Genomic DNA, 57,338 nt, shown 5'->3' on the forward strand with positions numbered 1-57,338 from the left:
TGCAAAAGGTTACCGACTGGCACCGACGGCGTCCTGCCGGTCTCTGATGACTCCTTGGTTTGCCCGTGCCATTTGGCACGGGTTTTTTTTGCCTGCGTTGTGCCAGCAGGATTTTGCGCTGTCGGGATAAGCCTGTAGCCCAAGGGAGCGCCGACACCCACCAAGGCTTTCTATGATCGGCCCATGTCAATAATCCGGCCGCTTACGGCCGTAGCCCGATGCCTGCCAGGGAGCCGAACTCTCATGAACGATAAACAGCACCAAGTCACTGTCAATTTCTCCGATGGCGTCAGCCGTAGCTTTAGCGTCGCCGAACAAACCAACATTCTTGATGCCGCGCTCGCAGCGGAAATTCCATTGCTCTATCAATGCCGTTCCGGTAGCTGTTCAAGCTGTATCGCCCAACTCGCAGGCGGCGATGCGCGCACCCGCCCGGGCGCCAGCTCGACGCTGCTGGCCAGCGAGTACAGCGCCGGACAGCGCCTGCTGTGTCTCTGCCAAGCGCAGTCCGACTGCACTTTCGATGTCGCTTACAGCAGCGAAGTCGGCTCCAGCACGGCGCAGCAAGTGCACGTCTTCGTCAACGCTGTCGAGCGTATTGCCAGCAATGTGATGCGCCTGACCCTGGAGTTGGCCGATGGCGACTGGCTGGAATTCCGACCCGGCCAGTTCATGCAGATTGAAGTGCCCGGTTATGGCGTGGTGCGCAGTTACTCACCCTCGAGCACTGCAGCGCAGCTGCCGACGCTGGAGTTCCTGGTCCGCCTGTTACCGGGCGGCGCCATGTCCAGCTATCTGGAAGAGAAGGCTACGAATGAGGACGTGCTGACGCTGAGCGGCCCTTATGGCGCGTTTTTTCTGCGCGAGGAGAAACGTCGCGCGCCACATATTTTCGTCGCCGGTGGCACCGGCCTGGCGCCGATTCTGTCGATGATCGATGCCTTGCGCCAAGGCAGCGGACGCAAGCCGCCGATGCTGCTCAGCTTCGGTTGCGCGGTCCCGGACGCGCTGTTCTGTCTCGAGGACATTGAACTGCGCCAGCAATGGCTGCCAAGCCTTGAGGCGCGGATCTGTGTCGATCGCGAGCCGCGTGACGGCCTGCACCAGGGCAGCCCGGTCAGCGCGCTGCGCGAGGGCGATGTGAGTGCCGACACGGTCGCCTATCTCTGTGGCCCGCAGCCGATGATCGATGCCGCTACAACGCGGCTGATCGAGCTGGGCGCCAATCCCGCGAACATCTTCGCCGAACAGTTTGTGGCCAGCCACTAAGGAACCCGCCATGCAATCCACCATGCAATCCACTGCGGCCGTCAACTTCTCCACCGAGCAAATGAAGTGGTATGAACAGGCCTGCGCCAGGATCGACCCCAAACGCCTGCAGAGCTTGTTGTACACCATCACCAACATCCATAGCCCTACTGGTGCGGCCCGTGCAGCCAGCGAGCACATGAAGGGCTACCTCGAAAGCATTGGCATGGCCGCACGTTATCAGCCAATGAGTTTCACCAGTGGCAATGTGTTGGCCGAACTGCGCGGCAGCGGCGGCGGCGCCAGCGTTCTCTTGTATTCACCGATCGATACCCACCTGGAGCTGGACGAAGCCGAGAAGATCCTCACCGGTCCCGCCGACGAAGCGGACATGCAGCCATCGGCGCAGCAGATCGATGACTGGGTTTTCGGCCTTGGCGCTTCCAATCCCAAAGGCATGATCGCTACCCTCACCGAGGTGGCCACTGCACTGATCGAGGCCGAAGTACCGCTGGTTGGCGACCTGCTGGTCGGCCTGGCCGATGGCGGCATGCCGGTGGACATTTCCGCCCGCCAACATGCCGGTATGTCCAATGGCGTGACACACCTGATCAACCGTGGCGGCGCGCCTGACTTCGCTATCGTGATGAAGCCTTGGAACTGGGTGTATCACGAGGAACCTGGCATGGGCTGGTTCAAGCTGCGCGTGCACGGAACCCTCGGCTATGCCGGCGTTCCCCGTGGCACGCCGGGCTTCCGTAGTTCGGTGGTGCCGGCGGCGACGGTGATCCAGGACCTCGAGCAGTGGATCATTGAGTATGCCGAGCGCAACACGTCCGGGCAGATCAAGCCGCACGGCTGGATCGCCGGGGTGCGCGGTGGCAATCCGGAACGCCCGGCCTTTCCATCGGCGGTTACCGAGATCTTCTTCGACGTGCGGATCAACCCGCGCACCAGCCCCGCCGAGGTCAAGACGCAGTTTGCCGAGTTCGTCCGCGATCTGCAGGCGCGACGCCCGGAACTGGTCCTCGACTGGGAGATGTACGGCTCGGTGGCCGGCGGTAGCACCGATGCACAGAACTGGATCGTGCAGTCCGCCCGGCGTGGCTGGGAGCATATCGAGCGGCGTCCCCATGGCGAGGCCGACCTGCTCGGCGGGCAAACCGACGGTGCCGCGCTGCGTCGTCTCGGCATCCCCACTGCGCGCATCGGCTGGCCATGGCCGGCCGAAGGTGCACCGCTGCCGGTCGCCGAGGGGCTTGGGGGCATGGGCGCGACCTACATCCCGGATCTGCTGCCGTGCGCCAAGAAAATCATGTACGCACTGATCGACACCCTGACCCGGCCTCGTAGCGAGTTGGGCCTGTAGTCAGCGACTCGAGTTCTTTGATGGTAATTTTGGCCATGAAATGGGTTCCCCCTACTTTTCCCCCCACAAAAACGTCGGCTCTTGATGGGTGTTCCTGGACACTCGTAGAGCAGAACACCGCTGGAGCTCAGTAAATACTGGATTCGAAGAATCCAGGGTGAAACTTTGGAGTCTTTCAATAAGTATGCAAAAGGAGATGGGGCGCTAGGGGGCGAGTGTTCGAATCACTCCGTCCCGACCATATAATTCAAGGGGTTGCGAGATTTATCTCGCGACCCCTTTTTATTTTTCTTCGTTTTTACCCCTACGAAACGACTGGCTCTTGGTGGAATCCTCACCGCTTTCGTGTGAGCAGACGTCCGTTGTTGTAACGCCTGGGTGATCTTCGGTTCACCTGTTTCTGATAAGCGTCAGACTGGCGTCCCATCCGTTGCCAACCCCGAAAACTCCTCCATTGCATCCAGCAACGCCTCGTTAAAGTAAGCCTTCGATGCCCGGTCACACAGGATGAACAAGCTCGGCTGTTGCAGGGTACTGGCGTTGATCACGATAACGTTGATGCGTGCCGCCGAAGTTTGTGCCACTGCTCCGGGGCCGAAGACTTGAGGGCTCAAGTCGACACCACAGAGTTTGGCCATGACGTCGCTGAGGTGTTCACCACCGAGCTGAAACCAGGCATGGCTGTCCTGGCGTGGCAGCAGGTAATTGGCCTTGTGATCCAGCTCCCAGCGGGCCTCTTCAGCGGCAATGCGTTCACCCTGATCCCGTGGGCTCCCCAGCAACAGGTACTCGGTCTGGGACAGGCGCGCCACGCAGCTGCTGTCCTCCTGGGTGATGGCGCGGTTGGGGGCGTCGGGCAGCACGAAGTGGCGGCTGAGCAAATACTGCGCGCTATGGGCGCCGCGAAAACCGAGCCGAGGCAGATCGGTGAGGTCTGTCAGCGTACAGGCAGACAATAGGGCCAGGGACGGCTGGCCGAGGTTATGTTGTTCTATCAGACTGGTCATGGCTCAAAGCTCCTGGCGTTGGTTGACGGGATCGAAGAAGGGCAACTGCACCACCTCGGCCTGGACCACGATGCCACCCTCGACGCGGATTGGAATGCGCTGCCCCGGCGTGCTTTGGTCGATGCCGGCGTAAGCCAGGCCGATGATCTGGCCGAGGGTGGCGGAGTATTCGCAGGAGGTGACGCTGCCGCTGATGTCCGGGCCGTTCAGCACCAGATGGCCTTCCAGCGGTTGCAGGCTGCCCTTGGGCAACGTGAAGCCCACGAGTTTGCGTTTTTGTGGCTGGGCTTCGAGGATATCCACCGAGCGCCGGCCGACGAAGAATGGCTTGTTGCGACTGACCGCCCAACCCATGTCGATTTCCGCCGGATGGGTCATGCCATCGGTATCCTGGCTGATGATCACATGGCCTTTTTCCAGGCGCAGCAGACGCTGGGTTTCGACGCCGAAGGGACGTATGTCGTGTGCTTTTCCAGCCTCGATCAGCGCGTCCCAAAGTTTCAGCCCGTGACGCGCGGGTACGTGAATTTCATAACCCAGTTCGCCGACGAAACCGACTCGCAATAACCTGGCCTTGATGCCGGCAACCGTACCTTGGCGGACGCCCAGATAAGGGAACGCTGCGGCGCTCAGATCCAGATCGGTGCAGACTTTCTCCAGCACCTGGCGTGAATCCGGACCGGCAACGTTGACTGCGCAGACAGCGGCGGTGACGTTGGCGACGTCCACGTCCAGGCGCCATTGTGCGTTCCACTTGAGCATTTGCTGATAGATGCGGTCGACGCCGCTTGTGGTGGCGGTGACATAGAAATGATTCTCGGCGAAACGAGCGCACACACCGTCATCGATCACCACTCCATGCTCGTTGGTCATCAGTGCATAGCGAGAACGGCCGATCGGCTGTTTCAGGAAAGCGAAGGTGTACATGCGGTTGAGCAATTCGGCGGCGTCCGGACCACGTACATCGAGACCGCCCAGGGTCGAGACATCGATGATCCCGACCTTGTTGCGTACGTGCAGCGCCTCGGCTTGCATGCAGGCTTCGCGATCCCTGGCATTGCCATAGTAGGCCGGCCGTTGCCAAATCCCGGCGGGCATCATCTTCGCCCCGGCTTGTACATGCCGGGCGTGCATCGGTGTCTGGCGGTAAGGGTCGAAAGCCCTGCCGGCAACATGCGCCAGTTTTTCCGCCACAAAGGGCGGGCGTGCCGTGGTGACGCCGGTTTCACTGATATTGCGCTGGGTGGCCCAGGCGACCAGCCGGGCGGTCGGCAACGCTGAGTGACGGCCCTGGGAAGGGCCCATGCCCACTGTGGAGTAGCGCTTGACCAGTTGCACGTCGCGATAGCCGATCCGGGTGGCATTGACGATGTCCGCCACTTGCAGGTCCTCGTCGAAGTCGACGAAGTCCTTGCCCTTGGGGTGGGGGAAGATCGGCCAGTTGAAGTTGACCCGATTTTCGCCGCCCAAGGGTGCGCGCTGTGCGCCGACCGCCAGGCCCAGGGCCCGCGCGGCATCCGCCCCGGCATTCACGCCGTCGGCGATGACATTGTCGAGGCGGTGACGCCCATTGACCGAACCGGCCACCGCGAGGTTCAGCGGCAGGCCGCTGAGCGTGAACTCGGCACGCTGATCGTCGTAGGCCAGCTTGCCGCCTGCCTGGCACAGCAGTTGATAGACCGGCATGTAACCGGCGGACATGCACAGCAAGTCGCAATCCAGGCGTTGTCCGCTTTCTGCGACCTGACCCTGGGCGGTGATCTTGCGCACATCGACGCCGTTGATATGACGCATGCCTTTCTCGTGCAGCGCCTCATACACGGTGCTGTTGCGCTGGCAAGTGATCTTGCACTGAGCCAGTGCTTGCAGCAGTGACTCATCGCCAGGACCGTGACGCAAGTCCACCACCGCGGCGACTTCCACGCCCTGATCATACAGATCGAGCGCGGCGAGGTAACCGTCGTCATTACCCGTCAGCACCACCGCGCGTTTGCCGGGTTTGACGGCATACAGTTTCATCAAGCGTTGCGCCGCGCTGGTGAGCATCACGCCGGGCAAGTCGTTGTTGCGAAACACCACCGGTTGGTCGAAGGCACCACTGCACACCAGGCATTGGCGGGCGCGCACTTTGTACATGCGCTTGCCCTGGATCACCGGCAGATAGTTGTCGGTGAACCAGGCGTTGCAGGTCGCCTCGGTCAGGATCCGGATATTGGCGTGTTGCTCCACCGCAGACAACAGTTCGCGGCGCAGGGCTTCGGCTCTTTTGCCTTCGATATCGAAACGGGCATAGGTCAACGAACCACCGAGAATCGGTTGCTGTTCGATGAGCAACACCTTCGCCCCGGCATTGGCCGCCGTCAGTGCCGCATTCAGCCCGGCCGGCCCGGCGCCGATCACGGCAACGTCGGTGAACAGGTAAGCCTTGTCGTAATACTCGGGCTGGAAGGTCAGGTCGAGTACACCGAGGCCGGCCTTCTTTCGAATGATCGGTTCCCAGATTTTCCACATGCCCTTGGGCTTGTAGAAGGATCGGTAGTAAAAGCCCACCGGCATGAATTTTGAGAACTTGCCCAGGTAGGCATCGCGATCGTTGTCCAGCGAGCCGTTGACGTTCTGTGCCGTCACCTGCAAACCGGCCGACAGCGCGAATGCATCGGCCAGCACATTCGGTTCCCGGGGCAGTTGCACCAGGCTGTTGGCGTCTTGCCCGGCCATGGTCAGCGGGCCGCGCGGGCGGTGGTATTTGAACGAGCGCGAGATCAGGAAGCGTCCATTGGCCAACAAGGCGCTGGCGATGCTGTCGCCTTGCAAGCCTTGATAGCGATGACCGTCGAAACTGAAATCCAGCGGCTGATCACGGTCGATCAGCAGGCCCATCGGGGCGGGTAGGCGATTCATCCTGCGATCTCCTTGGCGGCGCTGAAGTCGACGCGGGCGGTGAAGAGTTCTTTGGGGTCGAAGGTGCGAAGAATTTCATCGCTGACGGTGTGACGCTCCGCGAGAAACCAGTAGCTGGACGGCGTATGCATCCACCATTCGCGCACCACCCCGGCGAGGTTGTCGGTGTTGAACACGTAGTCGGCCCATTCGGCATCGCTGCAACGAACGGGATCGGGCATTGGCTTGAACTCGCCGCCGTAAGTGAATTCGCTGATATTCCGCGGCCCGTTGAGCGGGCAATTGATGATTTTCATAGTCCGCTCTCCGTCAGTGACTGGCCGCCGTAGCGCCCATTTCGTTGACTTGCTGGAAGGTCGAAAAGCGTTCGAGGCCGAAAGGTTTGATCAGATCCGGCACCTTGCCGCCGCTGGCCACCAGTTCGGCCATGGTCTTTCCGCAGATCGGTGTAGCCTTGAAACCCCAGGTGCCCCAACCGGCGTCGAGGTAGTAATTTTTCACAGGCGAAAGCCCCATGATCGGGCTGTAATCCGGGGTCATGTCGGTGATCCCGGCCCATTGGCGCATCAGCTTGGCGTTGGCCAGAAACGGGAACATTTCGATGGCGTGGGCCAGCAGGCTTTCCTTCAGATCGAGCGTGGAGCGGGTGTTGAACAGCGGATAAGGATCGGAGCCGCCGCCGAACACCACCTCGCCGCGGCTGGTCTGCTGCACGTAACAATGCAGTGCCGAAGAACTCACCAGCGGATCGAGAAACGGCTTGAACGGTTGGGTGACCATGGCTTGCAGCGGGAAAGTCTGGATCGGTGAACGGATTCCGGCCTTGGCCATCAGCAACGAACTGTGCCCGGCGATTGCCTGCACGGCGCAGCCGCACTTGATGGTCCCGCGATTGGTCTTGACCGCGGTGATCGCACCGTTCTCGATGATCAGGTCCTGGACTTCGGTGAGCTGATGAATTTCTACGCCGCGTTTGGCCGCCTGCTTGGCGTAGCCCCAGGCGACGGCGTCGTGACGCGCGGTGGCACCGTCGATGTGCCAAAGCCCGGCAAGCACCGGCAGGTGACCGGGGTCGAGGTTGAGGCTGGGCACCAGTTCGCGAATCTGCTGGCGGTCGATCATTTCGCTGCGACCACCGAAGTGCTTGTTGACCTCGGCCCGCTGGCGGAACGAACGCACGGTGGCATCGGTATGGGCCAGGGTCAGTTGGCCACGCTCGGAGTACATGATGTTGAAATCGAATTCGTTGGACAGGGACTGGAACATCCGCACCGACTCTGCGTAAAAACGCACGCCTTCGCTGGTCAGGTAGTTGGAGCGGATCACCGCGGTGTTGCGCGCGGTATTGCCACCGCCCAGATAGGACTTCTCCAATACCGCGATGTTGGTGATGCCGTGGTATTTGGCCAGGTAATAGGCGGTGGCCAGGCCGTGCCCGCCAGCACCAATGATCACCACGTCATAGCTCGGCTTGAGTTCCCGCGGCGGCGGTAGATCGACGTCCACCGGGTACTCCGAACTCAGCCCGTATTTCAATAGATTGAACGGCATAGAGCCTCCGATTGGCTGCGTCGAGCCTGATGTTGCGCAAGGGCTGCGGCCACGGTGTTTTTCATCAAAAAGGCAATGGTCATCGGGCCGACACCGCCGGGCACCGGGGTGATCGCTGCGACGTGGGGCAGGGCGCTGTCGAAATCGACGTCGCCCACCAGACGGCTGCGGCCCTGGTCGTCGATGCGGTTGATGCCGACATCAATCACCACCGCGCCGGGCTTCAGCCAGCTGGCGTCGATCAGTTTCGGCCGCCCTACGGCGGCGATGACGATGTCGGCCTGACGGCACAAGCCCTGCGGATCCGGACTGCGCGAATGCAGTACGGTCACCGAACAATCGGCCTTGAGTAGCAGGGCCGCCATGGGTTTGCCAACGATGTTCGAGCGGCCTATCACCACTGCGTGTTTACCGCGCAGATCGCCGCAGGTCTGTTCCAACAGGTACAGGCAACCGCTGGGCGTGCAGGGGGCCAGCACGGTGCGGCCCTGACTGAGGCCACCGACGTTTTCACTGTGAAAACCGTCGACGTCCTTGGCCGGGGCGATGGCCTCCAGGGCGCGCAATTCGTCAATGTGAACCGGCAACGGCAATTGCAGCAGAATGCCGTTGATCAAAGAGTCGGCATTCAGCGTGGCGATCAGGTTCAGCAGTTGTTCGGTGCTGGTGTCGCTGGGCAGTCGATGCTCCACGGAGCGAATGCCTACCTCTTCAGCGCGCAGGATCTTGTTGCGCACGTAAACCTGGCTGGCCGGGTCGCTGCCCACCAGAATCACCGCCAGGGCCGGTTGGATGTCTTGCTCGCGAAGGCCGTCCACGTCCTTGCGAACCTGGATCAACACACGCGCGGCAGCGGCTTTGCCGTCAATCAGTCGGGGCGTGTTCATCGAAAGATCACCGTTCTGTCCTGGTTGAGGAAAACCCGGTGCTCCAGGTGGTACTTGACTGCCTTGGACAGGGCCACGGTTTCGGTGTCACGGCCGGTGGCGACCAGGTCGTCCGGCAGATAGACGTGATCGACGCGTTGCACTTCCTGTTCAATGATTGGCCCTTCGTCGAGGTCGCTGGTGACGTAGTGCGCCGTAGCGCCGATCAGTTTCACCCCGCGTTGGTAGGCCTGGTGATAAGGCTTGGCACCTTTGAACCCAGGCAGGAACGAGTGATGGATGTTGATCGCGCGGCCCGAGAGTTGCTTGCACAGGTCATCGGAGAGGATCTGCATGTAGCGCGCCAACACCACCAGTTCGGTGCCGGTCTCGTCGACAATCTTCATCAGCTCGGCTTCCTGCCGGGCCTTGGTGTCTTTCGTCACCGGCAGATAGATGAAGCGGATACCTTCGCGTTCGGCCATGGGCCGCAGGTCCAGGTGGTTGGAGACGATGGCGGTGATGGTCATGTCCATCTCGCCCTTGTGGTAGCGGTAGAGAAGATCGGTCAGGCAGTGGTCGAACTTGCTGACCATCAGCAACACACGCATCGGCTCGCGGGTGTCGTACAGTTCCCAGCTCATGTCGAACGCCTTGGCGACGTCGCTGAAACCGTCCTTGATCAGCTGGATATCGCCCGGGTGGTCGTCGTTGAAGCGGAACACCGCGCGCATGAAAAACCGGCCGCTGAAGTCGTCGTCGAATTGCGCCATCTCCCCGATGTAGCAACCGTTGTCCGCCAGGTAAGTGGTGACGGCCGCGACGATGCCGGACACCGCGGGACAGGTGATCTTGATGATGAAATGGTTTTTTTCGTGTTGCATGACACGTCCTCGGGAAGATGGCGGCAGCTCATCGCAAAGCGAAAAAAACATCGACAACAGCAATCTCGTCCATGAGGGTATTTTCTTATGGGGAATAAAATATTCCTGAAGTTGGCTTTATAGGGGAATGCCCGCGCCGCGTCCAGAATTTTTGTGAAAGTTTTTTAACTGGCAGGAAAACGCCTGAGGCCGACACAGATCGGCCTCAGGGTTGGAATCGAACGGGGAGTGGGGCGGGGATTATTCTTTGTCGTTGCCGTAATTCATGATCGAAAGCAGGCGGATCGGTACTTGTACCAGTTGTTCCGGGCCATGGGGGATTTCCCCTTCGAAAGTCAGGCTGTCACCGGCTTCCATGCGATAGAGCTGGTTGCCATGGCGATAGATCAGCTCGCCTTCGAGCAGGTGCAGGAACTCGGTGCCGGGGTGCGAGAACGTCGGAAACTCCTCGCTGGCGTCATCCATGCTCACCATGTAGGCCTCGAAACTCTTCTTCGGCCCGCGTGTGTGATTGAGCAGATGGTAGGTATGGCCTTTCTCGGTTCCGCGGCGAACCACTTCCATGCCTTGATCGGCCTTGACCAGCTGCGCACTGCCATCTTGCTGATCGTACTCACTGAACAACTTTGACAAGGGCAGGCCGAGCACGTCGCACAAGCGGCTCAGGGTATCGAGGCTGGTGGAGACCTGGGCGTTTTCAATTTTGCTCAACATGCCTTGGCTGATGTCGGCAATTTTCGCCACATCGGACAATTTCAGGTCCTGCGCCTGGCGCTGGCGTTTGATTTGCAAACCCAGGTATTGCTCGAGTTTGAGGCGCGGGGCGGTTTCGGTCGGCATAGTCTTTAGATCCTGCACACTTTCTGTTCAGTAATATTAGTTTCGCACTGAGAAAGTGCAAATCTCGGCGTTCCTCTCCAGCCCATTGGGCGGTATTCCCACCGGGAAAAGAATATTCCCATATATACAGCACAAAAGCGCTGGTTACGGCACTTCAGCTTTTCATTCGCGATTCTGGCAAGGGCCTTGCATTCCTATCGGGAAACTAACTTTCTTTTCAGGAATATTAAAAGAAAGTGACGGCCTATCCACAATGATTTGCCCTTTTTCGCCAGGAGTGACGAGCAATGTTGCCAGCAGAAACCCAGCGCATCATCGACAAGCACGGGATCAAGTATGTGCTTGCGCAGTTTGTCGATATCCATGGATCGGCCAAGACCAAATCGGTGCCGATCTGTGGACTCAAGGCCGTGGCCGAGGACGGAGCGGGTTTTGCCGGGTTCGCCATCAGTGGCATGGGCATGGAACCCCACGGTCCGGACTTCATGGCCCGTGGCGATTTGTCCACGCTGACGCCGGTGCCTTGGCAGCCGGGTTATGGCCGGATCGTGTGCATTGGTCATGTCGACGGCAAGCCGCATCCTTATGACAGCCGTTACGTGCTCCAGCAGCAGGTCCGTCGCCTGGAAGACAAGGGCTGGACGCTCAACACCGGCCTGGAACCCGAATTCAACCTGATGCGCCGCGACGAGCAGGGCAAACTGCAGCTGGTCGACGCCAGCGACAACCTGGACAAGCCTTGCTACGACTACAAAGGCCTGTCGCGCTCGCGGGTGTTCCTCGAGCGCCTGACCGAAGCGTTGCAGGCGGTGGATTTCGAGGTCTATCAAATTGACCACGAAGACGCCAACGGCCAGTTCGAGATCAACTACACCTACAGCGACGCCATGACTTCGGCGGATCGTTTCACGTTCTTTCGTATGGCCGCCGGCGAGATCGCCAATGACCTGGGCATGATCTGCTCGTTCATGCCCAAGCCTGATCCGAAGCGCGCCGGCAACGGCATGCACTTTCACCTGTCGATCAGCAGCGCCGAGAACAAGAACCTGTTCTTTGATGCCAGTGACCCGAGCGGCATGGGCCTGTCGAAAATGGCCTATCACTTCGCCGCCGGCCTGCTCGCCCATGGCCCGGCGCTCTGCGCCTTCGCCGCACCGACGGTCAACTCCTACAAGCGTCTGGTGGTGGGCAATTCGTTGTCCGGCGCGACCTGGGCGCCAGCCTTTATTGCCTTCGGCGCCAACAACCGCTCGGCGATGGTGCGGGTGCCTTATGGCCGCCTGGAGTTCCGCCTTCCAGATGCCGGTTGCAATCCCTATCTGGTCAGCGCGGCGATCATCGCGGCGGGCCTCGACGGTATCGACCGCCAGCTGGAAATCGACCACGTCTGCAACGAAAACCTCTACAGCCTGAGCCTGGAGCAGATTGCCGCGCGCGGCATCAAGACCCTGCCGCAATCGCTCAAGGAAGCCTGCGACGCGCTGGAAGCCGACCCGCTGTTCGCCGAGGTCATGGGCCCGCAGATCGTTGGCGAGTTCATCAAGCTCAAGCGCATGGAGTGGGTGGAATACAGCCGCCATGTCTCCGACTGGGAAGTGCAGCGCTACACCGAATTTTTCTAGACGCCAGCCGGCGCGCCCAAACGAACCATCTCGCAGCTTGAAACGTGTGGCTGCCGAACGTAGTGAGGACTGTTTTTATGTGTGGAATCGTAGGTCTTTACCTGAAAAACCCGCAGCTGGAATCCCGGCTCGGTCAGCTCTTCGAACCGATGCTACAGGCCATGACCGATCGTGGCCCGGACAGTGCCGGTTTCGCCATCTATGGCGATGAAGTGGCCGATGGCTGGGTCAAGCTGACCTTGCAGGCGACAACTGAAGCCTTCGACTGGAAAACCCTGATGGGCGAACTGGAAGGCCGTCTGGGCTGTTCGCTGGACTGGTTTCAGAACGCCAGCGCCGCCGTATTGAAGATCCATGCTGAAGAAACGCCAGTCCGTCTGGCCCTCGCCGATCTGGCCCCGAGCATCCGCATCATGAGCGCCGGGCAGAGCATCGAAATCCTCAAGGGCATGGGCTTGCCCCAGGAAATTTCCCAACGCTTCGGCCTGGCCAGCATGAAGGGCAGCCATATCATCGGCCACACCCGCATGGCCACCGAAAGCGCGGTGACCATGGAAGGCAGCCACCCGTTTTCCACTGGCGCCGACCTGTGTCTGGTGCATAACGGTTCGCTGTCCAATCACTTCCGCCTGCGTCAGGAACTCAAGCGCGAAGGCATCCATTTCGAAACCGACAACGACACGGAAGTGGCCGCCGGCTACCTGACCTGGCGCCTGCAACAAGGCGATTCGCTGAAAGAGGCGCTGGATCATTCGCTGGAGGACCTGGACGGCTTCTTCACTTTCGCCATTGGTACCCGCAATGGCTTTGCGGTGATCCGTGACCCGATTGCCTGCAAACCGGCGATTCTCGCCGAGACCGACGATTACGTTGCGATGGCCTCCGAATATCAGGCGCTGTCGAGCCTGCCGGGTATCGAACACGCCAGGATCTGGGAGCCGGCACCGGCCACCCTGTACATCTGGGAACGCGAGTCAGCTTAAGGAGCGCACACATGAAAACCATCGATCTTTCAACTGCCAGCGTGCGCGATCTCAATCAGGCGCTGCATGACCAGGTCAACAACGTAGAAGACCGCGAGTGGGTGGTGACCCATTCCAATGGCAAGCACAACCTCGCGGTTGGGGTGAACCAGGCCGTGTCCATCGATATCCAGGGGCACGCCGGCTACTACTGCGCGGGCATGAACCAGAAAGCGTGCATCACCGTGCATGGCAATGCCGGGGTCGGCGTCGCGGAAAACATGATGTCGGGCATGGTGCGGATCAAGGGCAGCGCGTCCCAGGCCGCCGGCGCCACCGCCCATGGCGGATTGTTGGTGATCGAAGGCGATGCCGGTGCCCGATGCGGCATTTCCATGAAGGGCATCGACATTGTGGTCGGTGGCAGTATCGGCCACATGAGTTGCTTCATGGGCCAGGCCGGACGACTTGTGGTGTGCGGCGATGCGGGCGATGCCCTGGGCGATTCGCTGTACGAAACCCACATCTATGTGCGGGGCACCGTCGCCTCCCTGGGCTCGGATTGCATCGAGAAAGAAATGCGCGCCGAACACCTGGAAGAGCTGCAAGTGCTGCTCAACCGCGCCGGTTTCGAGCACAAGGCGGCTGACTTCAAGCGCTACGGCTCGGCCCGTCAGCTGTACAACTTCAAAGTCGATAACGCGTCCGCGTACTGATCCACGCGAGGAGAACAGATATGAGCGAGAAGAACACTCCAGTGCTGCGCGAGTCCGCGACTTTCGACCGCCTGACCATCCAGGAAATCCAGCGTGCTGCCGAGACCGGCATCTACGACATTCGCGGCGGCGGCACCAAGCGTAAAGTGCCGCACTTCGACGACTTGCTGCTGCTCGGCGCCAGCGTTTCGCGCTACCCGCTGGAAGGCTATCGGGAGAAGTGCGGCACCGACGTAATCCTCGGCAATCGCTTCGCCAAGAAGCCGATCCACCTGAAGATTCCAGTGACCATCGCCGGTATGAGCTTCGGTGCATTGTCGGCCAATGCCAAGGAAGCACTGGGCCGCGGCGCCACCATTGCCGGCACCAGCACTACCACCGGCGACGGCGGTATGACCCCGGAGGAGCGCGGTCAGTCGCAGCATCTGGTCTATCAATATCTGCCGTCCCGTTACGGCATGAATCCGGACGATCTGCGCAAGGCTGACGCCATCGAAATCGTCCTGGGGCAGGGCGCCAAACCTGGCGGCGGCGGCATGTTGCTGGGCATGAAAGTCACCGAGCGGGTGGCCGGCATGCGCACCTTGCCTATCGGCGTCGACCAGCGCAGTGCCTGCCGTCACCCGGACTGGACCGGCCCGGATGACCTGGCCATCAAGATCGCCGAGATCCGCGAGATCACCGATTGGGAAAAGCCGATCTACGTAAAGATCGGGGCGAGCCGGCCTTACTATGACGTCAAACTGGCGGTGAAGGCCGGGGCCGATGTGATTGTGCTCGACGGCATGCAAGGCGGCACCGCGGCGACCCAGGAAGTGTTTATCGAACACGTGGGCATTCCGATTTTGCCGGCGATCCCGCAAGCGGTACAGGCTTTGCAAGAGATGGGCATGCATCGCAAGGTTCAGTTGATCGTTTCGGGGGGGATTCGCAACGGTGCCGACGTGGCCAAGGCCATGGCGTTGGGTGCCGATGCAGTGGCGATCGGCACGGCGGCGCTTATTGCGCTGGGCGACAACCACCCGCGACTGGATGAAGAACTGCACAAGATTGGTTCGGCGGCCGGTTTCTATGACGACTGGCAGAACGGCCGCGACCCGGCCGGTATCACCACCCAGGACCCGGAACTGTCTAGGCGTCTGGACCCGGTGGAAGGTGGTCGCCGTCTGGCCAACTACCTGCGGGTGCTGGTGCTGGAGGCGCAGACCATGGCGCGGGCTTGCGGCAAGTCGCACCTGCACAATCTGGATCCTGAAGACCTGGTGGCCTTGACTGTGGAGTCGGCCGCCATGGCACGGGTGCCGCTGGCAGGCACAAGCTGGATTCCGGGTTCGGGTTACTGAGGGCCGATTTACCCTCTGTGGCGAGGGAGCTCGCTCCCGCTCGAGTGCGCAGCACTCGCTGTTTTTTGGGGGCACGATGCGACCCAGCGCGAGCAAGCTCGCTCGCCACAGGTGTTTGGAAGGCCTGACCAATCGTGTCAGGTCATTCCTGTTCAAGAGGTCTCCTGAGAGATCCGCGTACGTTCACTTTTGCTCACTGCCAGACACTTTCTATTCTTTTGCAGGAGCTTTGAATATGGTCAATCGTCTTCTCGGCAAATCCTTACTTGGCGCGTCGGTCGTCGGCGCGTTTGTGCCGCTGGCGCAGGCGGCTGAAGCGCCAACCCTGAACACCGGCAGCACCGCGTGGATGGTGACGGCGGCGGTGCTGGTGTTGTTCATGTGTCTGCCGGGCCTCGCGTTGTTTTATGGCGGTCTGGTGCGGGCGAAAAACATGTTGTCGCTGTTCACCCAGTGCTTCGGTATCGCCGGACTGGTGGGCGTGTTGTGGGTGATCTACGGTTACAGCATGGTGGTTGACACCACCGGTATGGTTGAAGGGGAGGTGACCTTCAACAGTTTTGTCGGCGGGCTGAGTCGGGCCTTTCTCGCCGGAATGACCCCGGAAAGTCTTGTCGGCGAGATACCGGAAGGGGTGTTCGTAACCTTCCAGATGACGTTCGCCATCATCACCCCGGCGCTGATCGCCGGGGCGTTTGCCGAACGCATGAAGTTCTCGGCGGCGCTGCTGTTCATGGCACTGTGGTTCACCCTGGTGTACGCCCCGGTGGCTCATATGGTCTGGGGTGGTGCGGGTGCCTTGATGCATAACTGGGGCGTGCTCGATTTTGCCGGTGGCACCGCTGTGCACATCAATGCCGGAGTCGCTGCGCTCGCCGCCTGCCTGATCCTCGGCAAGCGCAAGGGCTACGAAAATACGCCGATGCCCGCCCACAACCTGAGCCTGACCATGGCCGGCGCGGCCATGCTTTGGGTTGGCTGGTTCGGTTTCAACATCGGTTCCGGCGGTGGCCTCAGCGGCACCTCCGGTATCGTCATGCTCAATACCCAACTGGGCGCCTGCGCCGGGATTCTCGGCTGGATGTTCACCGAGTGGTTCAAGGTGGGCAAGCCGAGTGCGCTGGGTCTGGCCAGTGGTGCCCTGGCCGGCCTGGTCGGGATTACCCCGGCCTGCGCCTACGTGGGCGTCGGTGGTGCATTGGCGATCGGTCTGTTGTGTGGCGTGTTCTGCTATCTGAGTGTCACTGTGCTCAAACGGCGTTTCGGTTACGACGACAGCCTTGATGTGTTTGGTCTGCACGGTATCGGCGGGATGATCGGTGCGGTTTTGACCGGCGTTTTTTGCGTACCGTCCCTGGGCGGTCTGGTAGACGGGGTGACCATGGGTGGCCAGGTGTTGGCCCAAATCAAGGGTGTGCTGTTGACGACGGTCTACTGCTTTGCCATCAGCTGGATCATTCTCAAAGTGGTCAATGCCCTGATCGGCTTGCGCGCCGATGAGTCGGTGGAGGAGATGGGCCTGGATCTGGCCGAGCACAATGAGCGTGCCTACAACCACTGATCGTTACTGTTGAACATTGTAGGAGCGAGCTTGCTCGCGATGGACTCAATAGCGCCGCGTATAGCCAGTAAGCACGCGTTATCGTTAACGACCATCGCGAGCAAGCTCGCTCCTACAGTTGGGCTCAGTTCAACGCCAGGTGACTGACCGACGACTGCTCGTGCGTCTGGGCAGCACGCTGTAGCTGGCTGGCGATCAGGGTGTTCTTCAGCAGATAGGCAATGGTCATCGGCCCGACACCACCGGGCACCGGTGTGATCGCGCTGGCCACGGTGCGTGCACTCTCGTAATCGACATCGCCGACCAAGCGGTTGCCCGATTCGCTGGCAATGCGATTGATGCCGACGTCGATCACCACCGCCCCGGGTTTGAGCCAACTGGCATCAATCAGCTGGGGGCGACCTACCGCAGCGACGACTATGTCCGCCAGCCTGCACAATGCTGGAGCATCGACGCTGCGCGAGTGCACCACGCTGACCGAGCAGTTGGCCTGCAACAGCAGCGTCGCCATCGGTTTGCCGACAATGTTCGAACGGCCGATGACGACCGCGTGCAAGCCACTCAGGTCACCGCAGGTTTCGTGCAGCAGACGCATGCAGCCGCTGGGGGTGCAGGGCGTCAGGACCTCGATGCCCTGGACCAGTCCACCGACGTTTTCCCGATGAAAGCCGTCCACGTCCTTGATCGGATCTATGGCATGAATCACTGCCGCCTCGTCGATATGGGCCGGTAATGGCAATTGCACCAGGATGCCGTTGACCGTGACGTCGGCATTCAGTTGCGCAATCCGTTCCAGCACATCGTTCTGGCTTACGTTTGCCGCCAGACGATACTCCAGGGAACGGATGCCGACCTCCTTGGCCCGCAGCAGTTTATTGCGCACATAAACCTCGCTGGCCGGGTCTTCACCGACAAGCAGCACGGCCAGGGCAGGGTAGATCTGTTGTCGCGCCAGGACCTGAATCTCTTCTCGAACCTCCTCAAGAACCTGGGCGGCGATGGCTTTGCCGTCGATTTCGCGGGCAAGTGCGGGGATGGTGCTGATCAAAAGAGTCACCGTTGTCTTGATTGTATGGGGACGATGCGATCATCGAGGCGCCGTTGCACCCCGATGACTCATCACAGACCTGCAGGCAAGGACGCTCAGGCTACCAGTTGATGGCAGCCGTATACCACCAGCACGCCCGCGATCAGCGTGGCATAGGGCAACCAGCCGGCGCGTTTCAGGCCGGCATCGGCTTGAACGTACAGGTCGTCGAGCATCGCTTGCGGGAAGCGCCCCTTGTCCTGTACGTAGTGACGGAAGCAGAACACTGGCAGGATCAGTAACGCCAGCAGTAGGCCCGTCACCAGCGTCCCCGCGCCCCAGATATCGGCGCCCAGTCCCATGCAGGCCAGGTTGACGAGACTCAGTACGCCGCCGGCCGCCAACAACAGGGTGGGAGCTTTGTATGGTCGTACCCAGTCGGGACGATCCAGGCGGTGGATCCAGCCGGCATTGAGGTTGAGGAAGTTGAAGATGATGTAGCTGACGTTGGACGCCGCGAGCACGAATACATAATCGGACATCAGCAACAGCAGCAGATTGAATGACAGATCTGTCCACATTGCCGCGGTGGGGGCGCCGTGTTCATTGGTGCGCCCCAGGTATTTTGGCAGCCAGCCGTCCACCGATGCCTGATACAGGGTGCGCGACGAACCGGACATGGAGGTCATGATCGCCAGCAAGGTGGCAAGGACTAGCATGATCAGCACGATATTTGCGACCACCTTGCCGCCGCCGATGCTGTCCGCCATGACCTGACCAACGCCCATGCCGCTGTAGATCGCTGGCGCTAACAGACCGCTGTAGACCGCAGGGGTGATGACTGCACCGCTGGCATCGAGCACGGCCGGTGTGACTAACTGACCAAGACCGAGACTGCCTTGAAACGCCAGGGGTACCAGGGTGAACACCAGAATGCACAGCAAGCCGGCATAGAAGATCGCCTTGAAGGTGTCGCGCTTGGGGTCCTTGAATTCCCGGGTGTAGCACACCGCCGTTTCGAATCCGTAGGTCGACCACGCAGCCATGAACAGCCCGCCGGCCATCAGCGACCAGCCGGACAGGTCCCATGGCCCGTCGATGACTTGCCCGGCCGCATCATGCGCGAGCGGGTACAACGGCAGGAAATTGGCCTGGGCCGCATCCCCGGTGAACAAAGGCACCACCCCCACCAGCAGCAATGGAATCAGTGACGTCACACCGAGCACCAGGGTCAGGCGTGCCGAGCGCAGGATGCCACCATGTTGCACGGCAAAGACCGTCAGCAGGATCAACAGGCCGATGGCGAATGTTGCGTTGATCCGCAGCGACAGGCCGCTCTTGATCCAGCCCAGATCGACCAAAGTCAATTGCCAGGTGTTGATCAGCGCGTCGGCGGGAAACAGCGCGGTGAGGATGTAACCGGCCGCCAGCCCTGAGCCAATGGACAAAACCGGGGACCAGGCCAGCCAGTTGCACCACACCGAGACCGGTGCGATCAGCTTGCTGTAGCGCACCCAGGCGACTGCACCGTAGACCGAGGCGCCACCGGATTTGTGTGGGAACAGCCCGGCGATTTCGGCATAGGTGAAGGCCTGGATGAAGCCGAACAGGATCGACACGATCCAGACGATCCAGGCCGGTTTGCCTACCGTTGCGGCAATCGCGCCGATAGAAAACAGCACCAGGGCGGGCACGCCACTGGCGACCCAGAACGCCCCGCGCCAATCGATCTTGCGGTGCAGGCTGCCCACTGAACTGGCGGCCTGCGGTACGGCCTCGAACGTAGTCGCTTCCATCTTGGTATTCCCATGTCTGAAAAAAGCAGGACCCTGTAGGAGCGAGCCTGCTCGCGATGGACATCCAGGCACCGCGGACAGTCAGGCAACCCGGTTATCGTTGACGTTCATCGCGAGCAGGCTCGCGCCTACAGGTGTGTATGGGCAGTTAAAAGGTTGATCAACTACGCACCCGGCTCTTGTCCGGGTCGTAGAAAATCGCTGCGGTGACCGTGGCGCTGATGCGCTTCTGCAGGCCATCGACTTTGCCGATCTCCAACGCTGTGCCGACGTCGGCGCAGGCCACGTCGACCCGGCACAGCGCGATATTGCTGGCCAGCAGCGGTGAGCGGCAGGCACTGGTGATGACCCCGACCTGAGCCCGGCCGTGGTACACCGGGTCACCGTGGTGGGCGCCTTCGTTACCGCTCAGTTGCAGGCCGACCAGCTTGTGGGCTGGATGGGCGCTGCGCCGTAGCAGGGCGTCGCGACCGATGAAGTCATCGGTTTTGCTTTTCAGCGGTACGCAAAAGCCGATACCGGCCTCGAACGGATCGGTCTGGTCGCTGAATTCGTAGCCGGCAAAAATCAGCCCGGCTTCGATGCGCAGCATGTCCAGCGCTTCCAGCCCCAACGGCACCAGGCCCAAGGGTTGGCCCAGTTGCCAGATCCGGTCCCAGACCCGCTCGGCATCCTCAGGCTGGCACCACACTTCGTAACCCAGTTCACCGGTGTAGCCGGTACGCGAGATCATCAGCGGGCAGCCGTCGTAACCGTCCAGGCGGCCTACAAGGAAGCGGAACCAGCCGAGGGTTTCCAGGCTCGGTTGGGTGGGGGGTGTCCAGACCATCTGCTTGAGCAGCTCGCGGCTCATCGGGCCTTGCACCGCCAGGTTATGGATCTGCTCGCTGGCGGATTTGATCCAGACCTTCATGCCGAGTTTTTGCGCCTGCTCGCGCAGCCACACCCCGGCGTAGTCTTCGCCGCAGATCCAGCGGAAATTGTCCGGACCCAGGCGCAGCAGGGTACCGTCGTCGAGCATGCCGCCGTGTTCGTGGCACATCGCCGAGTACACCACTTGGCCTACCGCCAGGCGCCGCACGTCGCGGGTCAGGCAGTACTGCAACAAGGCTTCGGCGTCGGGGCCGATGATTTCGAATTTGCGCAGGGCGGTCAGGTCCATCACCGCGACACGTTCGCGGCATCCAAGGTATTCCTCGATCGCGCCATAGCCGTCGTAACGCAGGGGTAGCCACCAGTTGCGATAGTCCGTGAAGCTGCCGGTCAAGCGGCTGGTGCGTGAGTGGAACGCTGACTCACGGGTAAGGATCGGGTCGGCATCGGCCGTGGTTCGAGTGCTCATGGCGATGGAAAAACGCTCCTTTTCGCTGTAGATGCGGACATGGATATCGGTCGGGTTCCAGCCATTGGCCGGGTCGATGTCATCCGGGCACGAAGTACTGCCGCACACCATGTCGGTCATGGCCCGCAGCAGCACGTAGTCGCCGGGACGCGACCAGGGTTCATCCAGGGTCATCTGCTGGTGCGCGTCGATCCCGGTATTGAAGAAAAAATTGATCGCCGGCCAGCCATTGCGAGCCTTGACCCCATGGGGCGCGAGCACTCGGCTGAGGTTGTCGCTGCAGTTGTTGTGCCTGAAGTAGCCATGGTTCTCGTAGTAGCGCGCGGCGCAGGCCAGGGCGAAGGAGTCGTGGCGGCCGACGGTGTCACGCACCACCTCCAGCATCGGCTGCATCTGCCGGTCGAAAAACTTTGAGAACAGTCCCGGTGCCGGGTAGGCGCTGCCGTTCAGGGTGCGGGTCACAGTCTGGTCCAGGTCCAGTTCCAGGCCGCGATCCAGTGCCCGTCGATCCAGCGCGACGAAGTCCGAGCACTGGCGACCGGCGACATCCAGCACCTGCACATACTGACCTTTTCCAACGGTGTAACTGTGGGCGGTGCCGGCGCCGATGGTGAATTCATCCAGCAGTTCAACCAGAGGCTCAGGCAGGTGAGGCAGCAACAGGGGCGAAGCATTGGCCCGAGTCACCAGCAGCCGCAGCTCGCTGGGCCGGTATTGCCGGTCAACGGCGGTCGGTCCGTCGGGTGCCGCGACGATCACCAGTAGCTCATCACTGGCGACAAAGCGGCGGCTGAAGTCGGCAGGGCTGTCCTCGTCCCAGAGTGAGGCGGCGCTGGGCAGTTGTCGTGGATCAATCGCGCGTCGGATCAGCGCCTGGCCAATGCGGCGCGACTGCCAGGTCGGTTCGGCGAGCCGTGCGCCGATGAACCCGCAGGCCGTCGAACCGCTCAGTGCCCAGGCCGCCAGGGTGCTGCGACCGAGCGTATCTATGGCCAGCAATTCGCAGGGTTGCCGGCCTTCGAGGTCGATCACTTGCAGGCTGTCGCCGGGCTGCAACACGACAAGGGTTAGGCCGCCGGCGGCCACCCGATAGCGTTCCAGGGCCGGGGCCCGGGCAAAGAGTCCGGGCTCCCGCGGACGGGAAACACGAGGTGCGTTCATGGTGGGCTCCCGGGTCAACCGATCGACTTGACGGACATCGGCGGTTCAGCGAGGTACGCCGCCATGGAGTCGTCAAGGGCATGCAGCCAGGGTGTGTGGTGGGGTGGCGACTGGGTGCCGGTCATCAGCGATCGGTAGGACTTGTCGCGGTAACCCATGATGTTGCGGGCCTTGTCGTGCTTCCAGTGCAGGAAGGTGTCGTTGACTGCAGCGATATCGAAGTTCGGGTAGTCGGTGGCGTCCACCAGTTGCTGGATATAGGCGCCCTGGTATTCGAACATCTGCTGGTTGGTTTCAAGCTGCTGTTCACGGGCATGCCATTCCTGACTATCGGCGGCCCTTTGTGTCTGGTCAGGTAGGGCGATGCGTTGCAGGATCACGTCGCGGGCGTACCAGGCCTGGGCGTCGAACATGTTGAACGAGTACCACTGGTCCTGCATGCCGAGGTAGATCAGTTGCGGGTTGGGCTCCCAGAAAATGCCCTTGTACAGGTTCATCGGCCATAGCCGGTTGTCGGTCTTGAGGCACAGCTCGTCCGGCAGGAAGGGGAAGTGATGTTTGTAGCCGGTGCAGAGGATCACCGCATCGATGTGCTTGTGGGTGCCGTCGATAAAGTACGCGCGGTTTTTTTCCAGGCGCTGCAACAGCGGTTTTTCTTCCCAGTTGGCGGGCCAGTCATAGCCCATGGGCGCGGTGCGGTAGCAGCTGGTGATGCTGCGGGCGCCGTACTTGTAGCACTGTGAACCGATGTCTTCGGCGGAATAGCTGCTGCCGACGATCAACAGATCCTTGCCCTTGAACTCCAGCGCCTCGCGGAAATCATGGGCGTGCAGGATGCGCCCGCCGAACTGCTCGAATCCTTGGAAGTACGGCATCTTCGGCGTCGAAAAGTGCCCGCAGGCGTTGATCACATAGTCGAACTGTTCCGAGGTCTGGGTATCGCTGCCGTGGTCGTGGGCGACCACCGTGAAGCGGCGAGTCTCTTGGTCAAAGGTGACCTGGCGCACCACATTGTTGAAACGGATGTAGTCGCGAACCCCGGCTTTTTCGACGCGGCCCTTGATGTAGTCCCAGAGCACTTCCCTTGGTGGATAGGAGCCGATGGGGCGACCAAAATGTTCTTCGAACGTGTAGTCGGCGAACTCCAGGCATTCCTTCGGGCCGTTCGACCACAGGTAGCGGTACATGCTGCCATGCACGGGTTCGCCGTTCTCGTCCAGGCCGGTGCGCCAGGTGTAATTCCACATGCCACCCCAGTCTTGCTGTTTTTCATAGCAGACCAGTTCCGGGATGGGCGTTCCCTGGTCCCTGGCCGATTGAAATGCCCGCAGTTGAGCCATGCCGCAAGGGCCGGCGCCGATGATTGCTACGCGTGTGGTCATGGTCGTTTCTCGTGGCTGTGTCTCGTGGCTGTGAATCGGAAAAAGGGCTCGCTCAGCGAAAGATCACCGTTTTGTCCTGGTTGATGAACACCCGGTGTTCCAGGTGGTATTTCAGGGCTTTGGAAAGCGCTACGGTTTCGGTGTCGCGGCCGATGGCGACCAGCGCATCGGGCAGGTAGGTGTGATCGACTCGCTGGATTTCCTGCTCGATGATCGGGCCTTCGTCGAGGTCCGAGGTGACGTAGTGGGCGGTGGCGCCGATCAGTTTCACACCGCGCTCATAAGCCTGGTGATAGGGCTTGGCCCCCTTGAAACCGGGCAGGAACGAGTGATGGATGTTGATGGCCCGGCCGGACAGCCGCTGGCACAGTCCGTCGGACAGAATCTGCATGTAGCGCGCGAGCACCACCAGATCGGTCTGAGTGTCCTCGACGATGCGCATCAACTCGGCTTCCTGGCTGGCCTTGCTGTCCTTGGTGATCGGCAGGTAGATGAAGCGGATGCCTTCGCGTTCGGCCATGGCTCGCAGGTCCAGGTGGTTGGAGACCACTGCGGTGATGTGCATGTCCATCTCGCCCTTGCGGTGGCGGTACAGCAGGTCGGTCAGGCAGTGGTCGAACTTGCTGACCATCAGCAGCACCCGGGTCGGCTGACTGCTGCAGAACAGTTGCCATTGCATGTCGAAGCCGCCGGCCAGGTCGCCCAGATCCTCGCGCAGGGCACCGATATCGCCGGTCACGCCGGTGTTGAAACGGAACACCGCGCGCATGAAAAACTGCCCGGTGAACTCGTCGTCGAATTGCGCCAGCTCGCTGATGTAGCACTGCTGTCCGGCCAGACAGGTGGTGATCGCGGCAACGATGCCGGACGCTGCCGGGCAATTGATCTTGAGAATGTAATGTTCGTTGGAAGTGTCCATCGAAGGTCCCTTGGATAAAGTGGTTGGAGGCTCAGCCCTTGGCCGTGCGCTTGGTTTTTTCCGGATCGTCGAAGGGCAGGGTGTGGGTCACGGCGGCGCTTTCCTGACTGCCGCGAACCTGCAGGGCAATGCCTGGGGCCGAGCAGGCGACGCTCATGCGGGCGATGGCCATCGAGCGTTTGCTCAAGCGCGAATACATGCCACAGGTGATCACTCCGACTTGCTGGTTGCCTTGCCACAGGGTGTCGCCGGCCTCCGCGGCGCGGACGCCTTCGAGCAATACGCCGGTGATCTTGAAGCGCTCCTGGCCGCGCAGGCGAAAGTGCTCTTCGGCGCCGCGGAATTCGCGCTTGTCCGGGGACACGGTGAAATCCAGGCCCATTTCCCACAGAGTGTCGCCAGCCTTCTGATCGGCGAAGGGGTACATCTGCGAGTTGTCGTAGGGGAAAAACATCAGCGAGCTTTCCACCCGCAACCAGTCCAGGGCGGTAAAGGCGCAAGGGATGATGCCCAGGCCCGCGCCCTGTTCGAGGATCGTGTCCCACAGCGCCGGGGCATCGGCGGCCTTGCAGAAAATCTCGTAGCCGCGCTCGCCGGTGTAACCGGTGCGAGAGATCATCACCGGACGGTCGAACAGGCGGGTTTGCAGGTGATGGAAGTAAGGCAGCTGACGGATCCCGGGGACGTGCTCGGCGAGAAAGTCCACCGCCAGCGGCCCTTGCAGCGACAGGTCGTGCAGGTCGTCGTCGAACAGCACCGCCACCTGGCGACCCTGAGATGAACGCACCAGCATTTCGTGGCCACTGCCTGCACCATGGACCACCATGAAGGCGTTGGGGCCGGTGCGGTAGACGATGCAGTCATCGACGAACTTGCCGTCCTCGTCGAGCATCGAGGCGTACACCGACTTGCCGGGGTAAAGCTTGGCGATGTCGCGGGTGGTCGCCCATTGCAGCAGGCTCTCGGCGTGGGGGCCGACATAGTGGACTTTTTTCAGTCCGGACACGTCCATCAGACCGGCCCGGGTGCGGATCGCCTGATGGTGGTCGGCCAGATCGCTGCTGTAGGTCCAGGCAGTGCCCATGCCGTTCCAGTCTTCGAGGTTCGAGCCGAGTGCACGGTGCCGTTCGGCCAGTGCAGAAATACGCCATGAATGCGCCATGTGAAGATCCTTGTCGGTGAAAGGGGGTCAGGGTTCAGGCTTGCGGGTCGAAGCGGCTGAGCCACTCGACCAGGGTTTGTCGGTAGCGGCTCATGCCCTTGTAGTCGGCGATCGGCTCGGGCAGGTCGCGGAGCACACGGTGCAGTCGGCAGCCCCAGCCGGGCTGGGTGACCAGCTCCTGCATGCTGATCAGGTAGGTGCGGATGCTGAACATCACCGCGTTGCTGCGCGACAGACGGGCCATCACTTGCAACTCGACCCGCAGGTGAACCTGTTGCCCGACGTTCTCGGCGGTGATGCGACCGCGGTCGGCGCCCCATTCATGGAAAGTCTCGGGGGAGGAGTCCAGGCGCGGGTTGATGGTCAGCGTCCAGTTCAGACGCCGCACCGGCTGCCCCACTTGCAGGTTGAGCAGGTATTTCAGCGCGCGGTCGAAGATGCCCATTTGGTGGGCCATGGGCACTGGCGAATGCCACTGTTTGAAACTCATGCCGGCGTCGAAGGCCAGGGACCAGTCGGCCGGGCTGGTGACCAGGCCGGCATCCATGTACAGATCGCCGTCGCGTTGATCGAGCAGGGCGAAATCCCCCTGCACCTGTCGGCCAATGAACTCCAGCGGTTCGCAAGGCAGGGTCGCGGCATCACCGAACACAAAGCGCTGATCGATATCCAGCAGGGTGTTTCGCCAATGCCAGTGATCACCGTCACGCACCAGCGAGAACCACTGCGGATAATCCGCGGCCAGGTGCTCCATGAGCATCTGCAGCGCATCCCAGGCCGCCACTTGCATGTGCGGCAGCACCAGGAAGCGGCGCGGATCCTTGTCCAGCACCAGGGCGCGTTCGGCCATTTCCGAGCGGTAGTGTTCGTCGATGTCGAACCCGTGCTGGTAAATCGAGCCGGGATCCCGGGAAGTTGCCGGTTCGATGTTCACCGAATACAGGTAGCTGTCCTCGGTGAAGGGGAAGGGAAAACGACTGATGGCGGCGGGGCTGTTGCGAAAGCTGAAATCGTCTCGATAGCTCTGCACGGGGCTTGATTGAATGGTCATGGTCGACTCCTAAAGATCCAGCGAAATGCAAGGGCCGCAGCCGCGAGAGACACAGGGCATGAGAAAGTCGGCCTGCTCGGCGGGGCTCAGAAAACTGTCGCGGTGTTCGATGTCGCCGCCCACGTGGCGGGTCATGCATTGGCCGCAGACCCCGCCACGACACAGGTTGGGGATCTGCAGCCCAGCGGACTCCAGGGCTTCGAGCAGGCTTTGATCGGGGCCGATCCGCAGGCGCCGGCCGCTGCGCAGCAGTTCCAGCTCGAAGGGTTGGCCCGGTTGTGCGGCATTGAACGCTTCCCAATGCACACGGCTGGACGGCCAGCCGAGTGCCTTGGCCTGTTGCCGAACCGCGTCGAGCAACGGTTGCGGACCGCAGGTGTAAAGGTGGCTGCCCAGCGGTCGATCACGCAGGATCCGGCTCAGGTCCGGGCGGCTGACGTAGGTGTGCAGACGCGATCCCAGTCGCAGTTGCAACGCCTCGACATAGGCATCGCTCAGGCCCGGACGACAGAGGTAGTGCAATTCGAAGTGGGCCTTGCGTTGTTCCAGGGCCGCGATGTAGGTCATGAACGGTGTGATGCCGATGCCTCCAGCGATCAGGATGTGCAGGCTGGCGGTCGAGTGCAGGGCGAACAGATTGGCCGGCGGCGAAATCTGCAGCGTGTCCCCGACCTGGACCTGCCGATGCAGGTAGTGCGAGCCGCCGCGGGAGGCCTCCTGCAGGCGTACGGCGATGCGGTAATGCTGGCTGTCCGCCGGGTCGCTGGTGAGTGAATAGGCATTGCGCAGCTTGCCCTCTGCCAGTGGCAGGTGAACCTGCACATGACTGCCGGGGGAGAAAGCCGGCAGGGGCCCGGCGCACGCCTTCAGGGTGAATTCGCGCACCACTGGGGTAAGCATTCTCGCCGCGCTGACCCGCACTTCGATTGTGGCGCTCATGACCGGACTCCGGCATAAGGCTGGTCGGGGTTGGTGCAGACGCCGAGGTACGCCCCGAGGCGACGGGAAAAGTGTTCGCGGACTTCCAGCCCTACGTCGCAACCGATGCAGATCAGCAGCGCCTCTGACCCGGCGGCCTGAGTCAGGCCGCAGTGCACGCAATACACCAGGCGCGCACCGGCAATCGTGCGGGTGATGTCGATCTCGTCATTTTCGAGTCCGGCGCTGCGGGCCTCGCCGTGGATGCGCCAGATAAAGGCCTCGTCGCCCATGATGTAGAGATGGCTGCCGACGGTGGCGGTAAGCAGCATCTGATGCAGGCGCCGGGAAAAGTCGGCGCTCTCGCCATTCAGCACCAAGGGCTGTTCCAGTTCCCCGACAACCGGCGAGCAGGCGGCCGCCGATTGCATGACCACGATGTGCCGGGTGACGCTTTCACGAGGCAGCGGCTGGCGATAGCGCGGGAGGCTGTGAAGTCGGTCCGGGGCGGCGCTGTGTCTATCCGTCATGTGGGCTTTCCTGGCTGATCCGCGCCTGTCGAAGGGCGAGAAAGGTGGCGTTGGATTGGGAGTTTGTTTCCTGTTGGGGAAGATACTTTCCTATGGGGAAAATCTTCTCAATCCGGAAAAAGGGCTATGTCTTTGGAGATAAGTCTTGCGCAACGCCTGTTCGGGGCATGGAAGTTGCTGGTCTTTGCTCAGGGCTGAGCAACCGGACGGGGAGTGATCGATAGTGCGAACACGAGTGCAGTGGTGGCCGCTCTGGTCGGGGCGTGTGCGTCCCGAACAGGCGCGCAGCGTGCGCAAACTGCTGCTTGGGTTGCCCTTGAGTCAGGTGCACGCTGACGGTGCCTTGCCGGGTTTTCTGGACCGTTTCGAAGCACTGTTGCCGACCTGCAAACTGACGCTGATCCTTGACGGCGTAGACCCTGGGCCTGCTCGGCGCGGGTTGATCGAGGGTTGTCAGAATATTGAGCGCTGCCCCTGGCGTGTTTTATCACTGACTGATTCGGCTCAGGCCTGTGGCCCTTGCCGGCAACGTGGCGTGCATCGCTTGCTGTGTGTCTTGCCGCAAAGCGACGACTCCAACAAAGGGGCGCTGTTGCTCGATACCCCACGACCGGTCGGCGTGAGCTGGCGCCAGATGCTGGAGGAGGCGGCGCAGGCCGTCGGCGTCAGTGTGAGCTTGCTCTGCCACACACGTGAGCAACAGCGTAAGCAGGCCACGTCCCAACACGGTGCCCTGGCTCGTGAACTGCACGACTCGGTGGCTCAGCAGTTGGGTTATCTATCGTTTCAGGCGCGTTTGCTGCAGTCGCACATGACTAAGCCGGAGCAGGCGGTTGCCGTGTTGCAGGAGCTGCGCGGCGGCTTGAGCCAGCTGCAACGGCAGGTGCGTGAGCTGATCACCAGCGCTCGTCTGACGATGGACGGGCGCTCATTGCGTCAGGCCTTGGCCGATTCCGTGGCGGAGTTTTCGCGACGCTGCATCATCGTCTTCGAACTGGACAATCGACTAGCCGACGATGCCTTGAACCCGGAAACCGAATTGCAGGTTCTGCAGATCATTCGCGAGGCCCTGACCAATGCTGTACGTCACTCTCATGCGCGACACGTGCGCATCGAGTTGCGGCAAAACCAGGAAGGCGATGCGTCGATCTCGGTGGAGGACGACGGTATCGGCCTGAGCCCGGCGTCGTGCGAGGAAAACCACTTCGGCCTGGCGATTATCCGCGAGCGCGCCACGAGCATTGGCGCTCGCCTGTCCATTGAAACGATCCGCCCCCACGGAGTGCGAGTACACCTGGGCCTTTCCCCCAACCTGGACCTGCCACAAGGGAGTCTCGATGAACTGCACGACCTTATTACTGATTGATGATCACCCGTTGTTTCGCAAGGGCTTGGCGCAGCTGTTCGGAGCCAGTGACGACTTCGAAGTGGTGGGGCAGGCCGCCAGTGGTCGCGAAGGGATCAACCTGGCCATGAGCCTGGCGCCGCAGCAGGTGTTGCTGGACTTGCACATGCCTGGTTTGAGCGGTTTGCAGGTGCTCGATGAATTGCGGCAGTTGCGTCTCGACTGCCAGGTGGTGGTGCTCACCGCGTCTATGGATCGCGCCGAGCTGTTGACCGCCCTGCGCCTGGGGGCCAGTGGTTATGTGCTCAAGGAAACCGAGCCCGATGCGTTACTGGCCTACATGCGCAATTGCAACAAGGGCGCGATTGTTTTGGATTCAACGCTGATTGCCCTGCTTGCCGATCAGGGCGAGTCGGTGCACCGATCTGCGCACGATTCGAATCCGCTCGACACCGGCAACCTGACTGAGCGCGAGGGGCAGACCCTGGCCCTGATCGCCGCCGGCATGAGCAATAAACAGATCGGCCGGGAACTGGGGATCAGCGATGGCACGGTCAAAATCTATGTGAGGAATCTCTTGCAGAAGCTCAGCCTGCACTCGCGCCTGGAGCTCGCGGCGTGGGTGCACAACGGCGCTTCTGTGAGACACGAGGAGCTTCATTAGATGATGGAACGGCCAGAGGCATTTGTGCAGACACCGCCCTTGCACCTGATGGATCGTTTTCCTGCGGCGTTGCTTGAATTGCGGGATAACGGTCAGATCGCCCACTTCAACCTGGCCTGGGTCGAGCTGATGGATCTGCCGGGTACGGAGCGTAATCTCATCGATTATGTGCACCATGAAGACCGTGCGTTGTGGCGCCAGGCCCTGCATGAACTGCGTCGGCGCCCCGAGAGCTCTTTCAGCCAGCGGCTGCGCTTTGTTCACCCTTCGGGGGAACTGCGTTGGTTCGAGGTCAGCCTGAAACGCGGACATCAGGGGTTCTATCTGGTGGCCGGGGACATTACTGCGCACAAACGCCGCGAGATCGCTTTGCAGGCCGGTCAGCGCAGCAGCATGAGCCTGCTGGACAGCATGCCGGGGCTGATCTATCGCGGCCGCAACAACCGCGACTGGACCATGGAGTTCGTCAGTGCCGGCTGCCTGCAACTGACCGGGTATCCACCGGAGCGGCTGGTGGACAACCATGAGTTCACCTACAACAGCCTGATCCTGGCCCAGGATGCCGATTACGTCTGGCGTGAGGTGCAATATGCCCTGTCGCGGCAGAAGCCGTTCGAACTCAATTACCGGATTCGCTGCGCCGATCAGTCGATCAAGCACGTCTGGGAAAAGGGCGTCGGGATCTATGCCGACACGCGTGAAGTGCTGGGTATCGAGGGGGCGATTTTCGAGCGCAATACCGGCCAGGACCTGGGGCGTTGAACGGAGGTTCGCGGGGAAGGCACAACGCCGGGTATTTCCCCCGACGTTGTGGTTTTTTCAGGGGTTGATCAGGAGAGTTCACCGACCCTTCTCGTTCCGGCTGGCGTCGTCGCCCTTTCAGGCATAAGGCGAGATATCTCCAGGTAAGAACGTAATCCTTCACCGCACAACCGCCGGATTTACGCAGCCTGACTTCAATGACGTTTTGCAGCACGGTCATGTGCGACCAGAGGTTGAAACTCTGGAACACCATGCCCAGGCAACTGCGCATGCGCTCGACCTGGCGGCTGTTGCTCGGGGTCTGGCGGCCGTCGGCATGCTGCTTCATTTCGATCACTTCACCATTGACGCTAATGATGCCTTGATCGGGCGTTTCCAGCAGGTTGATGCAACGCAGGAAGGTACTTTTACCGGATCCACTGGCACCGAGGATCGAGATCACGACTCGCAGCCTGAAGTGTCATCGATGCGGTCCCTGACAGGTCGACTTCAGGAGTCCCCGTCGGGGCGCTTTTACATTGGAAAAAGCGGTTGCAGTCCGGCAGCACCCTGTGGTGCTGCCTGGTTATGCTCAGGGCTTAGGAGGGAAAGGTGAACAGGTACCTATTGTGGCTGCTTGAAGCCACTCGCGTAGCACACGAACTTTTGGTAGTTGGGCACGTTGAGTCGGATAGATCAGATAGTAAGAGATTCCTTGGTTGAGTTCGATATCGAACGGCGCAACAAGTACACCGTCGTTCAGACTTTCGCGCACCAGATTCAAATCCCCCAGGGCGACACCTTGTCCGCGGGTCGCCGCAGATAAAGCGAGCTCCAGGGTGTCGAACGATTGTCCTCGGTGAGCAGCTATTCCATCCACTTCGGCCGCCTCCAGCCATCGGCTCCAGCCCTGTACCGGAATACAATGCAATAGAGGCAGATGCCTCAGATCGGCAGGTTCGGTCAGGAGCTTCGCCAGTTCTGGTGAGCAGACTGGCGTTAACCGCTCCTGCATCAGAGGAATGACTTCGACATCCTTCCAGTCACCCCGCCCCTGAATGATCGCAGCATCAATGTCACTGTCTTCAAAGCGGGGCTCCCAGGCGTCGTAGGTGGTTACCCGTACGTCCATATCTGGCATCACGGTGCGCAGTCCCGGTAGCAACGGTAGAAACCAGCGCGTCGCCAGGGTGGGAGGCATGCGTAAGGTCAGTACCTGGCCTGCGTTGCGCAGGCTGTTGCACATGTTGATCAGTCGCGCGAAAGCGTCATCAACCACTGGCAGCAATGCTTTAGCTTCAGGAGACAGACGAAGGCCGGTCTTATGGCGAATGAAGAGTGTTACCCCCAGGTATTCCTCCAACTGTTGAACCTGGCGGCTGATGGCGCTCTGAGTGACGAAAAGCTCCTTGGCGGCACGACTGAACGTGCCGCAGCGAGCTGCCGCGGCGAACACTTCCAACGCATGCAAGGGTGGCAAGCGACGGCTGAAGTTAGGGCTTACTAATACATGATCTGAAAGCATGGATTGCATGAGAATTTACCGTATTTACTCCAGTATTTATAGAGTTTAACCTGTTCGTGCCTGTATATACATCGTGGTAAATAATTAACTCTGTAAGCGATAGCTGATTTCAAATGACGCTGTACGCGGAGAAAACGCCAACTTGGTGCAACTTCCCTCCCGTCGCCCCAAGAAAGGTCGCTGGGTTTGGTTTTGGCAAAAATAACCATCTAAAACGTCATTTTAGTTACTTATAAGGCACGTGCCGAAAATCTGCCCTGTTTTTGCTGATCAAGAAACCTGGTCATGTATGTACAAGAGTGCATGTATGGCTCCAATCCACAGCAGACGAGTAGCTGAAGTGCAAGTGCGCACATACGGCTCATTCAGAATTCATCGTATTTCATGCAGGAGTACTACATGTCTATAGCTCGTATTGCCTTCGCCAGCCTGGTGTTGCTGGTTGCTCTGACAAGTCGGATATCTTTCGCTGCCAATAATGTTAACTGTCCCTATCCAAAACCGGTGATATTTGCTGGTTTAAATTGGGAAAGCGGAATGTTTACTACTGAGGTGCTGCGTTACGTATTGGAAAAGGGTTATGGCTGTCAGACCGATGCTTTGCCTGGCAATACCATTACCATGGAAAATGCCCTGCGGCATAACGACATTCAGGTTTCGGCCGAACAATGGGCAGGTCGCAGCCCGATCTGGCGAGAGGCAGAAAAAACCGGTGAAGTATTTTCTGTCGGAGAGACTGTTCAGGGAGCTACCGAGGGGTGGTGGGTGCCGGAATACGTCGTAAAGGGCGACCCCGAACACGGCATCGAGCCGATGGCGCCGGAACTCAAGTCTGTAGCCGATCTGCCGCGTTATAAGACATTGTTCAGCGATCCCGAGGAGCCGTCCAAGGGGCGATTTCTCAATTGCCCAAGTGGTTGGACCTGCGAGCTGGTTAACAGCCAGAAGCTCAAGGCTTATGCGCTGCAGGATAGTTTTACCAACTTCCGTACAGGCACCGGTGCGGCGCTTGATACCGCGATTAGTTCCGCTATGCGTCAGCGCCAACCGGTATTGTTCTACTACTGGTCACCGACTCCGCTGATGGGGCGTTTCAAGTTGATCAAGCTTGAGGAGCCCCCTTTCAGTGAGGCTTCTTGGGCAACTTTGTCGGACCAGAACAACGAACATCCCATCGGAGGAAGTTCATTGCCGACCAAACTAACTATCGGTGTATCTCGATCTCTGCACGAGCAAGCTCCTCAACTAATCAGCTTGTTTGAGAAGGTCCAATTGCCCTTGCCAGTGTTCAACCAGATTCTTGCCGAAATGAGTGTCGGTCGTATGAGAGTGGAGCAAGTCAGAGCGAAGTTCTTACGTGAATATCGTGAAATTTGGGTCCAGTGGGTGCCCACAGAAGTCGCGAAGCGTATCGATGAGTCTTTGCTTTGAAGGGAAGATACATGCGAATTAAACGGAGAAGATTTTAATGAATCACTACCTCAGTGCTCGACAGAAGCGCTTCGTTTCCAAGCTACACAAGTCCGGGGTCGCGCGAGGCGAATGGCCGACTTGGCTATTGATTGGTATCGTGTATAGCAGTTGGCTGCTGTTGGTTCTCCAGTATGAGCGACTTGGCGCATTAGTGACGCTGCCATTGTTGGCCTTGGTGGGCGGTCTTTACATGTCATTGCAGCACGAATTGATTCACGGTCACCCGACTCGCTGGCCCATGATTAATGCACTGATTGGTACTCCTCCCTTGGCTATCTGGTTCCCCTTCGCGTTGTACCGCGACAGCCATCTCAAGCATCACGAAGAAGACAGCTTGACAGTGCCTGGCGTCGACCCCGAAAGCCGTTATGTCACTCACCAACAATGGCAGGAGGCCGGTGTTTTACGACGTCTGATGTTGCGGGCTGAAAAGACCTTGTTAGTACGTCTAATACTAGGGCCTTTGCGGGTAATTGTAGAGTTGGCAATGCGCAAGGTACCTCGCTTGCTGCGGGGTGAGGCCGAGGCATGGAAACGATGGGGGCCGCATCTGGCGCTTTGCGGGTTCCTGTTGGGGGCATTGCAATACTATTGTGGTATTCCCGCTTGGTTGTACATGCTGGCGGTCGCTTATCCGGCGCTATCATTGAGCATGTTGCGTTCGTTCCATGAACATCGGCCGGCGTTAGAACCGGCGCAACGCTGCGTGATCAACGAAGCATCCTGGCCGTTTCGCCTGCTGTTTCTCAATAATAATCTGCATTTGGTTCATCATGATCTGCCAGGGCTACCGTGGTACTTATTGCCGCGAGTGTATCGAGCTAATCGGCGAGCCTATCGCCGGCGTAGTGGTGATTTTGTCTTCGACGGGTATGTGCCGTTGCTGAATCGTTATGGCGTCACCCCAATTGACGAACCACAGCATCCATTTGTGGTTGGAGGCCGTCATGAGTAATGTTTCGGTGGTTGCCGGATTGTCGATGTACACCGAGCCTGGACTAGTTGCTGAAGCCAGTGCTCGCTTAACAGAACTGGTATTGGCTCGTTTAGGGCGAGAATTGCAATCCTCGCAACCGGTCGACTTGATGCAACAATGGTTAAATCCCCAACTCTTGTTCGCACAGACCTGTGGCTACCCGCTGATGCATAGCCTCAAAGGAAAAGTTCAACTGATCGCAACGCCTTGTTATGACTTGCCGGGCTGCCAGGATAATCTACATTGCAGTTGGCTAATAGTCCGCGAAGACGACCCTCGACAATCGCTGTCTGAGTTTCATGGTAGTATTGCGGCTTTGAACGGGCATGACTCCAACAGTGGTATGAATTTGTTCCGCCACAAAGTCGCTCAGTTTAGTCGAGATGGAAGGTTTTTCCGTGAAGTATTGCTTAGCGGTGCCCATGTTCTCAGTCTGAACATGGTAGTTCAGGGGGTAGCAGATCTGGCTTGCATCGATGCCGTAACTTTTGGATATTTGCAACTTCATGAGCCAAGTCGCCTTCGAGGCGTACGTATTCTCGAAGTCACTGCAAATAGCCCAGCATTACCGCTGATCGGAGCTATTACGACAACGAACGAGATTTGTTTGTCTGTTATTGGTGCTTTCAATGCGTGCCTGAAAGAGGTGCCACTGTTATCTCAAGCGCTGGCTCTAAAAGGCTTTGTCAGGTCCAGTATTGAGGATTACCAACTGGTAGTTGACTACCAGCAGAGAGCAAATGAGCTAGGGTACCCAACACTCGCTTGATTTGACTTGTTTACAATCAACAAAAATAAATAGCCCAGTTGGGTAACTGGGTTGTTTTAGTGATTGCCAGGCAGTTATCACTGGTATTCTGTGTTGATAAATACGTCGGCATGTTCCTCAGGTACGCATGTAGATTATTACCATTTTGCGCTATACGCTGACCGACACACCGTCCTTACGGACTGAGATTCGACCGGCGAGATTGCCATCCTCCCTGAGGATTCGGCCGGCATCATTGGCGGTCAACGACTCGAGTTCTTTGATGGTAATTTTGGCCATGAAATGGGTTCCCCCTACTTTTCCCCCCACAAAAACGTCGGCTCTTGATGGGTGTTCCTGGACACTCGTAGAGCTGAACACCGCTGGAGCTCAAGTAAATACTAGATTCGAAGAATCCAGGGTGAAATTTTGGAGTCTTTCAAGAAGTATGCAAAAGCAGATGGGGTGCTAGGGGTCGAGTGTTCGAATCACTCCGTCCCGACCATATTTTTCAATGACTTAGGCCAATGTTCACAGCATTGGCCTTTTTCATGTGCGTGACTTTTGCGTGACCTCTCGATTTATCACGCCTGCTTCCTCTTCAAGATTGTTAGGACCGGTCCACGCGAATCGGTTGCTGATACCATGTTCGCAGCTTCAATCAGATGCCCAAGCTCAGCGCCCGAGTAGTGACTGGTGATGCTGCCGTTCTTGTGGCCGAGCAGCGCTTTCCGATCTTCCTCTGTCACACCTGCCACTTCTTCGCCGCCCCGATCCGTGCCTTCTTCCAGGCTGAGTCATTCATGCGGCGAACCGTCGTTTCATTCCCCTCGCCATCTGGCTTGCCAAACGGGAACACGTAGAGCGGATGCTTGCCGCGCTGCTTCTCGATCACTGACTTGGCAACGTCATTCATCACGACCAGACGCTCGTCTCGGTTCTTCACCCCAGACCGGGCACTTCTTCCCCCGAATCCAGCCGGGATCAGGAACACATTCGTCCCCAATTCCGGTACCGCAATCTCCCAATTCCACTGAAGCTTGCAAACTTCCTGCTCCCGGCACCCCGTGTTGACCTTGAACATGGTCATGGTCTGAAGGTGCGCCGCAAGCTCCGCGAACAGGATCGACTGCTCTTCCCACGAAAACGGGTAGGGTTTCGGCTGCTCGTTTTCTCGTCCAGTAGAGAGATCATCGGTACAACGTCGAGCAATGGCCGGCGTTCCTCGTCACGCCACTTGCGTGCACACAGGTTCAAAACCCTGATCACCCGCTGCAGTGCAATGGTCTAAGCGACCGGCGCCCGAGGATTAGGTGCAGGCAGACATTGCTTGCTTTTTGGAGGCCAATTGCTGCGGGCGCCGCCAGATTTTTCCCTGTGGCGCTGGGTCCATTTATGAGGTCAGGGGCTTTAGCTCCGCCTGCTTCCAACACACTATACTTACTGCAATACCCTTAATCCCTAACCGCCCTCAGGGATTATCCTTTCAAAGGAGCATGATCGTGAAACAGCTCCTGGCCTTAGTCCTCGCGACCTCCATCAGCCTGCCTCTGATGGCTGCTGAGACCGCCCCTGCAGCCAGCGCTGCAGTGCCCAGCGCTACCTCAAGCCTGACGCTGTCGACTCCACTCGTCGGTGGCGTAACGGTTGGCACTGGCCTGGCAATTAGCGCCGGTGTTATCGCTGCTGGTGTCGCCATCTCCAGCGGCGGCGGTAGTGGTGGCAACGACGCCACCCCGGGCGCCGGCGGCACTTCAGGTACCAGCGGAACTACTGGCACGACCGGCACCACCGGCACCACCCGGTAACAGCCCCCTTGTTGATGTCGCAGGGCGTTGACTGACTCGGTCAGTTGCAATTGGGAGTTCCAAAGGTCTGTATCAGTGGCGCGGAGAGCACATCATATGTGGCGAGGGGGATCGTGATCACGGGAAAACTTTGCACTCGCAATTGATGCTGAGGTTTTGGCAGCCGCGCGCGATCAAGGAAAAACTCGCGTTATCGGTGTATCGAATTTCGATAGTGCTCAACTCAACTCAACTCAACTCAACTCAACTCAACTCAAGCAGGCGCAGGCGGTGAAAGAGATCGTTTCGCTCCAGCCGCGTACTCCGCCTTGTGGTGAAAGGCTGCAATTGACCTGGCTCCACGCAATCACAGCCATTAAAAAAAACGGCCCTTTGGCACCGATAACATCGTTTCTCGGCGACGCTGCTTTTCAATATATTGGCTGCCAGATCCGGTGAGTGACTCAACATTCGCCACCCTCAGTGCGAGTAGTCTTTATGAATAAAAAACCAGGCAACGCAGGGTTTGTTAATGGGGGTGCGGGTACCCGTGCAGTGTGGGGTGGGGAGCAAGTCAGGCATCCCTACAACGCCACTCAAACCCCCATCGTAGTCAGTGCTGCATATGGTTACGACGACATTGACGTCTGGTACGACGTAGCGTTGGGCAAGGCGCCCGGCTTTATTTACAGCCGCATGAGCAACCCGACAGTCGAGACCCTTGAGGCAAAGATTCGCGAGTTGGAGCTGGCCGAATCTGCCGTGGCTTTCAGCAGCGGGATGGCGGCGATCAGCAGTGTGCTTTACACCTTCCTGGCCCATGGCGATCGGGTGGTGTCGACCAAGGACAGCTATGGCGGCACCAACAAGATTTTCGAAGAGTTCCTGCCGCGCACCGGTGTGAACGTGACGTTGTGCGAGACGTTCGATCACGAAGAAATCGAACGTGAAATCGCCAAGGGTTGCCAATTGGTGTATCTGGAAACGCCGACTAACCCGACGCTGAAAATACTCGATATCGAGCGTCTGGTGGCTGCGGCCAAGCGCGTCGGTGCCATTGTGGTGGCGGATAACACCTTCGCCACGCCGTTGAATCAGAACCCCTTGGCGCTTGGTGTGGACGTGGTCGTTCACAGTGCGACCAAGTTTCTCAGCGGCCACGGCGACGTGCTTGGCGGCCTGGTTTGCGGTAGCGAATCGCTGATGGCCAAGGTGCGTCATTACCGGGAAATCAACGGTGCGGCGCTCGACCCGTTCTCCGCCTACATGATCATTCGCGGCATGAAAACCCTGGTGCTGCGCATGCGTCAGCAGCAACGCAGCGCCCGTGCACTGGCAGAGTACCTCTGCGTCGAACCGTTGGTGGAGTCGGTCAATTATCCGGGTTTGCCCGGCCATCCGAATCATGCGGTGGCGTGCGCGCAAATGTCCGGCTTCGGTGCAATCGTCAGTTTTGTCGTGGTGGGTGGTATGGACACGGTCAAGGTGCTGTTGCCACGACTGCGATTCGCCCACTGCGCGGGCAATCTCGGTGCGGTGGAAACCATCTACGGTCCGGCGCGAACCACCAGTCATGTCGAGAACACGCTGGAGGAACGACTGGCCCTGGGTATTTCCGAAGGACTGGTGCGGGTCTCTGTCGGCATCGAAGACACCGATGATCTGCTCGACGACCTGAAACAGGCATTCGCATTTGTCAGGGAGGCGGGCAACGAACTCGCACAAGCAAACACCCTACGTTCAATCAATGAAAATTGCGTCGACATAGCAGGTTGAAGATTTAACGCTAATACCTCGCTACAAGGATGTGAGTGGGGCGTTCATGAAGTGGAATAATAATAAAACTTAGTGGCGATCTGTTTTTACTCTGCCGAGTCAATCATTGCAGATGTTAATTCGTGCCCTAATAACTTTCATGAGAACAACCATGTCCATAAAAGAAGAACAACTTAATACACATTCCGGTTTTAAACAGGAAATGCAGACGCGGCATATTGTGATGTTGGCATTAGGCGGCGTCATTGGTACCGGGCTGTTTCTCACGTCCGGGTATACGGTTAACCAGGCCGGTCCCTTGGGCGCGGTGATCGCTTACATCATCGGTGCACTCATGGTTTACATGGTGATGATGTGCCTGGGCGAACTGGCGGTGCAGATGCCGGAAACCGGTTCATTCAGTACTTACGCCACCCGTTTTCTGGGGCCTGGTACCGGGTATACGGTGGCCTGGCTGTATTGGCTGACCTGGACGGTGGCCATCGGTTCTGAATTCACCGCCGCCGGTATCTTGATGGTGCGCTGGTTCCCGGATACACCGGTATGGATCTGGAGTGCGCTATTTGCGGGCTTGGTGTTTCTGACCAATGTGATTTCGGTGCGCCTGTTCGCTGAGACCGAGTTCTGGTTGTCACTGGTTAAAGTGGTGACCGTAATAGTGTTTCTGATGATCGGCGGTGGCGCGATTCTCGGTCTGCTGCACATCGATCAGGGCCACAGTATCGGGTTGAGCAACTTCACTCGCGAAGGACTTTTTCCTACCGGAGTCATGCCGATAGCAATGACCTTATTGGCGGTGTCTTTTGCGTTCTCCGGCACTGAGTTGATCGGTATTGCCGCTGGGGAAACCAAGGATCCGCAACGCAACGTGCCACGTGCCATTCGCACGACGGTGCTGCGCCTGGCGATCTTTTTCGTGGGGACCATTTTCGTCCTGGCAACACTATTGCCCCGAGAACAGGCCGGTCTCGTAGAAAGTCCATTCGTCACGGTGTTCACTTACATCGGGATTCCATATTCGGCAGACATCATGAATTTCGTGATCATCAGTGCCTTGCTGTCGGCCGCCAACTCCGGTTTGTATGCCGCGTCACGGATGCTCTGGACGCTGAGTGACCAGGGTCATTTGCCCAAGCGGTTCTCGGCCCTGACGCGCATGGGGACGCCGCTCAACGCCATTATCGTCAGCATGGCGGGTGGGGCTGCCTCGTTGCTCAGCAGTGTGTTCGCCGCCGACACCATCTATCTGGCGCTGGTGTCGATCTCCGGATTGGCGGTCGTGGTGGTCTGGATGAGCATCGCTGCGAGCCAGATTGCTTTCCGCCGTCACTATGTGGCCAACGGCGGTGACATCGGTGACTTGAAATTCCGTGTCCGGGGTTATCCATGGGTGCCGTTGGGAGCACTGGTCTGCTGCAGTCTGGCGTGTGTCGGGATTGCGTTCGATCCGGAGCAGCGTGTGGCGTTGTACTTCGGTTTGCCCTTCATCGCCTGGTGCTACTTCGTGTATTACATTACCCGCAAAAGCCGCGAGCGACGCTTGTCGGTTGCCCCCTTGGCACAACCGTCCGACGCGTTCTAGTCAGCATCGACGGGATGGGCAAGCGTGCTCGGTGGAGGGGGCGTCCTAGAGGTTCAAGCCATGAAGCAAAAGACGCTACCCCCATTGAACTGGTTGCGGGCATTCGAGGTGTCTGCCCGCTGTTTGAACTTCACCCATGCTGCCGAAGAACTGTTTTTGACCCAGGGGGCAGTCAGTCAGCAGATCCGCCAACTGGAAAGCCATCTTGGGGTGGCACTGTTCAAGCGCTTGCCCCGTGGCTTGGGACTGACCGAGGAAGGCCAGGCGTATCTGCCGGTGGTGCAGGATGCGATCACGCGACTGGCAGTGGGGACCAACGAAATTTTTGGTCAGCACAAACGTCGACCGATCAAGGTGCGTGGCAGCCTGGCGTTCTTTGTGCATTGGCTGGCGCCCAAGCTGGCGGAGTTTAGCCAGGCGCATCCCCATGTCGATATCCGCTACATCAGCAATATCTGGGTCAAGGAACTGGACGGTGAGGATGACATGGAGATTCGCTGGGGCCACGGTCAATGGCCCGGCCTGGTGTCGCAGCGCCTGACCTGGGATACGTTGTTCCCGGTCTGTTCGCCGGACCTGATGGCGAGGTCGCCGCTGACGGTCCCCATGGACGTGTCGCACCATCCGCTGTTGCATGTTCTGGGTTACGAAGAGGGTTGGGGTTACTGGTTGAACATGGTCGGTGCGGACACCGTCGACTCCTCGACCGGTATGCAGTTCGACACATTGATTTCCACTTTGCGCATGGCCGAGTTAGGTCAGGGGATCGCCCTGGCGCGGTCCTCGATGGTGGAGCAGATGCTTCAGGATGGACGGTTAGTCGAACCCTTTACCCAGCGTATCGAAGCCAGCGAGTCTTTTTACCTTGTGCGCGGTTCCGGGGCCGAGCAGCACCCCGACGCGGTGATGTTTTCCACCTGGCTGGTCGAGCAGGCACATCGTTTCAAATGAATGGCCGGAGCCAACCATGCGTTATGTGAGTACCCGAAATTCGGCCGTGCAGGTCGACTTCGAACAGGTCGTATTGTCTGGCATTGCCGAGGACGGTGGGCTGTTCGTACCGCTCGAACTGCCGCTGTTTGAATCGCAGGACATCGCCAACTGGTCGACCTTGCCCTATGACGAACTGGCCTACAGGGTAATCAGTCCGTTTGTGGGGGAGGCGATCCCCGAGACAGACCTCAAGCGCATGCTCAAAGAGGCGGGCAGCCAATTCAGGCATCGCTCCCTGGCACCTTTGCATCAGGTCGATCGTAACGAGTGGGTGCTGGAGTTGTTCCACGGGCCGACTCGCTCCTCGAAGGATTTTGCCGCGCAGTTGCAGGCGCGACTGGTGCCGTATTTTCTGCGCAAGCGCGGGCGTCGCGGGGTGGTTATCGGTGCCACCAACGGCGATACCGGGCTGGCGGCCATCGAGGCGTTCAAGCACTGCGAGGACACCCCCGTGGTGGTGTTTTACCCGGAGGCGGGCGTACCCCGGGACCAACTCCAGCATCTGCAAGCAGCAGCGCACCCAGGGGTTCATCAGTTCGCGGTCAACGGAAGCTTCGACGAGTGCCAGACCATCGTCACCCGGCTGTTCCGACAATGGCCGTATGCGCAGTACGAGGTGATCGGTTTCAACTCCAGTAACTGGGTCAGTGTGTTGGCGCAACTGGTGTTTTACTTCCACGCCGTGTTGCAACTGGGAGGCGGCCAGCGACCGATTGGTTTCAGCGTACCGGCGGCGAGTTTTGCCGAGGTGTATGCAGGCTACATCGCGCAAAAAATGGGTCTGCCAATCACCCAGATGATTGTTGCGACCAACCAGAATGACGCGTTGCATCAGTTGTTTCAGAAAAACCACTACAGCAGGTCACGAGCCAACAAGACGCTTTCGCCTGCCATGGACCTGTCGATCTTTTCCAATCTGGAACGGTTCCTTTGGGAACTCTACGGGCGTGACGACCAGGCGGTGTGTGCCCTGATGGAGGGGTTCGAGTCCAGCGGTGAGATGGTCATCGCCAACGAGTTCTGGTTGCAGGCGCGGATGATCATCGACTCCTACGCAGTCAGTGATGAGCAGACGCTGACGGAAATCACCTCGTTGTATCACGACACCGGTTACGTCATCGACCCGCATACGGCCACTGGCGTGCTGGCCGCCAGGTTGTATCGGCGAAGCCTGGTGGCGCCAATGGTGACCCTGGGGGAAATCTCACCGGTCAAGTCGGCGGCACTGCTTGGCGAGTTGGGCATCAGTGTGGCGGAGCTGCAACCTGAGGTCACGACGCAAGGACAGGCGCAGGTTTACCGGATTCAACCGGACGATCTCGATACCATCCATGAGCTGCTCGGAGCGCTGTGAAGGCGCGCCAACAGGAGGCCAAGTGAAGCGAATTCTGGACCCTCTCGATGAACACATCATCGCGGAACTACAGCTCAATGCCAGGGCTGCACACGCCGAACTGGCGGCCAAGGTCAATCTGTCACGCAATGCGGTGCGCCAGCGCATAGAAAGACTTGAGCGCGACGGGGTAATACAGGGATATACGGTACGCACGGGGGAGGGGCGACAAGCCACGTCGAACATCAATGCGGTGATTTTCGTTTACCGCTACGACCGGATGCGGGGGGCGGAAGTGTTGCAAGCGCTGCGGGCAATTCCGGAAGTCATCCAGTGCGATGTCATGAGCGGCGAGTTCGACCTGATGCTGCGGGTGGGCGCTGCGAGCCCGCAGCGGGTGCACAAGGTCTGGACTGAAATTGCCGCGTTGCCCGGGGTGGAAAACACCGTGACCTCCTTCGTGCTGTCGTCTGTCGTATAGCCCATTTTTCGTACCGCCAAAAGCCAACCTGTGTTGGCTTTTTTTATGTCTGAAGCAATGTCATGACTGTGGTCAAAACGCCCACAAAATAGAGCAAATTGGCCTATGTCACTGCCCTGGACTCAGCCCTAACCTAGTGCCCAACAACCCATCACCCGGATCAAGGGCATAACAAAATGACTGAATACAAATTGGCGCTGGTAGGCTTTGGCGGTGTTAACCGGGCATTGGCTCAGCTGATTGCCGAACGTAACGAACAGTGGAAAACAGAACTGGGGTTCACCCTGAAAATCGTCGGCGTGACTGACTTGTTTCTCGGTTCGGTGATTGGCCGCGAAGGGCTGGACGCCAATGTGCTCGCCCAATTGCCGGCAGTCAAAGGTGCATTGGCGCAACTGTCGGGTGGCGACGTCGCAGCCCTCAATGAAGCGGTGATCAAGGATTCCGGCGCGGACATTATTGTTGAAGCCACGTTTACCAACCCGGTGGACGGTGAACCGGCGACTTCGTTCTGCCGTTGGGCGCTTGAGGGCGGCCAGCATGTCGTCACCACCAACAAGGGCCCCATCGCCTTGCACGGCGCCGAGCTCAAAGCACTGGCTCGACGCAAGCATGTCGCCTTTGAATATGAAGGTTCGGTCATGAGCGGCACGCCGGTGATTCGCCTGGCCAGGCAGGCGCTGGCCGGCAGTTCCATTGTCGGTTTTGAAGGAATTCTCAACGGCACGTCCAACTTCGTGCTGACCAGCATGGAAGGCGGCCTGGGGTTTGCCGAGGCCGTCAGCAAGGCTCAGGAGCTGGGTTACGCCGAAGCTGACCCGACGGCAGATGTCGAGGGTCATGACGTACGCCTCAAGGTGGTGATCCTGGCGAATGAACTGCTGGACGCGAAGCTGAAGGTCAGCGACGTCACGTGCATCGGCATTTCGTCCCTCAGTCTTGGCGACATCGAAAAAGCCCGGCAGGACGGCGCCCGCTGGAAGCTGATCGGGTCGGCGATGCGCCATGCCGACGGCTCGATCAGTGCCAGCGTCGAACCGCGGCTGTTGAACAACGACCATCCGCTGGCCAGTGTTGGCGGCGCGACCAATGCGGTGTCGTTTACCTCGCAACTGCTCGGTGCGGTAACAGTTTCGGGGCCGGGAGCAGGGCGCACGGAAACAGCGTTTGCGCTGCTCTCGGACATCATCAGCATCCATCAATCCATTGCACGCAACCAGGAGTAAACCTGTGAAATTATCGCGCCTGGTTCTGGATATCGTGGAGCCGCCCATTGAAGTCTTTAACGCTTATGACGGATCTCTCATTGGTAGCGTAACGAATGTCTGTGCGTCGCAAGTTCCGCAGTTGTTGGAGACGGGACGCAGTGGTGCACGAGTGTGCGCCGCGTTAGCGCGTCATCGTCGGGCTCGCATTCTTGAGCAAGCCGCAATCAACATCGAACATGATGCCGGTGTGTTTGCCAGGCTGATCGTCGACGAGGCCGGGAAGACCCTCAAGCAGGCGGAAAAGGAGGTCAAACGTTGCGTCAACACCCTCAAGCTGTCGGCCGAGGAGGCCAGGCGCAATGCCGGGGAGGTGGTGCCCTTCGACGCTTATGAAGGCTCCGAATCGCGTCAGGGCTGGTTTTCTCGCGAGCCCTTGGGCCTAATCGTGGCGATCACGCCGTACAACGATCCGTTGAACCTGGTGGCGCACAAACTCGGTCCGGCCATTGCGGGCGGTAACGCGGTGATTCTCAAACCATCCGAGCTCGCACCATTGTCGGCCATTAAACTGGTGTCTTATCTGGTCGCGGCAGGTTTGCCTGAATCAGTGGTTACAGTCGCCACCGGCGGTGCGGAACTGGGCAAGGCGTTGGTCGCCGCCCGTGAGGTGCGGATGATTTCCTTCACCGGCGGTTTCGTCACCGCAGAGCAGATTGCCCGCACGGCAGGGTTGAAGAAACTGGCCATGGACCTGGGCGGCAATGCGCCGGTAATCGTCATGGGCGATTGCGACCTTGAGGCGGCTGTCGAGAGTTGCGTGTCCGGAGCCTTTTGGGCAGCGGGGCAGAACTGCGTAGGCACTCAGCGCTTGCTGATTCAGGCGTCGATTTATGAAGCGTTCCGAGAGCGTTTTGTCAGTCAGGCACGTGCGCTTGTGGTCGGCGATCCATTGCTGGCCGTTACCGATATCGGCCCCATGATTACTGCGCAAGCCGCGCAGAATGCCGAGCAAGTGGTGAACGAGGCCTTGCAAGAGGGCGCCACGTTGCTCTGCGGTCATCGGCGTGAAGGATCGTGCTACGCCGCCACCGTGTTGGAAAACGTCGATCACGCCAGTCGACTCTGGCGCAATGAAGTCTTCGCTCCGGTGGTGGTACTGCAATGCTTCGAGAGTTTCGATGAAGCCATCGCATTGGCCAATGAACCCGAATATAGCCTGCATGCGGGAATCTTCACCAATGATCTGGCAACCGCGATGAGCGCTGCACGGAGGATCGAAGCCGGGGGAGTGATGATCAACGACTCTTCCGACTACCGCTTCGATGCGATGCCGTTTGGCGGTTCCAAGTACGGTAGCCTGGGCCGGGAAGGCGTACGTTTTGCATACGAGGAAATGACCCAACCCAAGGTGGTGTGCCTTAACACGTTGGGTTAGTCGATTCGCGGTAAATGGATCAGCTCGTATGGCATTGGGTCGGTTTGGTCACCGGCCCAATGCGTTTTGCTGAATGGGGAGAAAGAAGAAGTTGAATATTTCCACTGAGCTGATAATCGCCAAGAAAGCGTCTGTTGCGATCTGAGGAACGCCAGACGCGATGCTCGCTCAACATCAACGTCGCTATAGCAACCAGCACAGGTACAAAGGCAAGCGCACAGATAACGGTCCAGCCGTATCGATTCAATATACCCCCGATGCCAACGAGCCGAGCACCACGGCGCTATCGCCAAGACGGTTTGCCCCGATGACGATGAAAGCAGTGCTGCATTTAGCAGGCATCTCTGCCGACCAGTTGGCGTCTCTTACACACCGCCGTACTGATACACGGTCGCACTCCAATACTGGCTGCCGTTACGTTTTTGGCGAGCCCATCCGTCGGCCATCAGTTGATTGGCGATCATTCGATTCATAAAGCCATGACCGAGCAGCAGAACCGGTCCATCGCTGGCTAGGGACTGCAATCGTTTAGCTGCCGTACTCGCGCGCATCCTCGCAGTGCTGGCTGATTCGACATTGCGTGAGTAACCGCACAACCATAAGACTCGAAGGATAAATGCCCAGGTAAACGGCGATAGCCGTGGCAGTTTCCAATGACCACAAGGTAGTTGTGCTTCGCAGAAAAGTGCGTCGACCAGTGCAGGCTTCAGTCCGAGCGCCTGGACGGAGGTCAGCGCACGAGGTGCGCTGCTTGAAACAATCACCGTGGCGGTTGCGGCGAGTCGCATACTGGCATGCGGGACCGGGTGGTGGGTAATTTCGGATCGGTTGTATTGCTCGATCCAGTCTTTCATCTCGAGCGCTGAGATTTTTTCGGTTGCGGCCAGTTTTGGCTGGCCGTGACGCATCAGGATTATTTCCCTGTTCACAATTTTACGTCCTTGTTCTGGTGTGTTTCAAACCAGCCGTGATCGCGGTACCACGCCACGGTGTCGGTAATCGTTTGCTCCAGTGCCCGGAAATTCAGGTCAAGCTCTCGTTCACTCTTGCTGTGGTTGAAACAGGTGCGGTCCTTTTCTCGTACCAACAGGCGCAACGTGGCCATGCTCAGCAGAATGGGCTTGCCAGTGAGGCGCGCATAGATCTCCTGCACAACCGCCAAGGTGTATAGAAAGGGGAGCGGTAGTTGTCGAACGGGTGTCTTGACGCCCGCTATACGTCCTAGAACAGGGACCAGCTGACGCATTGTCATATGCCGGCCCGCCGCGAGATAGCGCTCACCTCGTCGGCCTTGTTTGGCGGCAGCAATCAGCGCCCATGCCACATCACGGGCGTCGACAACGGAGAAGCTGCCAGGGATCAGCCCGGGTAACTTGCCGTTCATGACATCGTTGACCAACTGTCCTGAGGAGGTCGGGCCAATGTCGGCAGGACCCCACATCCAGCCAGGCAGGACCATGCAGGCATGCATCTCGGGATGTGCTTCCAGGAACGTCAAGATGACGCGGTCGGCGAGGATCTTGCTGCGGTAATAGTCATCCGCGTCGGCGTCGGCCCGCAGACATGTCTCATCGATGGACATGCCAGGTGCGCCGTCGAGCACGGCAATGGAAGACGTATGAACGAATCGTCGTATACCGGCGCGGTAGGCCTGGTGAATCAGGTCCCGCGTACCAGTGACATTGATCTTTTCGAGTTCCTTCCAGTGCCTGCCCCCCTTGTAGTTATCGCGAAAGAACGCCGCGGTGTGAAACACCGTATCGCAACCTTGCAGCGATGTTGCGAATGCGTCGACATTGGCCATGTCACCAACGACCAGCTCCACACCCGGCAGATTGTTGAACTGCTGTTCACCTTTGGCTCTTGAGCGGACCAGGCCTTTGACCGTGTAGCCACGAGCGACCAATTCACGCACCAGGTTGTTGCCCAGCAAGCCGGTTGCTCCAGTAACAAATGCGCTACGCATGGCTCAACCCTCACCCTGTTCGGCTAACGGCATCAACACCGCACTGTCGAAGAAGGCCTCTTCACGGATGGCCAGCCCGTTTCTGAAGGTGAAGTGTGCGGCGTAGTGCACGGTAATATGGCGTCCATGGGGTGCAATCACCCGGCCTGGCAGCACCAAGGGTGCGGCGAAGGTGCCGGTCAGTAAGGCAGTCAGCGCCAAAAAATCGTCAGCGACCATGAATGGGGTGAAGGTCACTTGGGCATCAGGGAACGCTTCGAACAGCGCAGTCTCTCGTTTGCGCATGGATTCGCGACCGGTTTGAATCCCCATACCATCGAGGTAGATGAAGTCTTCGCAAACCAACGCAAGCATCGCCTCTACATCTCGGCGATTGAAGGCTCTTGAGGCGCGTTCCGCATAGTCGTTGGGGCCAGTAGTCATACAAACCATTCCATTCGTTTCGAGGGCCTGTAGATATACCTTTGAGGCATCTCCGGAAAAACAGCGACTACTGCATAATGGATTTGCACATATGCAGACCAGGGAGGACAGGACGCATGGCGTTGCAAGCAAATTGGGACGATCTTCGCCTGCTGTTAGCAGTCTCGCGGCGTGGCAGCTTCCTTCAAGCTGGCCAGTTGCTGGGTATCGCGGCGTCTACCGTGTCCCGCCGCCTGACCCAACTTGAGGTTGCACTGGGCGAGCCACTCGTCGAGCGGGGCGTTGAAGGATGCTGGTTGACCTCGCGGGGCCAATCCCTCGTGGAAGTTGCCCTGGCTGCGGAAGCTGGCTTGAGGCGTCAAACCGCTGCTGGCATATCCGGGCTACACACAGAGCTATCTGGCAGTGTCCTGGTCAGCGCAGGAGAGGGCTTCTCGTCTTGTGTGCTGGAGGCCGCGAGTCGCTTCACTTCTCTGCACCCGCGTTGCTCGGTGGAGCTGATGGTAACAGCCGACTTTCACAAGATCGTCCGCGGCGTGGCAGACATTGCTGTACGTACAGCTCATCTAGGTGAGCCGTCGCTGATTTATCGACCAATAGGCCGGCTCGCCTACGGTGTCTTTGCTGATGCAGGCTATCTGAAACGGTTTCCAGGGGTGACCCCGGCCACTGCGGTCAATGTTGCCTTGCTTCCCCCGCTGGACATGTTGCCGCAAATGCGTGCGGCAAAGGCCGGTGGTCTGGACCGCGCGCAGATCAGTGTGAACTCGTTTGCCGTGCAGCTTGAATCGGTGAGGCGAGGTATGGGGGTGGCCGTACTGCCCCGTATTTTGGCGAAGGATCTGATCGGGTTGTTCCCGGATCTCCACCTTCCAGATATGGAGGTCTATCTGGTGACCCGGCCTCAGGCATTAAAGCAGGCCCACATCAAATGTTTTTTTGCCATCCTGGAGCAGGTGCTGCTCGAAGCCCTATCCATGGAAAATGTCGAAGGTTACCTCTTAGGGGGTGGCCCGTGAGTATCGGAAGAATAACGATCTCTACCGCGTATGGGCCACCGTTTACTGGCAGGCTATATGGTTTAATGAGAGGAATTCTTAATGGAGATGTTGCTATGGAAAAGGCGTTTCGAAACCCGTTGTTTTTAACCGGGCTGCCGCTGGCGATCTGCGGCGTTGCTTTCACCGCGCCCGGCCTTTGGATTCCTGGGTTGGTACTGATGATTGCGGGTTGGGCAAAGGGAAATAAGCGAGCCTGACATTCCGCTGGTTGCCGTTGGGCGCGGAGGGGAGTGCATGCGGATGGTGTCGGATATTTGATTCGGGCGTCGAGAGGACTGTTTGAACTATCTGAAATTGTGCGCAATCAAACGGATACAGCGACAGGCATTGTTTGTCTGGAGAAGATCTGATGAAACGCACAACTGCATTGATTCTGGTGGTGTCAGCAACCCTTCTGCTCGGTGGCTGCTGGCCGTATTATCGGCATCATGATGGTCACGGAGGTGACCATGGGCGCTACTACGGTGGTGACCGCGGAGGTCAGGAGTATCACCGGTATTAGCAAGTAGGGAGCCATCGACTGGTTTCCAGCCACTGGGTCATGGTGTCCGGTGCCAGCGAGAGCAGCAAGGGAAGCTCCTGGAGCCCTGTTTTCAATCAGCGCCGACAAGTTGTGAGTTGACCGGCGAGCAGGAATGGAAATACGCGGCTCCAGTTGGCTGGTTCTCGGAGAGGACTCGGTTCCAACACGTCAGTCCAGCGCTATTAATGCCGTCAGCCTGTAGATAGGACTTGATAGCGTGGCTTGGAATCACTCAAGTCCATCCCCAGGAGATATCACTTTTTCAGCGATTTACCGCTGGAAGGAATATGCAGGTAAGACATCACGCTTTCGGTCAGTTCGGTCGCCAGCTTGACGGCTTCTTTATTGCGAGCCATCACACCCGCCACCAATCCTTCGATCAATGCGAGCACGGCGATGTTGGAACTGGTCATTACTGGATGGTCGGCGGGGGCAAATAGCACGTGTTCGGCAATGCTGGTGAGAGGTGATGCCGGTGAGTCGGTGATTGCCAGCACCGAGGCGCCGCGCTCATTGGCAAAACGTGCGAGTTGCAGGGTGTCGAGGGAATAGCGCGGCAGGGAGATCGCCAGCAATACATCCTGATCGGTGATTGCGGCCAGACGGTAAGCGGCGTTTTCGTTGCCGCCTTCCATGCTGATGGCGGTAGCGTCGGCACAGAAGGGCATCAGGGTCGAAGCGGCCAGACCGGCGAAGTAGACGCTGTTGCCAAAGCCGAGGATGTAGATTTTCCGCGCTTCGGTCAGGCGGGTGACGAACGCTTCAAAGGTATCTTCATGGTTGTTGGTCGCCGCCGTGGCGAGGTTGCTGCTGGCGCTCTGGATTTGCTCATGCAGGCCAAATGCGCCGTCAGGACGATGCGCCAGTTCATTGCGAAGTTTGTCGACCGGCGACACCATCTGCTGCAAAGTCGCCACCAGCTCGGCCTTCATGCCGGTGTAGCCACCCAGGTTCAGAGCCTTGGCCAAACGATTGACCGCGGCTGGCGAAGTGGATGTCTCATGAGCCATTTCTTCGATGGTCAGCGTCGCAGCCCTTAGCGGGTGACGCAGGATAAAATCCGCCACTTTGCGCAGCGACGGCTGTAAATCGGTAACGATTTCCGCCAGTTTGCGCATCACCGGCGCGGCATAGACCGTGGTGTTTTTCGTGGGGGTCGGCATGTCCGGCTCAACAATTCCTGAGGGTTAGAGAGGGCTGGCTGGAGTGTATCCGAAGCCAGCTGCTACGGACTGTGTTGCGGCTCAGGTTATTTCAGACTTCCGGCCAGAAATTGCTGGAGACGCTCGGACTGTGGATTGACCAGCACTTCACGCGGACTGCCGCGCTCTTCGACCAGCCCCTTGTGCAGAAACACCAGTTGATTGGATACCTCGCGGGCAAAACCCATTTCGTGGGTCACGACCACCATGGTGCGTCCTTCGAGTGCGAGATCCTGCATGACTTTAAGTACTTCGCCGACCAGCTCGGGGTCGAGTGCCGAAGTCGGTTCATCGAACAGCATCACTTCAGGTTCCATGGCCAGTGCACGGGCAATCGCCACACGCTGTTGCTCACCACCGGACATATGAGCCGGCCAGGCGTCCATGCGGTGCGCCACGCCGACTTTGTTCAGGTAGTGCTCGGCTTTTTCCCGGGCTTCTTTCTTGTTCATGCCCAGCACATGCACCGGAGCTTCCATGACGTTTTCAAGGGCACTCATGTGCGACCAGAGGTTGAAGTGCTGAAACACCATCGATAGCCGCGAACGCATGCGCTGCAGCTGCTTGGGTTCGGCAGCCTTGAGCCCGCCGAGTTTATTGGTCACCAGCTTGAGCTGTTCGCCATTGAGGACGATATTGCCGGCGTTGGGTTGCTCCAGCAGGTTGATGCAACGCAGGAAGGTGCTTTTACCAGAACCACTGGAGCCGATAATACTGATGACGTCACCGGCTTTCGCTTCCAGGGACACGCCCTTGAGCACTTCGTGGGCGCCGTAGCTTTTGTGAAGATCCTGAATTTCAAGTTTGTACATGGTTTCAACTCTCTGGAATCAGTCGCTGAGCAAACGGCCTTGGCGAATAGGGGTACTGCCTGCCACTTTGGCCAACCACAATCCGGGCTGGGCGAAGCGCAGGCGTTCGCGGGCATACAGGATGCCGTCGGTGTTGGCGTGCACCACGCTGTGTTGATCGGTCAGCGGATCAATCACTTCGAACAGTGGATCGCCGACCTTGACGTGGGCACCCAACGGTTGCAGATAACTCACCACCCCCGGGTGCGGCGCATAGGCATACTGCGCGCCGGCGAACGGTGTCGCTTCACAGCGGCTCGGTGGCGCGGCAGGCCAGTCGCCGTTGATCAGGCCTTGCTCGGCGAGATAGCCGAGAATGGCCTGCGCACTGTCGACGCATTGCTCGCGCCCGGTGTCAGCCATGCCGCGCAATTCAATCGTGGTGGCCACGCACGCCAGCGGAATATTGGCTTGAGGAAAGTGCTTGGCCAGGTGCAGCCAGGGGATTGCGCAGGCTTCATCGAAGGCGTTGCCTCCTGCAGCCTCGGCCAGCAGGGCCACGCCAGCGCCGAGGCGGGCGGCCAATGAGCGCAAGCGTGACCAGTTTTGCGGCATGGCATACAGCAGCATGATCGACTCGAAGTCGCAGTGCAGGTCCAGCACCACATCGGCATCACAGGCATGCTGCATCAACAGGCGCCGCAAGCCATCGAGTTCCGATGTCGGTGCCGGCATATTGGTGAGGGCATCGCTCATGGCGCGGCGGATCAGTGCGATGTTGGCGTCGGCATCGTCGCCCAGTCGACCTTCCAGTTGCTGCGCTACTGCCTCGGCGAGCTCCGGGAAGTCGCGATTGAAATTCTTCCCGCTGGAGAACTCGAAACGACCTTGGTGGGTGGCCTGGAACATCTGGGCGATACCAATCGGATTGGCCATCGGCACCAGCTCGATCACTCCGCTGAGGCGACCTTGCTCTTCCAGTTCTTGCAGACGGCGCTTGAGTTCGACCGCGACGCGCATCCCCGGTAGCTCGTCGGCATGCAGGGAGGCCTGGATATATGCCTTGCGCGGCCCGCTGCCAAATCGAAACAGCGACAACTTTCGTTCTGTGCCCGAGGCACTCCACGGCAAAAGGTATTGAATGTGCTTCATAAAGCTCCTTAGTGCTTGCGCGGTGCCAGATAGGCCAGCCAGCGGCGCTCGGCCAGCTTGAACAGGCGAACCAGGGTGAAGGTCAGGGCCAGGTAGATCAGGCCGGCAGTGATGAACGCCTCGAATGGCAGATAGAAGCGCGAACTGACGGTTCGCGCGGCTCCGGTGATATCCACCAGCGTGACGATGGACGCCAGGCTGGTGGTCTGCAGCATCATCAGCACTTCGTTACTGTACTGCGGCAGCGCCCGGCGCAAGGCCGACGGCAGGAGAATGCGGCGGTACAGGGTCAGGCGCGACATGCCCATGGCCCGGGCCGCTTCGATCTCACCGTGAGGCGTGGCTTTCAAACTGCCGGCCAGGAGTTCCGCGCTATAGGCACTGGTATTGATCGCAAAGGCCAGGCAGGCACAAAAGGTTGCACTGGACAGGTAAGGCCAGAGCGCGCTTGCACGTACCGCCTCGAACTGCGCGAGGCCGTAATAGATCAGAAACAACTGCACCAGCATCGGCGTGCCGCGAATCACGTAGGTGTAGAGCCAGGCCGGGGCGTTGATCAGCGGTGACCGGGACACTCGCATCAGCGCCAATGGAATCGCCAGCACCAGGCCAGCGGCCAGGGAAATCAGCAGCACCTTCAGGGTCACCCATGCGCCACTGAAATACAGCGGCAGGTTTTCCCAGATCAGGTTGTAGTCGAGAATCATGGGGTTGCTCCCAATCACAGTTCGGCGGCTTTGATGCCGACCGAGTAGTGTTTTTCCAGATAGCGCAGCACCAGCAAAGACAGGCTGGTCAGCATCAGATAAAGCGCCGCTACCGCGAGGAAAAACGTAAATGGCTCATGGGTGGCGTCCGCGGCGTTCTTGGCTTTGAACATCATGTCCTGCAAGCCGATCACCGAGATCAATGCGGTGGATTTGGTCAGCACCAACCAGTTGTTGGTGAACCCGGGAATGGCGAAACGAATCATCTGCGGTACCAGAATCCGCCAGAACACTTGCGCGCTACCCATGCCATAGGCCGCGCCAGCCTCGGCTTGACCTTTAGGGATTGCCATAAAGGCACCCCGAAAGGTTTCCGAGAGATAGGCGCCGAAAATGAAGCCCATGGTGCAGACGCCGGCGATAAAGGGATTGATATCGATGTAGCGGGTGTAGCCGAATGAGAGCGCAATGCGGTTCACCAGATCCTGCCCGCCGTAGAAGATCAGCAGAATCAGCACCAGATCGGGAATACCGCGAATCAGGGTTGTATAACCTTCGCCCAGCACCGCCAGCCATTTAAACGGCGACAAACGAAAGGCGGCGCCGATCAGACCCAAGGCAATCGCCATGGTCATGGAGGTCAGGGCCAGGTTAATGGTCAGCCAGGCGCCATCGAGAATGCTCGATCCGTAGCCGTGAAGCATGATGAAGTTCCTCAAACGAGCGCCGGGAGGCGCGCGAGACAAGTCCAAAGCGGCGCCTGCGGGGAGCCGGCGCCAGGGTTGCGGGTCAGCGTTTATTCGCCGTAGATATCGAACGCGAAGTACTTGGCCATCACTTGCTGGTACTTGCCATTCGCACGGATGGCGTCAATCGCTGCACTCAGGCGTGCAACGTTTGCACTGTCGCCTTTACGCACCGCGATCCCGGCGCCTCTGCCGAAATATTTCGGGTCGTTGATGTCCGGCCCTGCCAGCACGAAACCTTTACCGGCCGGTGTTTTGATAAAGCTCTCATCGGTGTTGACGATGTCGGCGAGCGTGGCGTCCAGGCGACCCGCTGCCAGGTCAAGGAAGGCTTCATTTTGTGATCCGTAGCGCACCACCTCGACCCCGGCTTTCTCAAGTTGCTCGGTGGCGAAACGGTCATAGGTCGAGGAGCGTTGCACGCCGAGTTTCTTGCCTTTGAGATCGACCAGCGGGTCGTTGATCACGTTGCCGGCCTTCATCGCGAACTTGCCCGGCGTGTGGTAGTACTTTTTGCTGAAATCGACCGACTTCATGCGGTCTTCAGTGATCGACATCGACGACAGCACAGCATCGATCTTGCGCACTTTCAGCGACGGGATCATGCCGTCGAATTCCTGGATGACCCACTCGCATTTGACCTTCATCTCTTCGCACAGCGCGTTGCCAATGTCGTAATCGAAACCACTGACGTTGCCCTCTGGCGTCTTGAAGGAGAAGGGTGGGTAGGCCGCTTCGATACCGATACGCAGGCTGTCGTCGTCGGCGTGTGCCAGGAAGCTTGCGACGCACAGTGCCAGAGCACCTAGAAGTTCTGTCTTGTACATATTGTTGACTCCTTGGATGGGGCGTTTGGGTGGTAGGGAGGGCTGCCATCCGGTCTGGCAATGTGGACTGTCCCGATAATTCACGAGGGTATAAATGACACAATAAATTTCACAAATCAATGCATGTGAAAAAAATCATATCAAAGCGAGGCGGCACGCAGGGTACTGGTGGACGGTTACCCGCCGATGCCACCGAACGTTTAAACAAAAAAAGGGCGCCGATAAGGCGCCCGTTTTTTTATTCCAGTATCAAGGTTTTTGCGCTGTCGGGATAAGCTCACACTGGATTCTGGTCCAGTCCGGAGTACTGCGCTGTCCTTAGCGTCGATCCAGCCAAACCGTTTGTGCGTTACAGAACTCGCGCACCCCGAAATGCGAGAGCTCCCGGCCAAAGCCACTCTTCTTCACACCGCCAAAGCTGACACGCGGATCGCTGGCGCTATAGCCGTTGATGAACACGCCGCCGGTTTCAAGTTCGCCGGCCATCTGGCGGGCGAGTTCGACATTGCGCGTGTAGAGGGTGGCGGTGAGACCGAATTCACTGTCATTGGCCAACTCCAGCGCATGGGCTGCGTCTCGGGCCGTGATGATCGAGGCCACAGGACCAAACAACTCCTGTTTGAATGAGGTCATCTGATCGGTCACATCGCCCAGTACAGTGGGCTCATAGTAATTGCCGGGGCCTTCAGCCTTCTTTCCACCCATCAACAACGTCGCGCCTTCTTTCAGTGTGTCGCGCACCTGTTGGTCCAGTTCGTCGCGCAGATCGAAGCGCGCCATCGGGCCGATGTAAGTGGTGGTGGCGAGTGGATCGCCGACGACCAGTCGTTGGGTGGCCTCGACGAACTTGCGGGTAAATTCCCGGGCAATGCCTTGCTCGACAATCAGGCGTTTGGCGGCGGCGCAGACTTGTCCGGTGTTTTGATAACGCCCGATCACGGCGGCTTTCACTGCCTCATCGAGGTCGGCGTCGTCGAGCACAATAAAAGGGTCGGAGCCGCCCAATTCCAATACGCACTTCTTCAGTGCTGCGCCGGCCTGAGCGCCGATGGCCATGCCGGCACGCACGCTACCGGTGAGGGTGACCGCCGCAATGCGTGGATCGGCGATCGCCCTGGATACACCCTCCGGCGTGACATTGATAACCTCGAAAACACCTTCAGGAAAGTCCGCTTGCCGGAAGGCTTCCAGCAGCAGGTAGGCGCTGCCCATGACGTTTGGTGCGTGTTTGAGCACGTAGGTATTGCCGGCGAGCAACGTGGGGACTGCGCCGCGCAGGACTTGCCAGATGGGGAAGTTCCACGGCATGACGGCGAGAATCGGGCCGAGGGGGCGATATTCAATGCGTGCCTTGCCGCCTTCAACCAGGGTTGGTTCCGAGCTCAGCATGGCGGGGCCGTGTTCGGCGTACCACTCGCAGAGCTGTGCACATTTTTCAATTTCACCGCGGGCCTGGGCAATCGGCTTGCCCATTTCCTGGGTGATCATGTTCGCCATGGCCTCGGCATTGTTGCGCAAGGCCTGGCCGAGGTTGATCAAAAGCTGCGCCCGTAGTTCAACCGGTTCGCTGCGCCAGGCGCGAAACCCGGTAGCGGCCCGCGTCAGCGCGGTCTGCAGTGCCGAATCGGATTCGAAAGGGTAATGGCCGATCTGCTCGCCCGTGGTCGGGTTGATCGAAATGGCATGGGTAAGGCTGGAAACGTTGGTCATGGCAC

51 protein-coding genes and 2 pseudogenes are annotated in these 57,338 nt (G+C 59.2%); 24 read left to right on the forward strand and 29 right to left on the reverse strand.

What is annotated here, in order from left to right; all coding sequences use genetic code 11:
• Window positions 1-243 precede the first annotated feature (243 nt).
• Together PMI29_RS02430 and PMI29_RS02425 are read left to right on the forward strand one after the other, a co-directional pair.
• A complete protein-coding gene (locus tag PMI29_RS02430; protein WP_008003683.1) occupies window positions 244-1,269 on the forward strand; it encodes a ring-hydroxylating dioxygenase ferredoxin reductase family protein in 1,026 nt (341 codons plus the stop codon).
• A gap of 10 nt (window positions 1,270-1,279) precedes the next feature.
• A complete protein-coding gene (locus PMI29_RS02425; protein WP_008003685.1) occupies window positions 1,280-2,617 on the forward strand; it encodes a hypothetical protein in 1,338 nt (445 codons plus the stop codon).
• 410 nt (window positions 2,618-3,027) lie between these two features.
• Here the strand turns inward: PMI29_RS02425 and PMI29_RS02420 are convergent, their stop codons facing one another.
• The 7 genes from PMI29_RS02420 to PMI29_RS02390 all read right to left on the reverse strand — a co-directional run bounded on the left by PMI29_RS02420 (window position 3,028) and on the right by PMI29_RS02390 (window position 10,666).
• Window positions 3,028-3,624 carry a sarcosine oxidase subunit gamma gene (locus tag PMI29_RS02420; protein ID WP_008003686.1) on the reverse strand — a complete coding sequence of 199 codons (597 nt, stop codon included), beginning with the start codon at window positions 3,622-3,624 and terminating at the stop codon, window positions 3,028-3,030.
• Between the two features lie 3 nt (window positions 3,625-3,627).
• Entirely contained in the window at window positions 3,628-6,525 is a 2,898-nt protein-coding gene (locus tag PMI29_RS02415; RefSeq protein WP_008003689.1) for a 2Fe-2S iron-sulfur cluster-binding protein, read from the reverse strand.
• Window positions 6,522-6,821, reverse strand: coding sequence for a sarcosine oxidase subunit delta (locus tag PMI29_RS02410; protein WP_008003691.1), 300 nt, complete (start codon window positions 6,819-6,821; stop codon window positions 6,522-6,524). Before PMI29_RS02410 ends, PMI29_RS02415 begins: the two co-directional genes overlap by 4 nt.
• Before the next feature lie 13 nt (window positions 6,822-6,834).
• Window positions 6,835-8,076 (reverse strand): FAD-dependent oxidoreductase, encoded by a 1,242-nt coding sequence (locus PMI29_RS02405; RefSeq protein ID WP_008003692.1) that lies wholly within the window; start codon window positions 8,074-8,076, stop codon window positions 6,835-6,837.
• The gene (gene folD / locus PMI29_RS02400; RefSeq protein WP_008003695.1) at window positions 8,058-8,963 is read right to left on the reverse strand and encodes a bifunctional methylenetetrahydrofolate dehydrogenase/methenyltetrahydrofolate cyclohydrolase FolD; all 906 of its coding nucleotides are present in this window, start codon (window positions 8,961-8,963) and stop codon (window positions 8,058-8,060) included. Before folD (PMI29_RS02400) ends, PMI29_RS02405 begins: the two co-directional genes overlap by 19 nt.
• Window positions 8,960-9,826, reverse strand: coding sequence for a formyltetrahydrofolate deformylase (purU, locus tag PMI29_RS02395; RefSeq protein ID WP_008003697.1), 867 nt, complete (start codon window positions 9,824-9,826; stop codon window positions 8,960-8,962). The genes folD (PMI29_RS02400) and purU (PMI29_RS02395) overlap by 4 nt, the downstream gene beginning before the upstream one ends.
• Window positions 9,827-10,066: 240 nt before the next feature.
• Entirely contained in the window at window positions 10,067-10,666 is a 600-nt protein-coding gene (locus PMI29_RS02390; RefSeq protein WP_008003699.1) for a helix-turn-helix domain-containing protein, read from the reverse strand.
• Window positions 10,667-10,953: 287 nt separating this feature from the next.
• Between PMI29_RS02390 and glnT the strand changes: the two genes are divergently transcribed.
• The 5 genes from glnT to PMI29_RS02365 all read left to right on the forward strand — a co-directional run bounded on the left by glnT (window position 10,954) and on the right by PMI29_RS02365 (window position 16,870).
• On the forward strand, window positions 10,954-12,288 hold the full coding sequence (gene glnT, locus PMI29_RS02385; protein WP_008003701.1) for a type III glutamate--ammonia ligase: 1,335 nt from the start codon (window positions 10,954-10,956) through the stop codon (window positions 12,286-12,288).
• Between the two features lie 77 nt (window positions 12,289-12,365).
• On the forward strand, window positions 12,366-13,271 hold the full coding sequence (locus PMI29_RS02380) for a class II glutamine amidotransferase (protein ID WP_008003702.1): 906 nt from the start codon (window positions 12,366-12,368) through the stop codon (window positions 13,269-13,271).
• A gap of 11 nt (window positions 13,272-13,282) precedes the next feature.
• Entirely contained in the window at window positions 13,283-13,966 is a 684-nt protein-coding gene (locus PMI29_RS02375; protein WP_008003703.1) for a protein glxC, read from the forward strand.
• Between the two features lie 20 nt (window positions 13,967-13,986).
• Window positions 13,987-15,309, forward strand: coding sequence for an FMN-binding glutamate synthase family protein (locus PMI29_RS02370; protein WP_008003704.1), 1,323 nt, complete (start codon window positions 13,987-13,989; stop codon window positions 15,307-15,309).
• 235 nt (window positions 15,310-15,544) lie between these two features.
• Complete coding sequence (locus PMI29_RS02365) at window positions 15,545-16,870, forward strand: ammonium transporter (RefSeq protein ID WP_008003705.1); 1,326 nt, start codon at window positions 15,545-15,547, stop codon at window positions 16,868-16,870.
• Between the two features lie 124 nt (window positions 16,871-16,994).
• Here the strand turns inward: PMI29_RS02365 and folD (PMI29_RS02360) are convergent, their stop codons facing one another.
• The 9 genes from folD (PMI29_RS02360) to PMI29_RS02320 form a co-directional block, all read right to left on the reverse strand.
• Window positions 16,995-17,918, reverse strand: coding sequence for a bifunctional methylenetetrahydrofolate dehydrogenase/methenyltetrahydrofolate cyclohydrolase FolD (gene folD / locus PMI29_RS02360; RefSeq protein ID WP_050548099.1), 924 nt, complete (start codon window positions 17,916-17,918; stop codon window positions 16,995-16,997).
• A gap of 95 nt (window positions 17,919-18,013) precedes the next feature.
• Window positions 18,014-19,693, reverse strand: coding sequence for an APC family permease (locus tag PMI29_RS02355; protein WP_008003707.1), 1,680 nt, complete (start codon window positions 19,691-19,693; stop codon window positions 18,014-18,016).
• Window positions 19,694-19,853: 160 nt separating this feature from the next.
• Window positions 19,854-22,196 carry a DUF1989 domain-containing protein gene (locus PMI29_RS02350; RefSeq protein WP_008003708.1) on the reverse strand — a complete coding sequence of 781 codons (2,343 nt, stop codon included), beginning with the start codon at window positions 22,194-22,196 and terminating at the stop codon, window positions 19,854-19,856.
• A 14-nt stretch (window positions 22,197-22,210) separates the two neighbouring features.
• Entirely contained in the window at window positions 22,211-23,578 is a 1,368-nt protein-coding gene (locus tag PMI29_RS02345) for an NAD(P)-binding domain-containing protein (RefSeq protein WP_008003709.1), read from the reverse strand.
• 52 nt (window positions 23,579-23,630) lie between these two features.
• Complete coding sequence (gene purU / locus PMI29_RS02340) at window positions 23,631-24,497, reverse strand: formyltetrahydrofolate deformylase (RefSeq protein WP_008003710.1); 867 nt, start codon at window positions 24,495-24,497, stop codon at window positions 23,631-23,633.
• A 31-nt stretch (window positions 24,498-24,528) separates the two neighbouring features.
• The gene (locus PMI29_RS02335) at window positions 24,529-25,659 is read right to left on the reverse strand and encodes an aminomethyltransferase family protein (protein WP_008003711.1); all 1,131 of its coding nucleotides are present in this window, start codon (window positions 25,657-25,659) and stop codon (window positions 24,529-24,531) included.
• 34 nt (window positions 25,660-25,693) lie between these two features.
• Window positions 25,694-26,710, reverse strand: coding sequence for a heme-dependent oxidative N-demethylase family protein (locus tag PMI29_RS02330; RefSeq protein ID WP_008003712.1), 1,017 nt, complete (start codon window positions 26,708-26,710; stop codon window positions 25,694-25,696).
• A 9-nt stretch (window positions 26,711-26,719) separates the two neighbouring features.
• Entirely contained in the window at window positions 26,720-27,649 is a 930-nt protein-coding gene (locus tag PMI29_RS02325) for a PDR/VanB family oxidoreductase (RefSeq protein WP_008003713.1), read from the reverse strand.
• Window positions 27,646-28,158, reverse strand: coding sequence for a dimethylamine monooxygenase subunit DmmA family protein (locus PMI29_RS02320; protein ID WP_008003715.1), 513 nt, complete (start codon window positions 28,156-28,158; stop codon window positions 27,646-27,648). Before PMI29_RS02320 ends, PMI29_RS02325 begins: the two co-directional genes overlap by 4 nt.
• Window positions 28,159-28,381: 223 nt before the next feature.
• On the opposite strand from PMI29_RS02320, the gene PMI29_RS02315 reads away from it, so the two are divergent.
• From PMI29_RS02315 to PMI29_RS02305, 3 genes are read left to right on the forward strand one after another with little or no spacing between them, the layout of a single operon-like run.
• On the forward strand, window positions 28,382-29,524 hold the full coding sequence (locus PMI29_RS02315) for an ATP-binding protein (RefSeq protein ID WP_008003717.1): 1,143 nt from the start codon (window positions 28,382-28,384) through the stop codon (window positions 29,522-29,524).
• The gene (locus PMI29_RS02310) at window positions 29,496-30,167 is read left to right on the forward strand and encodes a response regulator (protein WP_008003721.1); all 672 of its coding nucleotides are present in this window, start codon (window positions 29,496-29,498) and stop codon (window positions 30,165-30,167) included. The genes PMI29_RS02315 and PMI29_RS02310 overlap by 29 nt, the downstream gene beginning before the upstream one ends.
• On the forward strand, window positions 30,168-30,929 hold the full coding sequence (locus tag PMI29_RS02305; protein ID WP_008003722.1) for a PAS domain-containing protein: 762 nt from the start codon (window positions 30,168-30,170) through the stop codon (window positions 30,927-30,929).
• A gap of 181 nt (window positions 30,930-31,110) precedes the next feature.
• Here the strand turns inward: PMI29_RS02305 and PMI29_RS32950 are convergent.
• Both PMI29_RS32950 and PMI29_RS02300 read right to left on the reverse strand, forming a co-directional pair.
• Window positions 31,111-31,371 (reverse strand): annotated as a pseudogene (locus PMI29_RS32950) (ATP-binding cassette domain-containing protein); the annotation flags it as partial.
• Between the two features lie 129 nt (window positions 31,372-31,500).
• Window positions 31,501-32,442 (reverse strand): LysR substrate-binding domain-containing protein, encoded by a 942-nt coding sequence (locus tag PMI29_RS02300; RefSeq protein WP_008003726.1) that lies wholly within the window; start codon window positions 32,440-32,442, stop codon window positions 31,501-31,503.
• A 390-nt stretch (window positions 32,443-32,832) separates the two neighbouring features.
• On the opposite strand from PMI29_RS02300, the gene PMI29_RS02295 reads away from it, so the two are divergent.
• From PMI29_RS02295 to PMI29_RS31585, 3 genes are read left to right on the forward strand one after another with little or no spacing between them, the layout of a single operon-like run.
• Window positions 32,833-33,864, forward strand: a complete 1,032-nt coding sequence (locus PMI29_RS02295) for an ABC transporter substrate-binding protein (RefSeq protein WP_008003728.1) — start codon at window positions 32,833-32,835, stop codon at window positions 33,862-33,864.
• A 37-nt stretch (window positions 33,865-33,901) separates the two neighbouring features.
• Window positions 33,902-34,861 (forward strand): fatty acid desaturase, encoded by a 960-nt coding sequence (locus tag PMI29_RS02290; protein WP_008003730.1) that lies wholly within the window; start codon window positions 33,902-33,904, stop codon window positions 34,859-34,861.
• Window positions 34,854-35,651: a phosphate/phosphite/phosphonate ABC transporter substrate-binding protein gene (locus PMI29_RS31585; RefSeq protein WP_008003732.1), complete on the forward strand. Its 798-nt coding sequence runs from the start codon at window positions 34,854-34,856 to the stop codon at window positions 35,649-35,651. The genes PMI29_RS02290 and PMI29_RS31585 overlap by 8 nt, the downstream gene beginning before the upstream one ends.
• A 563-nt stretch (window positions 35,652-36,214) precedes the next feature.
• On the opposite strand, the pseudogene PMI29_RS32335 reads toward PMI29_RS31585, so the two are convergent.
• Window positions 36,215-36,914: pseudogene (locus tag PMI29_RS32335) on the reverse strand (tyrosine-type recombinase/integrase); the annotation flags it as partial.
• Between the two features lie 218 nt (window positions 36,915-37,132).
• Between PMI29_RS32335 and PMI29_RS02285 the strand changes: the two are divergent.
• The 9 genes from PMI29_RS02285 (at window position 37,133) to PMI29_RS02250 (ending at window position 46,225) form a co-directional block, all read left to right on the forward strand.
• Window positions 37,133-37,438, forward strand: a complete 306-nt coding sequence (locus PMI29_RS02285) for a hypothetical protein (protein WP_008003737.1) — start codon at window positions 37,133-37,135, stop codon at window positions 37,436-37,438.
• Window positions 37,439-37,594: 156 nt separating this feature from the next.
• Window positions 37,595-37,876, forward strand: a complete 282-nt coding sequence (locus PMI29_RS31590; RefSeq protein ID WP_081501726.1) for a hypothetical protein — start codon at window positions 37,595-37,597, stop codon at window positions 37,874-37,876.
• A 39-nt stretch (window positions 37,877-37,915) separates the two neighbouring features.
• The gene (locus tag PMI29_RS02280) at window positions 37,916-39,193 is read left to right on the forward strand and encodes a cystathionine gamma-synthase family protein (protein ID WP_008003739.1); all 1,278 of its coding nucleotides are present in this window, start codon (window positions 37,916-37,918) and stop codon (window positions 39,191-39,193) included.
• Between the two features lie 151 nt (window positions 39,194-39,344).
• A complete protein-coding gene (locus PMI29_RS02275) occupies window positions 39,345-40,775 on the forward strand; it encodes an amino acid permease (protein ID WP_008003741.1) in 1,431 nt (476 codons plus the stop codon).
• A gap of 60 nt (window positions 40,776-40,835) precedes the next feature.
• Entirely contained in the window at window positions 40,836-41,726 is an 891-nt protein-coding gene (locus tag PMI29_RS02270; protein WP_008003743.1) for a LysR substrate-binding domain-containing protein, read from the forward strand.
• A gap of 16 nt (window positions 41,727-41,742) precedes the next feature.
• Window positions 41,743-43,122, forward strand: a complete 1,380-nt coding sequence (gene thrC / locus PMI29_RS02265; protein ID WP_008003744.1) for a threonine synthase — start codon at window positions 41,743-41,745, stop codon at window positions 43,120-43,122.
• 22 nt (window positions 43,123-43,144) lie between these two features.
• On the forward strand, window positions 43,145-43,582 hold the full coding sequence (locus tag PMI29_RS02260) for an Lrp/AsnC family transcriptional regulator (protein WP_008003746.1): 438 nt from the start codon (window positions 43,145-43,147) through the stop codon (window positions 43,580-43,582).
• Between the two features lie 176 nt (window positions 43,583-43,758).
• Window positions 43,759-44,808, forward strand: a complete 1,050-nt coding sequence (locus PMI29_RS02255) for a homoserine dehydrogenase (protein ID WP_008003749.1) — start codon at window positions 43,759-43,761, stop codon at window positions 44,806-44,808.
• A gap of 4 nt (window positions 44,809-44,812) precedes the next feature.
• Window positions 44,813-46,225, forward strand: a complete 1,413-nt coding sequence (locus PMI29_RS02250) for an aldehyde dehydrogenase family protein (RefSeq protein WP_008003751.1) — start codon at window positions 44,813-44,815, stop codon at window positions 46,223-46,225.
• A gap of 365 nt (window positions 46,226-46,590) precedes the next feature.
• On the opposite strand, the gene PMI29_RS02245 is transcribed toward PMI29_RS02250, so the two are convergent.
• The 3 genes from PMI29_RS02245 to PMI29_RS02235 are packed head-to-tail and all read right to left on the reverse strand — an operon-like array spanning window position 46,591 to window position 48,614.
• A complete protein-coding gene (locus PMI29_RS02245; RefSeq protein ID WP_008003753.1) occupies window positions 46,591-47,133 on the reverse strand; it encodes a hypothetical protein in 543 nt (180 codons plus the stop codon).
• A 17-nt stretch (window positions 47,134-47,150) separates the two neighbouring features.
• Entirely contained in the window at window positions 47,151-48,191 is a 1,041-nt protein-coding gene (locus PMI29_RS02240) for an SDR family oxidoreductase (RefSeq protein WP_008003754.1), read from the reverse strand.
• A 3-nt stretch (window positions 48,192-48,194) separates the two neighbouring features.
• Window positions 48,195-48,614: an ester cyclase gene (locus tag PMI29_RS02235; RefSeq protein WP_008003758.1), complete on the reverse strand. Its 420-nt coding sequence runs from the start codon at window positions 48,612-48,614 to the stop codon at window positions 48,195-48,197.
• A gap of 116 nt (window positions 48,615-48,730) precedes the next feature.
• Here PMI29_RS02235 and PMI29_RS02230 point away from each other — a divergent pair, with 116 nt between their 5' ends.
• Together PMI29_RS02230 and PMI29_RS32340 are read left to right on the forward strand one after the other, a co-directional pair.
• Window positions 48,731-49,633 (forward strand): LysR family transcriptional regulator, encoded by a 903-nt coding sequence (locus PMI29_RS02230; protein WP_008003760.1) that lies wholly within the window; start codon window positions 48,731-48,733, stop codon window positions 49,631-49,633.
• 95 nt (window positions 49,634-49,728) lie between these two features.
• The gene (locus tag PMI29_RS32340) at window positions 49,729-49,872 is read left to right on the forward strand and encodes a hypothetical protein (protein WP_008003762.1); all 144 of its coding nucleotides are present in this window, start codon (window positions 49,729-49,731) and stop codon (window positions 49,870-49,872) included.
• A 580-nt stretch (window positions 49,873-50,452) separates the two neighbouring features.
• On the opposite strand, the gene PMI29_RS02225 is transcribed toward PMI29_RS32340, so the two are convergent.
• From PMI29_RS02225 to PMI29_RS02195, 7 genes are all read right to left on the reverse strand, one after another.
• Complete coding sequence (locus PMI29_RS02225) at window positions 50,453-51,361, reverse strand: MurR/RpiR family transcriptional regulator (RefSeq protein ID WP_008003766.1); 909 nt, start codon at window positions 51,359-51,361, stop codon at window positions 50,453-50,455.
• 86 nt (window positions 51,362-51,447) lie between these two features.
• Entirely contained in the window at window positions 51,448-52,212 is a 765-nt protein-coding gene (locus PMI29_RS02220) for an ABC transporter ATP-binding protein (RefSeq protein ID WP_008003768.1), read from the reverse strand.
• An 18-nt stretch (window positions 52,213-52,230) separates the two neighbouring features.
• The gene (locus PMI29_RS02215; protein WP_008003769.1) at window positions 52,231-53,343 is read right to left on the reverse strand and encodes a succinylglutamate desuccinylase/aspartoacylase family protein; all 1,113 of its coding nucleotides are present in this window, start codon (window positions 53,341-53,343) and stop codon (window positions 52,231-52,233) included.
• A gap of 8 nt (window positions 53,344-53,351) precedes the next feature.
• Window positions 53,352-54,050, reverse strand: coding sequence for an ABC transporter permease (locus tag PMI29_RS02210; RefSeq protein WP_008003771.1), 699 nt, complete (start codon window positions 54,048-54,050; stop codon window positions 53,352-53,354).
• 14 nt (window positions 54,051-54,064) lie between these two features.
• On the reverse strand, window positions 54,065-54,754 hold the full coding sequence (locus PMI29_RS02205) for an ABC transporter permease (protein ID WP_008003773.1): 690 nt from the start codon (window positions 54,752-54,754) through the stop codon (window positions 54,065-54,067).
• A gap of 92 nt (window positions 54,755-54,846) precedes the next feature.
• Window positions 54,847-55,623: an ABC transporter substrate-binding protein gene (locus PMI29_RS02200; RefSeq protein WP_008003774.1), complete on the reverse strand. Its 777-nt coding sequence runs from the start codon at window positions 55,621-55,623 to the stop codon at window positions 54,847-54,849.
• 318 nt (window positions 55,624-55,941) lie between these two features.
• Window positions 55,942-57,333 (reverse strand): aldehyde dehydrogenase family protein, encoded by a 1,392-nt coding sequence (locus tag PMI29_RS02195; protein ID WP_008003777.1) that lies wholly within the window; start codon window positions 57,331-57,333, stop codon window positions 55,942-55,944.
• Window positions 57,334-57,338 lie beyond the last annotated feature (5 nt).

The sequence above is a fragment of the Pseudomonas sp. GM49 genome, from assembly GCF_000282355.1.
GTDB lineage: Bacteria > Pseudomonadota > Gammaproteobacteria > Pseudomonadales > Pseudomonadaceae > Aquipseudomonas.

Coding starts and splice junctions, on each gene's coding strand:
- PMI29_RS02305 (WP_008003722.1), top strand. CDS start 30,168: ATGATGGAACGGCCAGAGGCATTTGTGCAGACACCGCCCTTGCACCTG.
- PMI29_RS02225 (WP_008003766.1), bottom strand. CDS start 51,361: ATGCCGACCCCCACGAAAAACACCACGGTCTATGCCGCGCCGGTGATG.
- PMI29_RS02430 (WP_008003683.1), top strand. CDS start 244: ATGAACGATAAACAGCACCAAGTCACTGTCAATTTCTCCGATGGCGTC.
- PMI29_RS02215 (WP_008003769.1), bottom strand. CDS start 53,343: ATGAAGCACATTCAATACCTTTTGCCGTGGAGTGCCTCGGGCACAGAA.
- PMI29_RS02210 (WP_008003771.1), bottom strand. CDS start 54,050: ATGATTCTCGACTACAACCTGATCTGGGAAAACCTGCCGCTGTATTTC.
- PMI29_RS02345 (WP_008003709.1), bottom strand. CDS start 23,578: ATGACCACACGCGTAGCAATCATCGGCGCCGGCCCTTGCGGCATGGCT.
- PMI29_RS02245 (WP_008003753.1), bottom strand. CDS start 47,133: ATGCGTCACGGCCAGCCAAAACTGGCCGCAACCGAAAAAATCTCAGCG.
- PMI29_RS02425 (WP_008003685.1), top strand. CDS start 1,280: ATGCAATCCACCATGCAATCCACTGCGGCCGTCAACTTCTCCACCGAG.
- PMI29_RS02405 (WP_008003692.1), bottom strand. CDS start 8,076: ATGCCGTTCAATCTATTGAAATACGGGCTGAGTTCGGAGTACCCGGTG.
- thrC (WP_008003744.1), top strand. CDS start 41,743: ATGCGTTATGTGAGTACCCGAAATTCGGCCGTGCAGGTCGACTTCGAA.
- PMI29_RS02300 (WP_008003726.1), bottom strand. CDS start 32,442: ATGCAATCCATGCTTTCAGATCATGTATTAGTAAGCCCTAACTTCAGC.
- purU (WP_008003697.1), bottom strand. CDS start 9,826: ATGCAACACGAAAAAAACCATTTCATCATCAAGATCACCTGTCCCGCG.
- PMI29_RS02195 (WP_008003777.1), bottom strand. CDS start 57,333: ATGACCAACGTTTCCAGCCTTACCCATGCCATTTCGATCAACCCGACC.
- purU (WP_008003710.1), bottom strand. CDS start 24,497: ATGGACACTTCCAACGAACATTACATTCTCAAGATCAATTGCCCGGCA.
- PMI29_RS02220 (WP_008003768.1), bottom strand. CDS start 52,212: ATGTACAAACTTGAAATTCAGGATCTTCACAAAAGCTACGGCGCCCAC.
- PMI29_RS02200 (WP_008003774.1), bottom strand. CDS start 55,623: ATGTACAAGACAGAACTTCTAGGTGCTCTGGCACTGTGCGTCGCAAGC.
- PMI29_RS02335 (WP_008003711.1), bottom strand. CDS start 25,659: ATGGCGCATTCATGGCGTATTTCTGCACTGGCCGAACGGCACCGTGCA.
- PMI29_RS02410 (WP_008003691.1), bottom strand. CDS start 6,821: ATGAAAATCATCAATTGCCCGCTCAACGGGCCGCGGAATATCAGCGAA.
- PMI29_RS02330 (WP_008003712.1), bottom strand. CDS start 26,710: ATGACCATTCAATCAAGCCCCGTGCAGAGCTATCGAGACGATTTCAGC.
- PMI29_RS02205 (WP_008003773.1), bottom strand. CDS start 54,754: ATGCTTCACGGCTACGGATCGAGCATTCTCGATGGCGCCTGGCTGACC.
- PMI29_RS02380 (WP_008003702.1), top strand. CDS start 12,366: ATGTGTGGAATCGTAGGTCTTTACCTGAAAAACCCGCAGCTGGAATCC.
- PMI29_RS02295 (WP_008003728.1), top strand. CDS start 32,833: ATGTCTATAGCTCGTATTGCCTTCGCCAGCCTGGTGTTGCTGGTTGCT.
- PMI29_RS02320 (WP_008003715.1), bottom strand. CDS start 28,158: ATGACGGATAGACACAGCGCCGCCCCGGACCGACTTCACAGCCTCCCG.
- PMI29_RS02240 (WP_008003754.1), bottom strand. CDS start 48,191: ATGCGTAGCGCATTTGTTACTGGAGCAACCGGCTTGCTGGGCAACAAC.
- PMI29_RS02275 (WP_008003741.1), top strand. CDS start 39,345: ATGTCCATAAAAGAAGAACAACTTAATACACATTCCGGTTTTAAACAG.
- PMI29_RS02310 (WP_008003721.1), top strand. CDS start 29,496: ATGAACTGCACGACCTTATTACTGATTGATGATCACCCGTTGTTTCGC.
- PMI29_RS32340 (WP_008003762.1), top strand. CDS start 49,729: ATGGAAAAGGCGTTTCGAAACCCGTTGTTTTTAACCGGGCTGCCGCTG.
- PMI29_RS02390 (WP_008003699.1), bottom strand. CDS start 10,666: ATGCCGACCGAAACCGCCCCGCGCCTCAAACTCGAGCAATACCTGGGT.
- PMI29_RS02370 (WP_008003704.1), top strand. CDS start 13,987: ATGAGCGAGAAGAACACTCCAGTGCTGCGCGAGTCCGCGACTTTCGAC.
- PMI29_RS02290 (WP_008003730.1), top strand. CDS start 33,902: ATGAATCACTACCTCAGTGCTCGACAGAAGCGCTTCGTTTCCAAGCTA.
- PMI29_RS02355 (WP_008003707.1), bottom strand. CDS start 19,693: ATGGAAGCGACTACGTTCGAGGCCGTACCGCAGGCCGCCAGTTCAGTG.
- PMI29_RS02255 (WP_008003749.1), top strand. CDS start 43,759: ATGACTGAATACAAATTGGCGCTGGTAGGCTTTGGCGGTGTTAACCGG.
- PMI29_RS02270 (WP_008003743.1), top strand. CDS start 40,836: ATGAAGCAAAAGACGCTACCCCCATTGAACTGGTTGCGGGCATTCGAG.
- PMI29_RS02280 (WP_008003739.1), top strand. CDS start 37,916: ATGAATAAAAAACCAGGCAACGCAGGGTTTGTTAATGGGGGTGCGGGT.
- PMI29_RS02325 (WP_008003713.1), bottom strand. CDS start 27,649: ATGAGCGCCACAATCGAAGTGCGGGTCAGCGCGGCGAGAATGCTTACC.
- folD (WP_008003695.1), bottom strand. CDS start 8,963: ATGAACACGCCCCGACTGATTGACGGCAAAGCCGCTGCCGCGCGTGTG.
- PMI29_RS02350 (WP_008003708.1), bottom strand. CDS start 22,196: ATGAACGCACCTCGTGTTTCCCGTCCGCGGGAGCCCGGACTCTTTGCC.
- glnT (WP_008003701.1), top strand. CDS start 10,954: ATGTTGCCAGCAGAAACCCAGCGCATCATCGACAAGCACGGGATCAAG.
- PMI29_RS02420 (WP_008003686.1), bottom strand. CDS start 3,624: ATGACCAGTCTGATAGAACAACATAACCTCGGCCAGCCGTCCCTGGCC.
- PMI29_RS02415 (WP_008003689.1), bottom strand. CDS start 6,525: ATGAATCGCCTACCCGCCCCGATGGGCCTGCTGATCGACCGTGATCAG.
- PMI29_RS02375 (WP_008003703.1), top strand. CDS start 13,283: ATGAAAACCATCGATCTTTCAACTGCCAGCGTGCGCGATCTCAATCAG.
- PMI29_RS02230 (WP_008003760.1), top strand. CDS start 48,731: ATGGCGTTGCAAGCAAATTGGGACGATCTTCGCCTGCTGTTAGCAGTC.
- PMI29_RS02235 (WP_008003758.1), bottom strand. CDS start 48,614: ATGACTACTGGCCCCAACGACTATGCGGAACGCGCCTCAAGAGCCTTC.
- PMI29_RS02365 (WP_008003705.1), top strand. CDS start 15,545: ATGGTCAATCGTCTTCTCGGCAAATCCTTACTTGGCGCGTCGGTCGTC.
- PMI29_RS31585 (WP_008003732.1), top strand. CDS start 34,854: ATGAGTAATGTTTCGGTGGTTGCCGGATTGTCGATGTACACCGAGCCT.